The 57,671-nt window shown below is 55.8% G+C and carries 55 protein-coding genes and 3 tRNA genes (1 of these 58 only partly in view); 22 read left to right on the top strand and 36 right to left on the bottom strand.

Annotated features, from left to right (window positions below):
- Both Q9245_RS11360 and Q9245_RS11355 read right to left on the bottom strand, forming a co-directional pair.
- Positions 1-424 carry the 5' portion of a mechanosensitive ion channel family protein gene (locus Q9245_RS11360; protein ID WP_371824818.1) on the bottom strand. It extends 383 nt beyond the left edge of the window, so only the first 424 of its 807 coding nucleotides appear in the window; it begins with the start codon at positions 422-424; its stop codon lies beyond the left edge, outside the window.
- 103 nt (positions 425-527) lie between these two features.
- Positions 528-1,340, bottom strand: coding sequence for a hypothetical protein (locus tag Q9245_RS11355; protein ID WP_305897295.1), 813 nt, complete (start codon positions 1,338-1,340; stop codon positions 528-530).
- A gap of 137 nt (positions 1,341-1,477) precedes the next feature.
- Between Q9245_RS11355 and phrB the strand changes: the two genes are divergently transcribed.
- Positions 1,478-2,869, top strand: coding sequence for a deoxyribodipyrimidine photo-lyase (phrB, locus tag Q9245_RS11350; protein WP_305897294.1), 1,392 nt, complete (start codon positions 1,478-1,480; stop codon positions 2,867-2,869).
- Between the two features lie 134 nt (positions 2,870-3,003).
- On the opposite strand, the gene Q9245_RS11345 is transcribed toward phrB, so the two are convergent.
- The 4 genes from Q9245_RS11345 to hemA are packed head-to-tail and all read right to left on the bottom strand — an operon-like array spanning position 3,004 to position 6,980.
- Complete coding sequence (locus tag Q9245_RS11345; protein ID WP_305897293.1) at positions 3,004-3,750, bottom strand: molybdopterin-synthase adenylyltransferase MoeB; 747 nt, start codon at positions 3,748-3,750, stop codon at positions 3,004-3,006.
- 14 nt (positions 3,751-3,764) lie between these two features.
- Positions 3,765-4,601: a peptide chain release factor N(5)-glutamine methyltransferase gene (gene prmC / locus Q9245_RS11340; protein WP_371824810.1), complete on the bottom strand. Its 837-nt coding sequence runs from the start codon at positions 4,599-4,601 to the stop codon at positions 3,765-3,767.
- A gap of 4 nt (positions 4,602-4,605) precedes the next feature.
- The gene (prfA, locus tag Q9245_RS11335) at positions 4,606-5,694 is read right to left on the bottom strand and encodes a peptide chain release factor 1 (RefSeq protein WP_305897292.1); all 1,089 of its coding nucleotides are present in this window, start codon (positions 5,692-5,694) and stop codon (positions 4,606-4,608) included.
- Positions 5,691-6,980: a glutamyl-tRNA reductase gene (gene hemA, locus Q9245_RS11330; RefSeq protein WP_305897291.1), complete on the bottom strand. Its 1,290-nt coding sequence runs from the start codon at positions 6,978-6,980 to the stop codon at positions 5,691-5,693. The genes prfA and hemA overlap by 4 nt, the downstream gene beginning before the upstream one ends.
- Positions 6,981-7,212: 232 nt before the next feature.
- Between hemA and Q9245_RS11325 the strand changes: the two genes are divergently transcribed.
- The 12 genes from Q9245_RS11325 to lipA all read left to right on the top strand — a co-directional run bounded on the left by Q9245_RS11325 (position 7,213) and on the right by lipA (position 18,180).
- Entirely contained in the window at positions 7,213-8,961 is a 1,749-nt protein-coding gene (locus Q9245_RS11325) for a tetratricopeptide repeat protein (protein WP_305897290.1), read from the top strand.
- An 8-nt stretch (positions 8,962-8,969) separates the two neighbouring features.
- Positions 8,970-9,584 (top strand): lipoprotein insertase outer membrane protein LolB, encoded by a 615-nt coding sequence (gene lolB / locus Q9245_RS11320; protein WP_305897289.1) that lies wholly within the window; start codon positions 8,970-8,972, stop codon positions 9,582-9,584.
- A gap of 4 nt (positions 9,585-9,588) precedes the next feature.
- Complete coding sequence (ispE, locus tag Q9245_RS11315) at positions 9,589-10,452, top strand: 4-(cytidine 5'-diphospho)-2-C-methyl-D-erythritol kinase (RefSeq protein WP_305897288.1); 864 nt, start codon at positions 9,589-9,591, stop codon at positions 10,450-10,452.
- 19 nt (positions 10,453-10,471) lie between these two features.
- Positions 10,472-10,546, top strand: a tRNA-Gln gene (locus Q9245_RS11310).
- Between the two features lie 52 nt (positions 10,547-10,598).
- A complete protein-coding gene (locus tag Q9245_RS11305; protein ID WP_305897287.1) occupies positions 10,599-11,549 on the top strand; it encodes a ribose-phosphate diphosphokinase in 951 nt (316 codons plus the stop codon).
- Between the two features lie 189 nt (positions 11,550-11,738).
- A complete protein-coding gene (locus tag Q9245_RS11300; protein ID WP_305897612.1) occupies positions 11,739-12,380 on the top strand; it encodes a 50S ribosomal protein L25/general stress protein Ctc in 642 nt (213 codons plus the stop codon).
- Between the two features lie 21 nt (positions 12,381-12,401).
- The gene (pth, locus tag Q9245_RS11295; RefSeq protein WP_305897286.1) at positions 12,402-12,992 is read left to right on the top strand and encodes an aminoacyl-tRNA hydrolase; all 591 of its coding nucleotides are present in this window, start codon (positions 12,402-12,404) and stop codon (positions 12,990-12,992) included.
- A gap of 82 nt (positions 12,993-13,074) precedes the next feature.
- Entirely contained in the window at positions 13,075-14,166 is a 1,092-nt protein-coding gene (gene ychF / locus Q9245_RS11290; protein ID WP_305897285.1) for a redox-regulated ATPase YchF, read from the top strand.
- 91 nt (positions 14,167-14,257) lie between these two features.
- A tRNA-Met gene (locus Q9245_RS11285) sits at positions 14,258-14,334 on the top strand.
- A 68-nt stretch (positions 14,335-14,402) separates the two neighbouring features.
- A complete protein-coding gene (locus tag Q9245_RS11280) occupies positions 14,403-15,614 on the top strand; it encodes a serine hydrolase (protein ID WP_305897284.1) in 1,212 nt (403 codons plus the stop codon).
- A 111-nt stretch (positions 15,615-15,725) separates the two neighbouring features.
- Positions 15,726-17,003: an O-acetylhomoserine aminocarboxypropyltransferase/cysteine synthase family protein gene (locus Q9245_RS11275; RefSeq protein ID WP_305897283.1), complete on the top strand. Its 1,278-nt coding sequence runs from the start codon at positions 15,726-15,728 to the stop codon at positions 17,001-17,003.
- Positions 17,004-17,133: 130 nt separating this feature from the next.
- Positions 17,134-18,180, top strand: a complete 1,047-nt coding sequence (gene lipA / locus Q9245_RS11270; protein WP_305897282.1) for a lipoyl synthase — start codon at positions 17,134-17,136, stop codon at positions 18,178-18,180.
- Positions 18,181-18,235: 55 nt separating this feature from the next.
- On the opposite strand, the gene Q9245_RS11265 is transcribed toward lipA, so the two are convergent.
- On the bottom strand, positions 18,236-20,290 hold the full coding sequence (locus tag Q9245_RS11265) for a BCCT family transporter (protein ID WP_305897281.1): 2,055 nt from the start codon (positions 20,288-20,290) through the stop codon (positions 18,236-18,238).
- Positions 20,291-20,482: 192 nt separating this feature from the next.
- A complete protein-coding gene (locus tag Q9245_RS11260; protein WP_305897280.1) occupies positions 20,483-20,914 on the bottom strand; it encodes a Spy/CpxP family protein refolding chaperone in 432 nt (143 codons plus the stop codon).
- Between the two features lie 231 nt (positions 20,915-21,145).
- Here Q9245_RS11260 and ylqF point away from each other — a divergent pair, with 231 nt between their 5' ends.
- Together ylqF and fnr are read left to right on the top strand one after the other, a co-directional pair.
- Positions 21,146-22,075 (top strand): ribosome biogenesis GTPase YlqF, encoded by a 930-nt coding sequence (gene ylqF, locus Q9245_RS11255; protein WP_305897279.1) that lies wholly within the window; start codon positions 21,146-21,148, stop codon positions 22,073-22,075.
- A gap of 148 nt (positions 22,076-22,223) precedes the next feature.
- The gene (fnr, locus tag Q9245_RS11250) at positions 22,224-22,979 is read left to right on the top strand and encodes a fumarate/nitrate reduction transcriptional regulator Fnr (RefSeq protein WP_305897278.1); all 756 of its coding nucleotides are present in this window, start codon (positions 22,224-22,226) and stop codon (positions 22,977-22,979) included.
- 17 nt (positions 22,980-22,996) lie between these two features.
- Here fnr and Q9245_RS11245 read toward each other — a convergent pair whose 3' ends face one another.
- Entirely contained in the window at positions 22,997-23,869 is an 873-nt protein-coding gene (locus Q9245_RS11245; RefSeq protein ID WP_305897277.1) for a sugar nucleotide-binding protein, read from the bottom strand.
- Between the two features lie 189 nt (positions 23,870-24,058).
- Here Q9245_RS11245 and Q9245_RS11240 point away from each other — a divergent pair, with 189 nt between their 5' ends.
- Positions 24,059-24,415, top strand: coding sequence for a hypothetical protein (locus Q9245_RS11240; RefSeq protein WP_305897276.1), 357 nt, complete (start codon positions 24,059-24,061; stop codon positions 24,413-24,415).
- A 27-nt stretch (positions 24,416-24,442) separates the two neighbouring features.
- On the opposite strand, the gene alr is transcribed toward Q9245_RS11240, so the two are convergent.
- From alr to rnr, 9 genes are all read right to left on the bottom strand, one after another.
- Positions 24,443-25,516, bottom strand: coding sequence for an alanine racemase (gene alr / locus Q9245_RS11235; RefSeq protein ID WP_305897275.1), 1,074 nt, complete (start codon positions 25,514-25,516; stop codon positions 24,443-24,445).
- Complete coding sequence (gene dnaB, locus Q9245_RS11230) at positions 25,516-26,922, bottom strand: replicative DNA helicase (RefSeq protein ID WP_305897274.1); 1,407 nt, start codon at positions 26,920-26,922, stop codon at positions 25,516-25,518. The genes alr and dnaB overlap by 1 nt, the downstream gene beginning before the upstream one ends.
- 149 nt (positions 26,923-27,071) lie before the next feature.
- Positions 27,072-27,518 carry a 50S ribosomal protein L9 gene (rplI, locus tag Q9245_RS11225; RefSeq protein ID WP_305897273.1) on the bottom strand — a complete coding sequence of 149 codons (447 nt, stop codon included), beginning with the start codon at positions 27,516-27,518 and terminating at the stop codon, positions 27,072-27,074.
- A gap of 20 nt (positions 27,519-27,538) precedes the next feature.
- The gene (locus Q9245_RS11220; RefSeq protein ID WP_305897272.1) at positions 27,539-28,405 is read right to left on the bottom strand and encodes a hypothetical protein; all 867 of its coding nucleotides are present in this window, start codon (positions 28,403-28,405) and stop codon (positions 27,539-27,541) included.
- Between the two features lie 25 nt (positions 28,406-28,430).
- Positions 28,431-28,661 (bottom strand): 30S ribosomal protein S18, encoded by a 231-nt coding sequence (gene rpsR / locus Q9245_RS11215; protein WP_008937282.1) that lies wholly within the window; start codon positions 28,659-28,661, stop codon positions 28,431-28,433.
- A 24-nt stretch (positions 28,662-28,685) separates the two neighbouring features.
- Positions 28,686-29,102 (bottom strand): 30S ribosomal protein S6, encoded by a 417-nt coding sequence (gene rpsF / locus Q9245_RS11210; RefSeq protein WP_305897271.1) that lies wholly within the window; start codon positions 29,100-29,102, stop codon positions 28,686-28,688.
- Between the two features lie 33 nt (positions 29,103-29,135).
- On the bottom strand, positions 29,136-29,285 hold the full coding sequence (locus Q9245_RS11205) for a hypothetical protein (RefSeq protein WP_305897270.1): 150 nt from the start codon (positions 29,283-29,285) through the stop codon (positions 29,136-29,138).
- Positions 29,286-29,344: 59 nt separating this feature from the next.
- Positions 29,345-30,082: a 23S rRNA (guanosine(2251)-2'-O)-methyltransferase RlmB gene (gene rlmB / locus Q9245_RS11200; protein WP_305897269.1), complete on the bottom strand. Its 738-nt coding sequence runs from the start codon at positions 30,080-30,082 to the stop codon at positions 29,345-29,347.
- Between the two features lie 25 nt (positions 30,083-30,107).
- Positions 30,108-32,558, bottom strand: a complete 2,451-nt coding sequence (gene rnr / locus Q9245_RS11195) for a ribonuclease R (protein WP_305897268.1) — start codon at positions 32,556-32,558, stop codon at positions 30,108-30,110.
- Between the two features lie 253 nt (positions 32,559-32,811).
- Here rnr and Q9245_RS11190 point away from each other — a divergent pair.
- A tRNA-Leu gene (locus Q9245_RS11190) sits at positions 32,812-32,898 on the top strand.
- Positions 32,899-33,035: 137 nt separating this feature from the next.
- On the opposite strand, the gene Q9245_RS11185 is transcribed toward Q9245_RS11190, so the two are convergent.
- The 4 genes from Q9245_RS11185 to mpl form a co-directional block, all read right to left on the bottom strand.
- Entirely contained in the window at positions 33,036-34,973 is a 1,938-nt protein-coding gene (locus Q9245_RS11185; protein ID WP_305897267.1) for a hypothetical protein, read from the bottom strand.
- A 135-nt stretch (positions 34,974-35,108) separates the two neighbouring features.
- Entirely contained in the window at positions 35,109-36,248 is a 1,140-nt protein-coding gene (locus tag Q9245_RS11180) for an acyl-CoA dehydrogenase family protein (protein WP_305897266.1), read from the bottom strand.
- Positions 36,249-36,381: 133 nt separating this feature from the next.
- The gene (locus Q9245_RS11175) at positions 36,382-36,993 is read right to left on the bottom strand and encodes a flavin prenyltransferase UbiX (RefSeq protein ID WP_305897265.1); all 612 of its coding nucleotides are present in this window, start codon (positions 36,991-36,993) and stop codon (positions 36,382-36,384) included.
- Positions 36,986-38,380 carry a UDP-N-acetylmuramate:L-alanyl-gamma-D-glutamyl-meso-diaminopimelate ligase gene (mpl, locus tag Q9245_RS11170; RefSeq protein WP_305897264.1) on the bottom strand — a complete coding sequence of 465 codons (1,395 nt, stop codon included), beginning with the start codon at positions 38,378-38,380 and terminating at the stop codon, positions 36,986-36,988. Before mpl ends, Q9245_RS11175 begins: the two co-directional genes overlap by 8 nt.
- A 144-nt stretch (positions 38,381-38,524) precedes the next feature.
- Here mpl and Q9245_RS11165 point away from each other — a divergent pair, with 144 nt between their 5' ends.
- The gene (locus tag Q9245_RS11165; protein ID WP_305897263.1) at positions 38,525-39,787 is read left to right on the top strand and encodes a 6-phosphofructokinase; all 1,263 of its coding nucleotides are present in this window, start codon (positions 38,525-38,527) and stop codon (positions 39,785-39,787) included.
- Between the two features lie 84 nt (positions 39,788-39,871).
- On the opposite strand, the gene Q9245_RS11160 is transcribed toward Q9245_RS11165, so the two are convergent.
- Together Q9245_RS11160 and Q9245_RS11155 are read right to left on the bottom strand one after the other, a co-directional pair.
- A complete protein-coding gene (locus Q9245_RS11160) occupies positions 39,872-40,120 on the bottom strand; it encodes a GrxA family glutaredoxin (protein WP_305897262.1) in 249 nt (82 codons plus the stop codon).
- A 148-nt stretch (positions 40,121-40,268) separates the two neighbouring features.
- Positions 40,269-42,395 carry a methyl-accepting chemotaxis protein gene (locus Q9245_RS11155; RefSeq protein WP_305897261.1) on the bottom strand — a complete coding sequence of 709 codons (2,127 nt, stop codon included), beginning with the start codon at positions 42,393-42,395 and terminating at the stop codon, positions 40,269-40,271.
- A gap of 57 nt (positions 42,396-42,452) precedes the next feature.
- On the opposite strand from Q9245_RS11155, the gene Q9245_RS11150 reads away from it, so the two are divergent.
- Entirely contained in the window at positions 42,453-42,878 is a 426-nt protein-coding gene (locus Q9245_RS11150; protein WP_305897260.1) for a YqaA family protein, read from the top strand.
- Positions 42,879-42,880: 2 nt separating this feature from the next.
- Here Q9245_RS11150 and Q9245_RS11145 read toward each other — a convergent pair whose 3' ends face one another.
- The 11 genes from Q9245_RS11145 to Q9245_RS11095 form a co-directional block, all read right to left on the bottom strand.
- Entirely contained in the window at positions 42,881-44,278 is a 1,398-nt protein-coding gene (locus tag Q9245_RS11145; RefSeq protein WP_305897259.1) for an AarF/ABC1/UbiB kinase family protein, read from the bottom strand.
- 149 nt (positions 44,279-44,427) lie between these two features.
- The gene (lipB, locus tag Q9245_RS11140; RefSeq protein ID WP_305897258.1) at positions 44,428-45,063 is read right to left on the bottom strand and encodes a lipoyl(octanoyl) transferase LipB; all 636 of its coding nucleotides are present in this window, start codon (positions 45,061-45,063) and stop codon (positions 44,428-44,430) included.
- Positions 45,063-45,332: a YbeD family protein gene (locus Q9245_RS11135; RefSeq protein WP_133006369.1), complete on the bottom strand. Its 270-nt coding sequence runs from the start codon at positions 45,330-45,332 to the stop codon at positions 45,063-45,065. Before Q9245_RS11135 ends, lipB begins: the two co-directional genes overlap by 1 nt.
- 44 nt (positions 45,333-45,376) lie before the next feature.
- Positions 45,377-46,540, bottom strand: coding sequence for a D-alanyl-D-alanine carboxypeptidase family protein (locus Q9245_RS11130; protein WP_305897257.1), 1,164 nt, complete (start codon positions 46,538-46,540; stop codon positions 45,377-45,379).
- A gap of 57 nt (positions 46,541-46,597) precedes the next feature.
- Complete coding sequence (locus tag Q9245_RS11125) at positions 46,598-47,500, bottom strand: septal ring lytic transglycosylase RlpA family protein (protein ID WP_305897256.1); 903 nt, start codon at positions 47,498-47,500, stop codon at positions 46,598-46,600.
- Positions 47,501-47,609: 109 nt separating this feature from the next.
- Positions 47,610-48,755 (bottom strand): rod shape-determining protein RodA, encoded by a 1,146-nt coding sequence (gene rodA / locus Q9245_RS11120; RefSeq protein WP_305897255.1) that lies wholly within the window; start codon positions 48,753-48,755, stop codon positions 47,610-47,612.
- Complete coding sequence (mrdA, locus tag Q9245_RS11115) at positions 48,755-50,653, bottom strand: penicillin-binding protein 2 (RefSeq protein ID WP_305897254.1); 1,899 nt, start codon at positions 50,651-50,653, stop codon at positions 48,755-48,757. The genes rodA and mrdA overlap by 1 nt, the downstream gene beginning before the upstream one ends.
- A gap of 8 nt (positions 50,654-50,661) precedes the next feature.
- Positions 50,662-51,132 (bottom strand): 23S rRNA (pseudouridine(1915)-N(3))-methyltransferase RlmH, encoded by a 471-nt coding sequence (rlmH, locus tag Q9245_RS11110; protein ID WP_305897253.1) that lies wholly within the window; start codon positions 51,130-51,132, stop codon positions 50,662-50,664.
- A gap of 2 nt (positions 51,133-51,134) precedes the next feature.
- A complete protein-coding gene (gene rsfS / locus Q9245_RS11105) occupies positions 51,135-51,485 on the bottom strand; it encodes a ribosome silencing factor (protein ID WP_199007639.1) in 351 nt (116 codons plus the stop codon).
- A gap of 79 nt (positions 51,486-51,564) precedes the next feature.
- The gene (gene nadD / locus Q9245_RS11100) at positions 51,565-52,206 is read right to left on the bottom strand and encodes a nicotinate-nucleotide adenylyltransferase (RefSeq protein ID WP_305897252.1); all 642 of its coding nucleotides are present in this window, start codon (positions 52,204-52,206) and stop codon (positions 51,565-51,567) included.
- 3 nt (positions 52,207-52,209) lie between these two features.
- Positions 52,210-53,466, bottom strand: a complete 1,257-nt coding sequence (locus tag Q9245_RS11095) for a glutamate-5-semialdehyde dehydrogenase (RefSeq protein ID WP_305897251.1) — start codon at positions 53,464-53,466, stop codon at positions 52,210-52,212.
- Between the two features lie 143 nt (positions 53,467-53,609).
- Here Q9245_RS11095 and Q9245_RS11090 point away from each other — a divergent pair, with 143 nt between their 5' ends.
- From Q9245_RS11090 to Q9245_RS11080, 3 genes are read left to right on the top strand one after another with little or no spacing between them, the layout of a single operon-like run.
- Positions 53,610-54,626 carry a GGDEF domain-containing protein gene (locus Q9245_RS11090; RefSeq protein ID WP_305897250.1) on the top strand — a complete coding sequence of 339 codons (1,017 nt, stop codon included), beginning with the start codon at positions 53,610-53,612 and terminating at the stop codon, positions 54,624-54,626.
- Complete coding sequence (locus Q9245_RS11085) at positions 54,623-55,621, top strand: GGDEF domain-containing protein (RefSeq protein WP_305897249.1); 999 nt, start codon at positions 54,623-54,625, stop codon at positions 55,619-55,621. Before Q9245_RS11090 ends, Q9245_RS11085 begins: the two co-directional genes overlap by 4 nt.
- Positions 55,618-57,069: a bifunctional DedA family/phosphatase PAP2 family protein gene (locus Q9245_RS11080; protein WP_305897248.1), complete on the top strand. Its 1,452-nt coding sequence runs from the start codon at positions 55,618-55,620 to the stop codon at positions 57,067-57,069. The genes Q9245_RS11085 and Q9245_RS11080 overlap by 4 nt, the downstream gene beginning before the upstream one ends.
- Here the strand turns inward: Q9245_RS11080 and Q9245_RS11075 are convergent.
- On the bottom strand, positions 57,066-57,647 hold the full coding sequence (locus Q9245_RS11075) for an LON peptidase substrate-binding domain-containing protein (RefSeq protein WP_305897247.1): 582 nt from the start codon (positions 57,645-57,647) through the stop codon (positions 57,066-57,068). The two genes, Q9245_RS11080 and Q9245_RS11075, sit on opposite strands and share 4 nt — an antisense overlap.
- Positions 57,648-57,671 lie beyond the last annotated feature (24 nt).

Raw genomic sequence — 57,671 nt, 5'->3', positions numbered from 1 at the left:
GCGACCGGTTCACCACCCGCGTTTTAATCAGGGTTTCGTTCGGAATGCGCACATACAGGTTGTCGGGTGTACGCAGCTTCACGCTTAGCAAGTCGATGGCCACCACTTCTCCGGTGGTGCCATCCACTTCGATCACATCGCCAATCTCAAACGGACGCTCCATCACCAAAAACAAGCCACTGATAATATTCGATGCGGATGTTTGCGAGGCAAAGCCAATAGCGACGGTCAGGATGCCGGCAGCGCCCAGCACCACCTCCAACGAGAAACCCGCTTCACGGAGCGCCGCGACCGCAAACAGCATGAACACCAGATAGAAGCACAAGCGGCGAATCATCACCTGATGATGGCGGGAAACCCGATCCCCCACCAACCGGCCGACACTTCGGGCGAACAATGTGCCGAGCACAGCCCCCAGAAGCATCAGAAACGCCGCGGAAAACCACTGCCCCCATGCGATGCCGTTGCCGATTTCGGCGATTGTTTGCTGTATCGAATCAAACAAAGCACTACTCCTGTTTTGGCGGTCAGCCAAAGATATTGTCAACGGCACGCACTAATCGTCGGCCCCGAGCGAGTTTTTCCCGCGCCGGGGCTATGGCTTCACACTTGCCCGCTTCCGGGATCACCGCGTGATCAATGTGCAAACTGGCCGAACTCATATCGGTTTCGCACTTTACCGTAACACCCGAGGTCCAGAGTTGCCCCCGCTCGTTCCGGTAAATCGCCAGCAACGGTGTCGGTAAGCTGAATCGCTCAAGCAACAAGGGCTTCTCCCGCTCATTGATGATGGTTACCGGTGTTACCGCACGCCAAGGGCGTTTAGGCACAGCTTCCAGCGCCAGACGGCCATAGGTTGACGAGGCATAGCACAGCTCACCTTCGCGGGTGTTTCGACCGAGCCAGGTCATCGACGGCGGCGCCAGCGGAAACTCGGCCAGTTCGGTACGCGCTTCACCAACACAGACTTTCATCCACAGTGTAGTACCCACGTACAACACACAGCGGGCTCCCGCGGGAATGGTTAGGGGCTGAAACGGCCGAATAACCGTCGGCAAGTTGGCCACAGCGGGTACAAAGCAAAGCACCCCGTCATCGTGAGTGCGCACGAAGCGCTGAACCTTCACGTCGGCCGATGGCAGGGTATGGCCTGTCGATTCGTACCAGTTTTCAGGGTCTGTGCCTTGCTTTGAGGACTGCTCCCGGATCTGCCACTCCAGATCCAGCAGCGTGATCCACAACCGGGTATGACCGAGTTGATGCTGCTGCGTCTGGCCGGAAACCAGTTGATAGGAATGCGCCCAGGCACCGTCGCGCTGGCTTTCGGATTGCTCTGTCATACCGTGGAAAAAACTCCTTTTTCCTGGCGGGGATTATTGTTTAACTATAATCCAATCAGGCAAGGTCAGCGAATATATAAGTTAATGATTTCTCGCCTGTAATTACCCCTATTCCACAGCACGAGGTAAACCTGCTCATGGCTGAACTGGTCTGGTTCCGAAACGACCTCCGAATTGCCGACAACGCGGCGCTGACCGCCGCCTGCAAAAGCGGCCGTCCCGTGCGCGCGTGCTTTATCGTGACCCTGGACCAATGGCAGGAACACGACTGGTCGGCCGCTCGGGTTCAATTTGTGCTGGAACACGCCAACGCACTGTCGAAACAGCTGGCCAAACTCGGCATTGCTTTTACCTTTCTTCATGCCGAGACCTTTGAATCCAGTGTGGACGCATTGGAACAACACTGTCGCCGGCACAACATTAGCCATTTACACTTCAACGAAGAATACGGAGCCAACGAGCGCAAACGGGATAAGCAGGTTCGGGACAAGCTGACGGAGCTGGATGTATCGGTAAAAAAATACCGCGATCAAACCGTGGCGCCGGTCGGGCAGATTCTCACTCAGAAAGACGAGCCCTATTCCGTGTTCACTCCCTTTGCCCGCCGGTGGCGGGTGTGGATCGAAGAAACCCGCCCCACACTTTACCCGGTGCCTTCTGCGGTGGGGGCAGAAATCAAACCGGAACAAACCGATACCCGCCCCGCGCCATTCGAAAACGCTCCGGAGCCTTTGGTGGAAACCGGTGAAGACGCCGCCCACGATGCACTGGAGGAATTTCTCGCAGAGCGCGCCGCCAGCTACAAAGACACCCGGGACTTCCCCGCGCTGGACGGCACCAGCTTGTTGTCACCTTACTTGGCCAACGGTGTTTTATCGGGCCGCCAGTGCTTGATCGCCGCCCAGCAAACCGGCAGTTCCGGCGAGGGCATCGAAACCTGGATTAACGAAATCGCCTGGCGCGATTTCTACATCAATATCCTTTACCACTACCCAAGGCTCAGCATGCACAGAGCCTTCAAGCCGGAAACAGAAGCACTGAAGTGGAACGAGCCGGGCGAGCATTTTGAAGCGTGGAAAGAAGGCCGCACCGGCATTCCGATTGTGGATGCCGCCATGCGCCAGCTAAAAACCACCGGCTGGATGCACAATCGCCTACGGATGATCACGGCGATGTTTCTGTCCAAGAACCTGTTCATTGACTGGCGGCTGGGCGAAGCCTGGTTCATGCAGAATCTGGTGGACGGATTTCTGGCTTCAAACAACGGCGGCTGGCAATGGAATGCGTCCACAGGCACAGACTCGGCACCCTACTTTCGAGTGTTCAACCCGGTCACCCAGAGCGAACGTTTTGACCCGAAGGGCGAGTTTATTCGCAACTGGGTGCCAGAGCTGGCGAAGCTGGATAACAAGCGCATTCACGATCCGTCGAAAGGTGGGTTTATTCCCAAGGGCTATCCACGACCCATCGTGGACTTGAAAGAAAGCCGGAAGGAGGCGATTGCCCGGTTTCAGGCTTTGAAGGACTGAGTCGGGTTATCGGTCAGGGTTGGGGCGGCTCTCCAAAAACCGCTCCTTCGGCACGTCCATGTGACGCTTCTGCTCCGCCATCCATGGCTACGCACATTTTTGGAGAGCCGCCCCAACCCTGCCCTACTTTTAAGTTAGACCGAGCACACCGGGCAGTCTGGATCTTTTAATAGCTTCATTTCTCGCCATTGCATTTGCCATGCGTCCAGAATGAGCAATCGGCCTACAAGGGGACTGCCAATTTCCGCGATAAGTTTTATCGCTTCCATCGCTTGAGCTGAACCGATCATGCCCACCAAAGGCGCAATCACACCGGCTTCGGAACAGGTCAGATCTTCGTTGCCCTGTTCTTCGTACAGACAGTGGTAGCAAGGGCTTTCAGGGTTGCGGGGATCGTAGACAGATAACTGCCCTTCACCCCGTATAGCCGCGCCGGAAACCAATGGAACCCCGGCAGCAACGGATGCACGGTTAAGGGCGAAGCGGGTGTTGAAGTTGTCGGTGCAGTCCAGCACCAAAGTTGCATCCGCCACCAACTGCGCAAGGTCATCACCATCCACGCGGCGATTAACCGCATTCACCGTGATTTCAGGGTTAATCGCGCGAACACGTTCTGCAAGACGCTCTGCTTTGGAGTCACCAAGCCAGCTTTGCTGGAAACCGATTTGGCGCTGCAGGTTCGCCAATTCGATCTGATCGTCATCCACCAGTGTTAACTGCCCGACTCCCGCCGATCCCAGATACAGCGCCACCGGGCAACCCAGGCCGCCGGAGCCCAGAATCATCACCCGGGCTTCTTTCAGCTTTTGCTGACCGGCTATATCGAATTGGGGGATCAGAATTTGGCGGCTGTAGCGGAGCAGTTCGTCATCGCTGAGCATAGAAGGTCTCGCAGTTAATCGCTGGCTGGCTTGCGAGCCAGGGTCATTCGGTCGTTACCGCCGTAATCTTTGCGGGTTTCTATGTTGCGCCATCCGGCACAAGCAAACAACTCTCTCACCGCGTCGCCTTGATCGTAGCCGTGTTCCAACATCATCCAGCCGCCTGCATTTAACCAATCCAAGCCTTGGGTGACCAGCAAACGAATGTCATCAAGGCCGTCGTCGCCTGCAACTAAAGCCGATGAGGGTTCGAAGCGTACATCGCCCTCGCTAAGATGGCGGTCGCTGGCGGGAATATAGGGCGGGTTGGAGATGAGCAAATCAAAGGTGCCCGCCGGCAGGTCGTCAAACCAATGGCTTTGAATCACCGCAATGGGGAGGTTCAGGTTCTGGCTGTTCTCGCGGGCCAATTCCACCGCTTCGGCAATACGATCAGTAGCGGTGATCTGCCACTCGGGCTTTTCGCTGGCGAGTGCCAAGGCAATGGCGCCGGTGCCGGTGCCCAAATCCAGAACCTTGGCGGCTTCGGGCAATTCAAGCGATAAGGCGGTTTCCACCAGGCATTCGGTATCGGGGCGAGGTATCAAGGTAGACGCAGACACCTTCAAAGGCAGCGACCAGAATTCCTGCTGGCCAAGCAGATAAGCAATGGGCTTGCCCTCAACCCGTTCGGCAACAAGCACGAAGAACTGTTCAGCCTGTTCGGCCGTGACTTCCCGCTCGGGCCAGGCCCGAAAGCTGGTGCGGCTATGGCCGCTGACGTGACTCAGCAGCAATTCGGCGTCCAGTTTGGGCGAATCACCACCGATTCTGGCTACCGCTTCGTTGATAAGGGCTTCACAGGTCAACAAGGGTTTACTGATCCTGTGACAGTTCGGCCAGCAATTCCGCCTGATGTTCCTGCTGCAGCGGCACCACCACCGCATCCAGATCGCCACCAACCACTTCATCCAGCTTATACAACGTGAGGTTGATGCGGTGATCGGTCACCCGGCCCTGCGGGAAATTGTAGGTGCGGATGCGTTCGGAGCGGTCACCACTGCCTACCAGACTCTTCCGGGTTTCGGCCATGCTTTGCTGCTGTTTTTCCAGCTCGGCATTCTGCAGGCGTGAGGCCAGCAGACTCATGGCTTTGGCGCGGTTTTTGTGCTGTGAGCGCTCTTCCTGACACTCCACCACCAGCCCTGTCGGCAAGTGGGTAATGCGGATCGCGGAGTCGGTTTTGTTTACGTGCTGACCACCGGCACCGGAGGCCCGAAAGGTGTCCACACGCAAATCGCCTTTGTTGATATCAATGGCTTCTGCTTCGTCCGCCTCCGGAATGACGGCCACCGTGCACGCCGAGGTATGAATACGGCCTTGCGATTCGGTTTCCGGCACCCGCTGAACCCGGTGAGCGCCGGATTCGAATTTAAGGGCTCCGTAAACACCCTCACCTGACAGGCGGGCGATCACTTCTTTATACCCGCCGTGCTCGCCTTCGTTCTCGTTCAGAATTTCAACCTGCCAGCGGCGTTTTTCGGCGTAACGGGAATACATGCGGAACAAGTCACCGGCAAAAATAGCGGCTTCATCACCCCCGGTACCGGCACGGACTTCCAGAAACACGTTCTTGGTATCGTTCGGATCTTTCGGCAACATCAGCCGTTGCAGCTCTGCATCCAGCTCTTCGCTGCGGGATTGGGCGTCAGCCAGCTCTTCTTCGGCCATGGCGCGCATGTCGGCGTCGCCGTCTTTGGCCAACTCTTTCGCTTCCTCAACATCCGCCAGCGACTGCTGCCATGCCTGAAAGCATTTCACCACAGGTTCAATCTCTGCGTATTCTTTAGACAGGTCACGAAATTTGTTCTGATCGGCAATCACTGAGGCATCGCTTAACAGCGCACTCACCTCCTCGAACCGCTCTACCAACTGTTCAAGGCGGGATTTAATCGATGGCTTCATAGTTTTTCCGTGGTGGTGGGCTCGTCAGCATCCAACGTTTCAAGCTGATAAAGCTCGCGCAGGAAGTCCGCAACTTCGGTGCGCCCTTCAGCCATGGCTTTACGCACTTGCGTGGATGGTTGGTGCAGAAGCTTATTAGTAAGGCCCCGCGCCAGACTACGAAGCGCGGTTTCCGGGTCGGTACCGTTACGCAGCGCCCGGAGTGCTTTCTCGGTTTCCGCGTCGCGGAGCGTTTCGGCCCGCGAACGGAACACCTTTAATGTAGAGACCGCATCCAACGCGCGGAGCTGGTCAAGAAAATCCTGAACACCACTGGCGATCAGGTTCTCGGCCTCTCGGGCGGCACCTTCCCGTGAGCGAACGTTCTCTTCAATAACCTGGCGCAGATCATCAACGGTGTATAAGTAGACATCCGCCAGGCCCCCGACTTCCGGTTCTATGTCGCGGGGTACCGCAATATCTACCATGAAATAGGGGCGGTGTTTGCGCTTTTTCAGCGCTCGCTCGACCGCACCTTTACCAAGAATCGGCAACGGACTGGCGGTTGAGGAAATCACGATATCAACATCGGCCAAGTGATCCGGAATCTCGGACAGCACAATGCCTTTACCACCGTGCAGCTCCGCCAATGCCTGCGCACGTTCCAGAGTGCGGTTTGCGACCAGAAAATCTTTCACACCGGCATCGGCCAAATGCCGGGAAACCAGCTCGATGGTTTTACCAGCACCGATCAGCAGTGCTTTGTTGCGGGACATATCCGCAAAAATCTGATGCGCCATGCTGACCGACGCGTACGCCACCGACACCGGATTTTCACCGATCGCGGTTTCGGTCCGTACACGCTTGGCAACGGAAAAAGTGTGTTCAAACAAACGAGAAAGGAAGGTACCGGTGGCGTTGTGTTCGCGGGCCAAGGCGTAGGCATCTTTAAGCTGACCCAGAATCTGCGGTTCGCCCAACACCATGGAATCGAGGCCCGCAGCCACTCGCATCATGTGCCGTACCGCGTCAGAGTCCCGGTGCACGTAGATCACGTTTTCCAGATCCGCCGCGTCCAGATCGTGGAACCCGGCCAGCCACCGCAACACCGCAGGCGCGCAGTCGTCGTCCCCTGCCAGATAGAGCTCCGTGCGGTTACAGGTAGACAGGATGCCGGCTTCACTGGCACCCGTCGCCACCCGCAGCTCGGAAAAGGCCTCGGCCATCCGCTCCGGTGTAAACGCCACTCGCTCGCGGATCTCCACGGGCGCAGTGCGGTGATTTATTCCCAGTGTCAGCAATGCCATGGCGAGTTCAAAACACCCTAGTCCAATGGAAGATAAGCAGCCTCATTCTACCGGCGCCCGCCTGCACCTGCCACCTCAAAACGCCCCGGCTTCGGCAACTGCGGACATGTTGGGCAACTTCAAGCGCTTATGCCATTATAGGCGCTCGGCCTTGACCACGATCCGACCTGCCTCAACTTTCGGGCAAAGAACGGTCATTCTGAAACACAGCCTCGAGCTCACAGGACGTTGCATGCAAAGAAACGCACCATACCTGGCCACCTGCCTGCTGGGAATTACCTTCGCCACTTTATCCGGCTGCGCCAGTTTTTCTGGGTCATCCTCACAGCCAGCCCCCGAGCCCGCTGCCACTCCCACACCTGAACAAACCGACATTGAGTACGCCGACTTTGAACCCGAAGTGCTGTACCAACTCCTGTCGGCAGAGATTGCAGCGCAACGAGGCCGCTACGACGTAACACTGGTTAACTATCTGCAGGCTGCAAAAACCTCCAGAGATGACGGCGTGATCGAACGGGCCATGCGCATTGCCCAAACACTCAATGCCGACAACGCCCAACAACAACTGGCCAACCTGTGGCTCGAGAAGTCGCCCGAAAACATTCAGGCTCACCGTGTGGCAGCCATTCAGGCGGTCAAGCGTCAAAATCTGGAAACCGCCCTGTATCACATGGAAGAGATCCTGAACCAAGGCGAAGACGCTGATTTTGACAGCCTTGCCGCCATGGCCACTCAATTGCCTCCGGAACAGCAACAAGAGCTCCTGACACTGTACTTGCGCCTGGCTGAACGCCATCCGGATACTCCCGATCTTGAATATGGAATCGCTTTGCTCATGAAGGTCACCGGTGCCGCCCAGGACGGCCTCGACCGGCTGGACACCTTGCTTGCCGAGCATCCGAACTTTCAGCCCGCCATTACACTCAAAGGTGACCTGCTCTACCAAACGGGCCAGACAAAAGCGGCGCTGAACTACCTCACAACCAATACGCGGCGATTCCCTGACAACCGTCAAATGGGCACGCTGTATGGCCGCATCCTCATTAACGAGCAAAAACTGCAAGCCGCTCAGGACGAGTTTCAGCGTCTGGTTAAACGCTACCCCAAAGTGCCAGGGCTTAAACTGTCCCACGCCTTGGTGGCGTTGGAAAACCAACAGCCTGACATTGCCCGAACAGAGCTCACGGCGCTTGTTGAGCAGGGCCACCACATCAATGAAGCCCAGTATTACCTAGGCCGCATTGAAGAAGAAGCCGGAAACACCGAGTTGGCTATCAATCACTACCAGAGCGTGGATGAGGGCAATTACTATTTCCCGGCGCTGTCACGGGCCAGTGAACTGAAAGCGCAAGCGGGCGAGCTGAGCGAGGCCATTAGCCACCTCCATTCACTCAGAGCCAACAACCCCGAGCAAGCCGAGAAGTTCTGGTTGCTGGAAATCAATCTGTTGATTGACCAGAACAAGAAAGCGAGAGCCTTGGCAGCAACCAACACGGCCCTTGAGGAGTACCCGAAAAACGTTGAGGCCCGCTATGCTCGGGCCATGCTACTGGACGCTCGCGGTGAGCCCGAGCAGGCAGAACAAGATCTGAAAGCAATCCTGGACATAGAACCGGCCAGCTCCATTACCCTGAACGCGCTCGGCTACATATTGACCGAGCGAACCGACCGCCTCCAGGAAGCACAGGGCTACATCGAGCGCGCGCTCGCCCTCGACCCGGACAACCCCGCCATCCTGGACAGCATGGGATGGGTCCTGTTCAAACAAGGCCGCACAATGGAAGCGCTCGACTATCTGTCACAAGCCTGGGGCGCCTACCCGGACCCGGAAGTCTCCGCCCATTACGGCGAGGCACTATGGAGCATCGGCGAAGAGGAACAGGCTCGCATAGTCTGGGAAGAAGGGTTAGACAACGATCCTGATCACGAGATCCTTCTCGAAACCATCGAGCGCCTGACCAACGACGGGAGCGAAGAATGACTTGCAGAATGCCCCTCCTGCTAACCTTGCTGCTGACCATCACCGGCTGCACCACCATACAGCTGGAGCCGTTGCCAGACGGCATGACTGAACAACCACCCGCCGAGTGGGCTGCTCGCTCGGCCGAATTAACCCGATTCAACCACTGGTTATTGTCGGGCAAATTAGCCGTCAAGCAACCCTCCGACAGCGGAACTGCGGTGATTAACCGCTGGCAGCAACGCAACGAGGTCTACGAACTTGCGCTGTCTTCGTCGTTCCTCGGCATGGGCAGCACCCAGCTGAAAGGCGTTCCGGGTTACATCCATCTGACCATGCCCAACGGCGACAGCTACCAATCCTCAGAGCCCGAAAAGCTGATTAAGGCGGCCACGGGCTGGCAGCTACCCATCGACAACCTGACATGGTGGATCAAGGGACTGCCCGCACCCGACGGAGACTTCCGCCTGCTGTTTGATGAGCAAAACAAACTGGCCATCCTCGAACAGGATGGCTGGGAGATCCGCTACGATCGCTGGCACTCGTTCGTGGACAGCCTGCCCGAACTGCCGGCCCGAATCACAGCCCTGAAAGACGATAAACGAGTCCGTGTCGTTATCAGCCACTGGCAACGCGAGGACTGACCCAGTGACCACCCGCATCACCCTGCCCTCGCCGGCAAAGCTGAACCTGTTCCTGCACATCACCGGCCAACGGCCGGACGGCTACCACGAGCTCCAAACCCTGTTCCAGTTCCTGGACTACGGCGACGAACTGACCTTCACACTCACCCCGGAACAGCCCGGGGTGCGCCTTGAGAACTCTATAGACAGCGTGCCCGATGACCAGAACCTCATCATCCGGGCGGCCAAGGCTCTGGCATCGCGCAGCTCGAACGCTTTACCCGGAATCAGCATCAATTTGACCAAACGCTTGCCCATGGGCGGCGGATTGGGCGGCGGCAGCTCCAATGCCGCTACCACTCTGCTCGGTTTGAACTATCTTTGGAACTTGAACCTGAGTGAAGACGAGCTAGCCGATATCGGTCTGACCTTGGGTGCCGACGTGCCCGTTTTTGTTCGCGGCAAAGCAGCGGTGGGCGAAGGCGTGGGAGAAATCCTGACGCCCGCAAACCCGCCCCAGGACTGGTTTCTGGTGCTAAAACCAAACTGCGAAATCAACACCGGAAAGATTTTTTCAGAAAAAGGGTTGACAAGAGACACCCCAAAAATGAAAATACGCCCCGCTTTTGAGGGAGACGCCTCGAGGTACCGAAATGACTGCGAGGATGTAGTTCGTGAACTGTATCCTGAGGTTGACCGAAGCCTGGAATGGCTTGCACAATTCGGACCTGCAAGATTAACCGGAACCGGGGCTTGCATTTTTGGACGTTTCCCTACAGAATCCGCAGCGCGGATCATCTGGGAAAGCAAACCCTCCGGCATCAAGGGGTTCGTAGCTAAAGGGGTGAACATTTCACCGCTTCACACAAAGCTAACAGAGCTAAGATGATGCCAAAAAAGCACGATACTGGGGTGTCGCCAAGTGGTAAGGCAACGGGTTTTGATCCCGTCATGCGCAGGTTCGAATCCTGCCACCCCAGCCACCTTTCTCCCGCTTCTTCTGAATCAAACGCCGATACCGAGAAGGATGCCTTCGTGTCAAAACTGATGATCTTCGCTGGCAACGCCAATCCTGAGCTTGCCAAAGCAATCGCAAAGAAACTCCACATTCCCATGGGCGAAGCCACTGTTGGCCGCTTCAGCGATGGCGAAACCACCGTTGAGATCAATGAGAATGTACGTGGCCATGATGTATTCATCATTCAGCCCACCTGCTACCCAACCAACGACAACCTGATGGAACTGATCGTGATGGCTGACGCTCTGCGTCGTGCCTCTGCATCACGAATCACGGCGGTTGTCCCTTACTACGGGTATGCGCGCCAGGATCGTCGCGTTCGCTCAACGCGTGTTGCTATCAGCGCCAAAGTCGTTGCCGACATGATCTCCAGCATCGGCGTGGATCGTGTACTGACGCTTGACCTGCACGCTGACCAGATTCAAGGCTTCTTCGATATTCCGGTAGACAACATCTACGCCACACCGGTGATGATGGAAGACATCGAAAAGCAGCGTTTCGAAAACTTTGTTGTGGTCTCCCCTGACGTTGGCGGTGTTGTTCGCGCCCGCGCCGTTGCCAAGCGCATGGACGATGCCGACCTGGCCATCATCGACAAACGTCGCCCGAAAGCCAATGTATCCCAGGTGATGCACATCATTGGTGATGTTGCCGATAAGACCTGCATCTTGGTAGACGACATCGTGGATACCGCCGGCACACTGTGCAAGGCCGCTGAAGCGCTGAAAAATCGTGGTGCTTCACGCGTTGTTGCTTACATTACCCATCCGGTACTGTCTGGCCCGGCCATCGAGAATATTAACGGATCCGAGCTGGACGAACTGGTCGTCTGCGACACGATCCCGCTGAGTGACAAAGCGAAGAATTGTGATAAAATCCGCGTCCTCAGCATGGCTGGCTTGCTTGCAGAGTCTATTCGCCGGGTCAGCAATGAAGAATCGATCAGCGCTCTGTTTGAGAACGTGTAATTCGGAAACCCCGAAATACAGCGCACACTCAATAAGTTAAATAACGCTGAAACCGTATCAGAGTCGGGAGCCTAACAAGGCTCCCGACTCTTTTAGTCAGTCTGGGAAATAATTCTCAGGCTATTCAAAAACATCATCTGTCCATAAGCCTGGTCGCGGGCGGTTCAGATGACGATTGAGGTACATATCATGTCCCAGGAATTTGTTATTGAAGCATTTCCTCGTGACGATCAGGGGAGAGGTGCGAGCCGCCGCCTGCGTCGTGAGGAAAAGAAAATCCCAGCAATCATCTATGGCGAAGGCAAAGATGCCGTATCCATTTCTATCTGGGAAAACGAGCTGAAAAAAGCTCTGGAAAACGAATCTTTCTTCTCTCAGATCCTGACTATCGATCTGGAAGGCAAAAAAGAAAGCGTTATCCTGAAGGATCTGCAGCGTCACGCGTACAAGCTGCGCCTGATCCACGCTGACTTCCTGCGTGTAGACAAAGATCACGAAATCGTTGTTCAGGTTCCTGTTCACCTGGTGAACGAAGACACCGCTCCTGCGATCAAGACTTTCGGCGGCGTAGCTTTCCGTCTGCTGACCGAAGTTGAAGTAGCGTGTCTGCCTAAGGATCTGCCAGAGTTCATCGAAATCGATCTGGCCGACGTGGAACTGGATCAAGTTGTTCACCTGAGCGACCTGAAACTGCCAGAAGGCGTTCGTATCCCGGCTCTGCAGCACGATTCCGAGCACGACCAGGCTGTTGTCTCCATCAACAAGCCTAAAGGCGCCAAGGCTGACAACGCCGAAGACGCTGAAGAAGCAGAGGAAGGCGGCGAGGAGTAATAACTCCGGAGGGACTGGCATATGGCACAGGATATTGTCATGGTTGTTGGCCTGGGTAACCCCGGAGCCGACTACGAGAATACCCGCCACAATGCCGGCGCCCTGTTCGTCGAAGCGCTGGCCCGCGATGCGGGTCAGACGCTCCGCCCCGAAAAGAAGTACCACGGGCTGTATGCTCGTATTCACTGGCAGGGCCTTGACCTGCATCTGCTCAACCCCAGCACGTTCATGAACCGCAGCGGCCTGGCCATCAAGGCACTCGCGGATTTCTTCAAGATCGCGCCTGAAAACATCCTGATTGCCCACGACGAACTCGATATCGCCCCCGGCACAGCCAAACTTAAAAAAGGCGGCGGCCACGGCGGCCACAACGGGTTGCGCGACGCTATTGCACACTTGGGCACCAAAGACTTCCAACGACTGCGTATCGGCATTGGCCACCCTGGCGACAGCCGCAAGGTTACCGGCTATGTACTTGGCCGCCTCGGCAAAAAAGAAACCGAGGAACTGAATGCCGTCACCGCTGAAATCATGCGCGTACTTCCGGATGCCGCCAACGGCAAACTGGCAGCTGCCATGAACCGCTTGCACAGCTTCAAACCGATAGCCTGATCACGTCACAACCCCTTACTCGCACCTATACCGATACACCGGTATAATCCGCGCAAATTATCCGTTCCAGCAGAGGCAATTCATGGGATTTAACTGCGGCATTGTCGGCCTACCGAACGTCGGCAAATCAACCTTGTTCAACGCACTCACCAAAGCCGGTATTGGCGCCGAGAACTTCCCGTTCTGCACCATCGAACCAAACGCCGGCGTGGTGGCCATGCCCGACCCGCGCCTGACCAAACTGGCTGAGATCGTCAAACCCGAACGTGTGGTGCCAACCACCATGGAGTTCGTGGACATCGCCGGCCTGGTTGCTGGCGCATCCAAGGGCGAAGGCCTGGGCAACCAGTTTTTGGCCAACATCCGCCAGACAGATGCCATCGCCCACGTAGTGCGCTGCTTTGAAGACAGCAATGTGATCCACGTTGCCAACAAAGTTGACCCGGCTTCTGACATTGAGATCATCAACACCGAGCTCGCTCTTGCCGACCTCGACACCGTTGAGAAAGCCATCAAACGTGTACAGCGTGTTGCCAAAAGCGGCGACAAAGACGCAAAAGCCCAGCTGGAGATGTTCGAGCAACTGCTGCCGGTGCTGAACGAAGGCAAGCCCGTGCGCAGCATGAACCTCGATACCGATCAGTTGGCACTGATCCGCGAGCTGTGCCTGCTCACCATCAAACCGACCATGTACATCGCCAACGTCAGCGAAGACGGTTTCGAGAACAACCCTCACCTTGACGTTGTCCGTGACATTGCTGCGTCTGAAAATGCGGTGGTCGTACCCATCTGCAACAAGATCGAAGCTGAAATCTCCGAGCTGGAAGACGACGAAAAAGCCATGTTCCTGGATGAAATGGGCATGGAAGAACCGGGCCTCGACCGCGTTATCCGCGCCGGCTACGCGCTACTGGACTTGCAGACCTACTTCACCGCTGGCGTGAAAGAAGTGCGTGCCTGGACCGTTCGCGTTGGCGCAACGGCTCCTCAAGGCGCTGGCGTTATTCACACCGATTTCGAGCGCGGCTTCATCCGTGCCGAAGTGATCAGCTACGACGATTTCGTGCAATACAACGGCGAAGCCGGTGCAAAAGAAGCCGGCAAATGGCGTTTGGAAGGCAAGGAATACATCGTTCAAGACGGCGATGTCATCCACTTCCGCTTTAACGTGTAATTTTTCGGAAATTTTGGCCCGGAAGCCTTGACAGCTTGAAGCCAAATGCCGAAAATACGCGCCTCGTTTGGGGTGATCCCCGAAACGATTTGGCAAGGTAGCTCAGTTGGTTAGAGCACAGCACTCATAATGCTGGGGTCGGCGGTTCGACTCCGCCCCTTGCTACCAGTATTCTAAAAGCCCGACTCGAAAGAGTTGGGCTTTTTTTTTGCTCATACCTTCTGGAATCTGCTGCTATGTCCGAAAACATCGCGTCCGGCTTGTCCATCGATACCCTTGAACGAATCACCCGCCATTTCGATGAACGCTACATCCAGCCCGGCAAACTGCCTGGCGCAGTAACCCTTGTGGCCCGTCACGGCAAAGTGGTCTGGTCGCAGGCCCAGGGCTTCATGGATTTAGAGAGGAGCCGGCCGATGCAGAGGGACACCCTATTCCGTATCTACTCCATGACCAAACCGGTTACTTCGATTGCCATGATGCAGCTCTACGAGCAAGGCAAGTTCCTGCTGAACGACCCGGTGCACAAGTACATTCCTTCATGGCGTAACTTGCGGGTTTACAAAAGCGGCAGCTATCCCAATTTCGAGACTGAGCCGGTAGCAAAAGCGATGACCATTCGGGATTTGATGACGCACACCTCCGGCCTGACATACGGCTTTACCGAGCGCACGGAAGTAGACGCGGCGTATCGCAAACTAAAACTGGATGGCAGTTCGATTCTCACGCTGGAAAAGCTGGTCAACCGGCTGGCTGAATTGCCTCTGGAATTTTCGCCCGGAACCGCGTGGAACTACTCTGTTTCTACCGATGTCCTGGGGTATCTTGTAGAGCTGCTTTCCGGACAGTCGCTGGATCAATACTTCGACGAACACATATTCCAACCGCTAGGCATGACGGACACCGGCTTTCACGTTCGCGCCGACCAGCAGCATCGGTTTGCGGCCTGCTATCTATACCAGCCCGGCGACACGATGAAACTGCAGGACGACCCCGAACGCTCGAAATACCTGAAACCACCGCGCTTTCTTTCAGGCGGCGGCGGCCTGGTTTCCAGCATCGATGATTACCATAAATTTGCTCAAGCACTGTGCCAAGGCGGTGAATTCCAGGGGCAACGCATTATCGGACGTAAAACGCTAGAGTTCATGCGTCGCAATCACTTGCCCGACAACCAGGATCTACCTGCGCTGTCGGTTGGCGGTTTCAGCGAAACGCCTTATCAGGGCAGCGGATTCGGCCTGGGCTTTTCAGTCAAAACGGATGTGCCGGCCTCTCACACCGTCGGAACGGAAGGCGAATTTGGCTGGGGCGGGTTAGCCAGCACCAGCTTTTTTGTAGACCCCAAAGAAGATCTGGTGGTTATCTTCATGACACAGCTGATGCCGTCATCCTCCTACCCGATCCGGCAAGAGCTAAGAGCTTTAGTTTACGGTGCAATGACCTAAATCGCCGCGGGAACGCGCATTACGTAACACTACCTATTCGATCCTGACGGCCTGTGGCATACTCGGCCTCCTTAGCCAATAACGAACAAATCATCAGCAAGGACTGTTGTCATGAAACCAGCAACTCTCGCCCTGCACGCCGGCTTCAAAAGCGACCCGACCACCAAGGCCGCAACCACGCCGATTTATCAAACCACGTCATACACCTTTGACGATACCCAGCACGGTGCCGATCTGTTTGACCTGAAAGTTCAGGGCAATATTTACACCCGCATCATGAACCCGACCAACTCGGTTCTTGAGGAGCGCATGGCCGCCCTCGAAGGTGGCATCGGCGCGCTGGCCGTTGCGTCCGGCATGGCCGCCATCACCTACGCCCTGCAAACTATTTGCCGGGTTGGCAACAACATCGTCAGTACCGGTCAGCTTTACGGCGGCACCTACAACCTGTTTGCACACTCGCTGCCAAACCAAGGCATCACGTGCAAAATGGTGGCTCACGACGACTACGAGGCGCTTGAAAACGCGATCGACGACCAGACCCGCGCCTTGTTCTGCGAGTCTATCGGCAACCCTGCCGGCAACGTTGTGGATATCCAGAAATGGGCCGAAATTGCCCACAAGCACGGCATTCCCCTGATTGTTGATAACACCGTGGCCACGCCGGTTCTATGCCGCCCGTTCGAACACGGTGCCGACATCGTTATCCACTCCCTGACCAAGTACATTGGCGGTCACGGAACCACGGTCGCAGGTATCGTGGTGGATTCCGGCAAATTCGACTGGAAAGGCAACGCCGACAAATTCCCGATGATGAACGAGCCAGACCCGTCCTACCACGGTGTGGTTTACACCGAAGCGCTGGGCGAAGCCGCCTTTATCGGTCGCTGCCGCGTGGTACCGCTGCGTAACACTGGTTCTGCGTTATCGCCGTTCAACTCCTTCCTGATCATGCAGGGCATGGAAACCTTGGCTCTGCGCATGGAGCGCCATTGTTCCAACGCCGAGAAAGTCGCCCAGTTCCTGCAGGATCACCCGTCCGTTGAATGGGTAAACTACGCGGGCCTGGCAAACAGCCCATTCAAAGCCACCTGCGAAAAGATCTGCGGTGGCAAAGCAAGCGGCATTCTGAGCTTCGGCATCAAAGGCGGCCGCGAAGCCGGTGCCAAGTTCATCGATGCACTGGATCTGATCCTGCGCTTGGTCAACATTGGCGATGCCAAGTCGCTCGCTTGCCACCCGGCCACGACCACCCACCGTCAGCTTGATGCAGACGAACTCAAGAGCGCCGGTGTCAGCGAAGATCTGGTCCGGCTGTCCATCGGCATCGAAGATGTTGAAGACATCATTGCCGACGTTGCTCAGGCTCTGGAAAAGTCCCAGGCCTGATCTTCATCAACCGGGTACGACCAAAGTCGTGCCCGGTACCCTCGTGATTGCCCGTATCCACCTTGTAACTGCACGCCTCGCCCTTTAACCTTTAGAGCTCACCTTATCTGACTCGAGAGCTCCCGACGCCATGAGCGACAGTGCCAAACCCCGCATTACCAGTGGTTCCAAATTCCGCAACGAACACGGTTTCTCCGCCATTAAAGACGGTGTTAAGCGATCGGTCTCGAGTGCAGAAGACAAACCTCTGGAGCGCAAGCCGAAATGGCTGAGAGCGCGTATGCCCGGGGGTGACCGCTATGAAGCCGTTCGTCGCAACGTATCCGAACATCGCCTGAGTACGGTTTGTCAGGAGTCTCACTGCCCGAACATCGGCGAATGCTGGACCAACGGTACCGCCACCATCATGGTGATGGGCTCGGTTTGTACCCGCGCCTGTAAGTTCTGCGCGGTCGATACCGGCAACCCGAAAGGCTGGCTGGATCCGGAAGAACCGGAGAACACCGCCAAGTCGGTCGAACTCATGGGGCTGCGCTATATCGTGCTCACTTCGGTAGACCGGGACGACCTGGATGATGGCGGCGCGGCGCATTACGCGGCTTGCGTGTCATCCATCAAACAACGCACTCCGGAAGTGGCGGTCGAAGCCCTGACTCCGGATTTCGATGCCGTGATGAGCGATGTCGAAAAGGTGGTGGATTCGGGCCTGGATGTCTTTGCCCAAAACGTCGAAACGGTTAAACGACTGACCAGTCGAGTTCGAGATCCTCGTGCCGGTTATGAAAAAACCCTCAGCGTTCTGGCTCACGCCAAAAAACACCGGCCAGACGTGCTGACCAAGACCAGCCTGATGCTGGGGCTCGGCGAAACCGAAGAAGAAGTGCTCGAGACGATGGATGACCTGCGCGCCATTGGCGTAGACATTCTGACCCTGGGCCAATACCTGCGCCCTACCCCGAACCACTTGCCCGTAGAGCGCTATGTAACGCCGGAAGAGTTCAACCGGTTCCGCGAGATCGGTCTGGAAAAAGGCTTCATGGAAGTTCCCTCAGGGCCGATGGTACGCTCCAGCTACCGGGCCGACCGAGTGTTCGACAAGAACAACCTGGGGCTGTCAGTGCCAGAGGTTCCGGAAACTGCCCATACTATGCAGATCCCAGTTAAGCACGTGGAATAACCTCTAATATTAAAAAAGCCGCCGGAGGTTCACTCAGGCGGCTTTATATATCTTATTAAGCCTTTCCTGGCTCTGGGTCGTCCGATGTATTAATCATCTCGTCGTGTTCTGCCATTTCCCACGGCAGCTTGCCCGGGGATATATCGAGGAAGTGCAGATAGTTCTCGAACTGGTCCAAAATATCCTTGATTACATCGTCTTTGTCATACCCGTAAATATCGTAGGCCCGACCACCCCGGCGCAGATACACCTCCGCCCGGAAGTAAACGTCCGGCTTGTCCGGGTCCCGTTTAAGCTCGCCGTATACAAACCCCGGCATCGCGTGCTCGGTTAAGCGAATGTCGTAAACGAAATCCACGTGGTTCTTACGATGCACCATCAAATGCGAGCGCTCGTTTTCAGAATCGAATTCGGCGGAAGCACTCCACCCCTGCGCCGTTAACTCTTTCTCAACGTCCCGCATGGCCTCCATCACGGTGCCTTCAATGTAGGTGACCACATCTTGGCGCGTGGGAAAGTCGACCATAGCCGCCAATCGATGCTTCCATTGTGCCCCGGTCATGTGTCGATTGCTGCTGACATGGGCCTGCAAACTGGTTTCACGGTGCCCTTCGATCACCAGCGCCCGCCACATGCCAATCGCGGCAATGAGCATGATGATGGCGAACGGCAAGGCGCTGGCAATGGTCATAGTCTGCAAGGCGCTCAAACCACCAGCCAACAACAAGACCGACGCGACCGCACCTTCCAATACCGCCCAGAAAACACGCTGCCAGGCAGGCGTTTCAATAACACCACCGGAGGCAAGCGAGTCGATCACCAACGACCCCGAATCAGAAGACGTGACAAAGAATGTCACGATCAACAGAACGGTCAACAAGGAAATAAAGAAAGACCAAGGCAGCACATCGAACAACTTGAACAACGCCACCGCATGATCTGCCTGAACGTCATCAATCAGAGTGTTCAGCCCTTCGTTCATGATGAGAGTGAGTGCGGTATCGCCAAACACCGAGAACCACAGAAAGGTAAAGACCGATGGCACCAACATAACGCCAAACACAAACTGCCGGATGGTACGGCCGCGACTGATTTTCGCAATAAACATCCCGACAAACGGGGCCCAGGCGATGGTCCAGCCGAAGATGAACAAGGTCCAGTTCCCGATCCAGTCGCTACGGGTATAGGCTTGCAGATTAAACGTACGCTCAACAATGCCGCTCAGATAACTGCCGGTGTTCTGCAGGAAAGTTTCCAGAATGTGAATGGTTGGCCCCACCACAAACACGAACAGCATCAGGGAAATGGCCAATACCATATTAAGGATGGACAGTCGCTTTACGCCCTTATCCATACCCGCCACAACGGACACGGTTGCCGCAGCGGTGATCACCGCAATCGCAATAATCTGCACGGTGGTGCTGACCGGCACGTCAGACCAGAGGTAATTAATACCAGCATTGATTTGAGTAACCGATAAACCCAGTGTGGTGGCAATACCGAACATAGTGCCCAAAATGGCAAAAACATCGACCACATGACCAATAGGGCCGTAGATCTTCTCACCGATCAAAGGATAAAGGGCAGAACGAATCGATAGCGGCAAACCATGGCGAAATGCGAAGTATGCCAGCACAAGGCCGACCAATCCGTAGATTGCCCAAATGTGAAAACCCCAGTGGAAGAAAGCAATCTGCATTGCCTGCTTCGCGGAGTTGACGGTTTCGGCAGCGCCGGCAGGGGGTGCCGCGTAATGTAAGACCGGCTCAGCCACCCCGAAAAACAGCAAAGCAATGCCGTAACCTGCCGAGAACAGCATCGCAAACCATTCCGGAAACGAGTATTGCGGCTCTGCGTGGTCTGGGCCAAGCTTGATGTTACCCCACTTAGAAGCCCCGACTGACACAATAAAGACCAGGAATATGGCCACGGAAAGCATATAGAACCAACCGAACGTTTCGGTGATCCAGCTCAGCGTCGCACTGAACGCCTCACCGGCCATCTCTGGATTGCTGATTGTTCCTATCACCAGCAACAGCGAGACCAGCACGGCCGGAATAAACACCGGCACCAGTATTGTCGAGCGAATTGCCTTCTTCTCCGAAGCCATAAAACGTCACCTATCCTTTTGATCAATACAAACAGACACTTCAGCCATCAATATAGAAGCTTAAGGGCAATCGTCCATTCATTCAATTCGCAGGCGGCTGTCAGCAAAACGAAAAAGGTAGGCAGAAAAACAAGGAAGGGCCGGGGCGCCCTTTATCAGAACGCCCTCGGAATGACCTTTAAAAACGGCGGGTTACTGCATCTGGCGCTGCTGCATTTGCTGCTGCATCTGTTGTTGCATCTGCTGCATTTTGCGGTCGAGCTCATCACGCTGTTCTTTGGTAAACACCGCATCCACTTTGGCCTGCATCAACGCAGAAAGCGCGGCAATTTTGCCGGTCACGTCACCCAGCTTTTCAGCGTGGGAACGAATGTTGTCCTCGTCGTAATCGGCCTTAATTTCACCTTGCAGCTCACGCTGCAGACCTTGGGCATCCTGACGCAGCTCACCCAGCTCGCCTTCCATCTCGCTGATGATGCCGCGAATCTCTGCTTGCTGGTCATCAGACAAGCCCACCATCTGCGCCAACTGGGCAACCTGATCTGTCTGGCCCTGCTGGGCAAATGCCGGCATCGACAGACTGATTGCTACCAATGCCGAACCAATAATCTTTTTCAGTTTCATAAAACGCTCCAAACGTGAGTGGCATCTTCACCACAACATGGTCAATTTACATTTCAGTGCCTCACACCCTAAATCATTCCCGCAACTGATTTCACCCCGATCCCCCTGCTTTTTGTACAGTTTTTTGGGGCGTGAGCCCACACCCCGCACCACTCCGGCATTTTGACAATGTGAAAATTTAGTCATTCCACTGCATAATGGCGGCTTTCCACACCCTACGGAGCAGACATCATGGCCATTAACTGGTTTCCCGGGCATATGCACAAGGCCCGCAAGGAGATCAAAAAAGTCATGCCCCAGATGGATCTCATCATCGAGGTGGTTGACGCCCGACTCCCCTTCAGCAGCGAAAATCCGCTGGTGCCGTCGCTGCGTGGCGATACGCCTTTGATCAAAGTCCTGAACAAGCGGGATCTGGCAGACCCGGAAATCACCGACCAATGGTTGGAGTGGCTGGAGCAGGAACGCGGGGTGCGCGCCATCACCCTAACCCACAACCAACGACAGGAAGCCTTGAACATCCTCAAGCTGGCTGAAGAAATGACACCGGGCCACGACCGGCAAAAAAGCGCTTTACGGGTGATGATCCTGGGCATACCCAACGTTGGAAAGTCCACGCTGATCAATACCCTTGCAGGCCGACCAGCGGCGAAGACCGGCAACGAGCCCGCCGTCACCCGGGCACAACAAGCCATCAAGCTGCCGGATAATGTTCTGCTGTACGACACCCCGGGGTTTCTGTGGCCTAAGCTGTCACCCGAACAGTGCGGCTATCGCCTGGCGGTGAGCGGAGCAATTCGCAGTGCCGTATTGGATTTTGAAGACGTTGCCATGTTTGAGGCGGACTATCTGGTAGACAGCTACCCGGAACTGGCCATGTCCCGGTATGGCCTTGATGAACGCCCACAAGACGGCTTGGCGTTAATGGATGCCATTGCAGCCAAACGGCGCTTCCTGGGCCGCGGCGGTGTTCCTGATTTGCACAAGGTCTCGGAAGTACTCATCAACGAGTTCCGGGCTGGCACTATTGGCCGAATCTCTCTGGAAACCCCCGCAATGGTCGAGAAAGAATTGGAGGAAGCCCGAGCTTTAGCCGAGGCCGAAGCAGCGGCAAAAGAAGCGCAAGAGACGGAACGCAAGCAGAAAGGGCGCAAACACTAAGCCTTTAGAGTTAAGCATAATTACCGCTAGCTCGAACATTCGTTATAAAGCTATCTTCTTTTGGTATACTTTATCGGCGCTCAACAAACAGCCTTCATCGATATTCCCGGGCTGTTTGTTTACACCATTTAATTCAGGTTTTTTGGTTATGGCTAAGGCAATTCCTCTTCGTTCCGTTTCACCGCTCAGGGCCTCGTGCAACCAATGCAGCCTGAGCAATCTTTGTCTGCCGCTGGCCGTCGAGGAAAACGATCTGGATAGTCTTGAGGACATTGTACAGCAGGGTAAAATCTACAATCGCGGCGAGCACGTTTTTGACCAGAGCACACCGGTCAAATCCTGCTTTGCGGTAAAAAGCGGCTCAATCAAAACGTCCATCGTTACGGAAAGTGGCGAAGAGCAGGTCACGGGCTTTTTTATGCCGGGCGAGCTCGTCGGCCTGGATAGCTTGGGCAGCGATCAATACGCCTGCACAGCCAAAGCTCTGGAGCGTACCAGCCTGTGTGAGTTCCCTATGGATAAGCTGGAAGAGCTGACTCTCAAACTGCCAGAACTACAGCACCATATGTACCAGCTGATGAGCAAGGAAATCCAAAGCAGCCACCAATTGGCCATGCTGCTCAGCAAAAACACCGCCGAAGAGCGGATCGCCGCCCTGCTGCTTTCACTGTCCAGTCGTTTCCGACGTCGCCGGATGTCCGGCACGACCTTTAGCTTGCCCATGCCCCGAAACGACATTGCCAATTTTCTGGGACTAGCAGTTGAAACCGTCAGTCGCGTATTCACGCGTTTCCAGAACCAGGGCATCTTACGGGCGAAAGGCCGAGAGGTTGAACTGCTTGATATCGAAGCCTTGCAGACCGTGACTCACGAGGTGAGCAAGCAAGCCTGCCGGTCATCGTAATCCGAAACGAACCAGGCTTATTGCGCCGGCTCGTTTTCAGATTTTTCAGCAGCGGTCGCCATCAAAAATTCTTCTTCCAGCCAACGCCGCCACGGCAGTTGTTTTATGCCAAAGGTGTTGCGGATTTTCGTGCATACCATGGTGGTGTTCACCGGTTCAAGGTGGCCCCAGTCCGGGTTTTCATCCACCACCCGAATGCCTTCAGGAATTCCCGGCATATCTGCAATCGATAATCCGAGTTCGTACAAGGATATTTCCTCTGCACCGGCATATTGGTATGTGCCCCAGGCTTCAGCGCCGCAATCCAGCTGCATAATGATCGCAGCCATTACCCGCGCCAGATCCTTCACCGCCACCGGTTGGCCGTAGCAACGGCCCGGCAATGGCAGCGCCTCGGTGTTGGCGCTGTTTTCATGCACCTTTTTTGCAATCCGGGCCAGGCTCCAACCGGTGCGTAAAATAATATGCCTGGGCAACTGACTGCGTAACGCCTGTTCGCACTCCCACTGCCAACGCCCCAGTTCGTTAATGGGCTGGCCGGGATTGGAGGCGATATAGGCATCTTGTTTGCGGCCATCGAACACATAGCATGACGACAACTGAAGCATGGCCATGCCGCGCTCCAGAGCATGCCCTGCGAGAGCCAGCGGCAAGGAGAACGCGGCTTCATGAGTTGCTTCACGATCGGCTTCAGCCTGCTCGGGATCGCCTAACCAGAGCGCGTTAACGATCAAATCGGTGTCGTTCGGAATCCAGCTTGCCAACGCATGCAGATCAACCCGGGCAGGATCGCTTATCAGCAGAGGACTGACCCGCAGGTGCGAGTTTCTCAAGCGATCAAGAAGTACCCGGCCTAATGGGCCGTAATCGTGAACAACTAAGACATGCACGGGAATTCACTACCTCCGAATTTCGCTGATATGACAGGTTAATGCACTTTAGGGCCAATGGCCTTAGCGAAGGTTTTGCTGCACCATTCATCGTATCGTATAACAACTGACTTAATGTCAGTATGAACCACGCTCTGTGCAGCAGCGCCCTTGCGCCGGAACCATGAGCATACAACACCAGGACTGATGATGCTGAAACAACAAAGCCACATTGTTGCCCCCATCCCGGATGAACTCCGTACCCGCGCTCTTTATACTGTGAGCGAATTAAAAGCTCGCGGCAAAGCCGATAAGGAAGCCATCGACCAATTGCACAGTCTCATCGTGGAGTTGACCGAAAACGGCCTTGATTTCTTTTTTCTGGAACCGCTACGTCGCCTGAATGCCGGCAGCATGACCATGAGTATGGCCAAAGTGGGCATTAGCAGCATGCTCAAAGGCAGCAAAATGGTGGTTCATAAAGTACTCAAAAAACTGAACGACCGTAGCCTGACATCCATTCTGGAATTTATCGAAGAAATCATTCACGAGCCGGAAGCCCAGTAACTCCAGCCAACGCATCCGGGCCGCCGATTACCGGCAGACCCGGGGCACCCTGGCCGTCACCCCGGTCAGCAATTCATAACCGATGGTATTGGCACAGGCTGCCACCTCATCTACGCTGACGGTCTTGCCCCACAACTCCACCATGTCGCCTTCTTGAGCCTCAGGAACGCCGGTCAGATCAACGGCCAACATATCCATCGAAACCCGACCAAGAAGCCCTACACGCTGCCCTCGAACGGCTGCAGGCGTACCGGTGCCGGCATGGCGTGGATAACCGTCGCCATACCCGATTGCGACCATACCCATGCGAGTTTCGGATTCGGCCACCCAGGTTGAACCGTAACCAATAGATTCTCCGGGCTGGACGACGCGTGTAGTGATTAAAGGAGCCTCGAGCGTCATAACCGGCTTGAGCCCCAGGTCTGGCCCGGTTTTACCGATCATCGGGGATGCACCGTAGAGCATGATGCCGGGCCGGCTCCAGTCATAAAGCGGCTGATCAGGCAGGAAATGTGCGGCGGAGTTGCCCACGCTTCGCATCAACGAAGGCCAGGCCTCTGTGGCTTGCTCGAAACTTCGGGTCTGCTCGTGGGTCATGGGGCTCGAGGTGTCGTCGGCGCATGCAAAATGAGTCACGAAGCCTTGTAGCCCGGCTCGTTGCCCGGCCTGCTCAAGCTTCGCCATAACCGCAGGCAGTTCGGACGGCCTGAAGCCTAACCGGTTCATACCCGTATTCACTTTCAGCCAATACGCCGGAGCGCGGCCAGCGGCCAACCATTCCAGCTGCTGGTTATTGTGCAGCACTGGTTCGAAGCCTTGATGCGAGCACACCGCCACATCTTCGCGACTGTGCACGCCTTGCAGCATCACGACCGACTGGCTCAGGCCAGCGGAACGTATTTCAAGCGCTTCTTCCAGACAAGCCACTGCAAATTTTCGGGCGTCGTTCGCCAGCACCTTTGCAACCGCTTGAATGCCATGGCCATAGCCATCGGCTTTGACCACAGCCATCGCCTGGGCAGTGCCCGCTTTGGCTTGCGCCAGCTGGTAGTTGAACTTCAGAGCATCCAGATCAATTCTGGCAACGGTTGCGCGAGGCATTAATAGTCACCACCGTAATCACCGTAATCCCCGTGCGCCAAGTCCTCAAACTTGGTGTACTTCCCGATAAAGGCCAGCCGGATGGTGCCGATCGGGCCGTTCCGCTGCTTACCAATGATAATTTCCGCGATGCCTTTGTCCTGCGTATCTTCGTTATAGACCTCATCCCGATACACGAACATGATCACGTCGGCGTCCTGCTCGATCGCACCGGATTCCCGGAGATCGGAGTTCACGGGGCGCTTGTTGGGACGTTGCTCGAGACTACGGTTCAGCTGGGACAGTGCCACCACCGGGCAACTCAATTCCTTGGCAATACCTTTCAACGATCGAGAAATCTCGGAAATCTCTGCCGTTCGCCCTTCGGTGTTCCCCGGCACCCGCATCAACTGAAGGTAATCCACCATGATCAGACCGATTTTTCCGCCATTTTCCCGGGCGATCCGGCGCGCGCGTGATCGCATTTCCGTAGGACTCAGGCCCGGCGTGTCATCGATGTACAGCGGTTTGTCTTTCAGCAAGCTAACCGCCGATGTCAGGCGTGGCCAGTCATCTTCCTCAAGCTTGCCGCCACGAACCTTGGTCTGATCAATCCGACCCAAAGAAGAGAGCATACGCATAGCCAGAGCATCCGCTGGCATCTCCATACTGAACACTAGAATGGGGGTGCCCGTACTGATCAAGGCATTTTCCACGATGTTCATGGCAAAGGTGGTTTTACCCATCGACGGACGTCCGGCCACGATAATCAAGTCTGCCGGCTGCATACCGGAGGTCTGGTCATCCAGATCACGGAAGCCAGTGGTCAAACCGGTGGTTTGCTCACCCGACTCGAACAATTCTTCGATGCGGCTGAGCGTTGTGGCCAGAATCGGGTTGATGGCTTTAGGCCCCGACCCTTCCTTGGTTCGCGCCTCAGCAATCTGAAACACGCTGCGCTCTGCCTCATCGAGTATTTCACTGCTTTTTCGACCCAGCGGATTAAACGCCGAATCGGAAATTTTCCCGGACACTTCAACCAGCTGGCGCAACACCGAGCGCTCGCGCACGATGTCCGCATAGGCGGCAATGTTCGCTGCACCCGGGGTTTTCTCTGCCAACTCAGCCAGATAAGACAGGCCGCCCGCGTCTTCAATATCCCCGGCCCGCTCGAGAAACTCGGCTAAGGTGACGACATCCAGGGGCTCACTTTCACTGGCTAGCCGCTCGACAGCACCAAATATCAGGCGGTGATCCTGGCGATAGAAATCAGCCGCAGAGATCATTTCTGAAATCTCGTCGAACCGTCGATTATCCAGCATCAGGCCACCCAATACGGCCTGTTCAGCTTCCACCGAATGGGGTGGAACTTTGATACGACTGGTTTCTGAATCAATAGATGCAGGTTTGGGAGAAGGAGTTGCCATAGACACCAGACACGTAAGGAATGAAAAACAGACCTACAAGAATACCAGAAACAAACAAGCCCGAAACCGTTTCCGGTCCGGGCTTGTTGTAGACCGCTAAAAGCCTGGGCTTCAGCGGTCGCAGAACTTACCAGCTGTGGTCAAACCGATTACTCGGCAACAACCGCCAACTTGATGGTAACTTCAACGTCTGAGTGCAGCTGCAGCTCGATGTCGTACTCGCCAGTAGTCCGCAGAGGACCTTCCGGCAGACGAACTTCACTCTTCTCGACTTCAGTGCCGCCAGCAGAAACAACGTCTGCAATATCGCGAACACCGATAGAACCGAACAGCTTACCTTCATCACCAGCCTTGGAGGTGATGGTGAAGGATGCGCCTTCCAGAGCTTCTGCACGGGACTGGGCAGCAGACAGCTTTTCAGCAGCGGCTTTTTCCAGCTCAGCGCGACGCTCTTCAAACGCCTTTACGTTTGCTTCCGTGGCAGGCACAGCCTTGCCGTACGGCAGCAGGAAATTACGACCGTAACCGGCCTTAACATTTACCTTGTCGCCCAAAGTGCCAAGGTTTGCAACTTTCTCGAGCAGAATAACTTCCATCTCGTTAACCTCTTCGTGCTTTATTCAGCCGGTCCGGTTGGCGCAATGCGCTCCCGAATATCCAGCCAGCTATCCACAAAAGCCAGAACCAACAACAGCATCATTAGATTCAGACCCAACAGCCCCAACACAATGTAAAACGCGAGCAACGCCTGACCGCCCCACTGCTTACGACCAACCACACCATGAACCAGAGCCAAACCTGCCACCAGAAGCGGCGTGCCTGCAGCCCAGGCCAACAGTACCGGATTCAGCCCCAACAAAGGGCCCGATACAATGGTTACAGCGCATACCACCGCGACGGCCGGCGACAACCTGACGGCGTGAAACTCGCGCCGGAAACCACCGGGGTTATCCAGCCCTGCCTGCCAGGATCTCGCCAACATGGCCATGGCAATCGCTATCGCGAAAGCCGAGCCCGCCATACTGGCGCTCATCGCGCTTCGGATGATTCGCTCCAGGTCGCCGCCCAGAGCCTGAACCACTTCAGCGTTGTATTGGTCGTAAAACTCGACACCTATTCGAACAAGTTCGTTTAGCAGTGCCGGATACATGACGGGCAACATCAGGCCGGTCAGTATCGTCAGAAAGGCGCCGGATAACAGCGCGTTTTCCCAGGACAGCGATGCCCGGAAGACCGATGCAATCAGCATCGTTTGCAGCAGTACGATCAGCGCTGTCGGGTTTTGGCCGTAAACGGCCCACCCCAATGCGGGCAAAACTGCCCAGAGCCCAATGGTGAGCCCCTGCCGAATCCCTTGTCGCATAATGACAAGGGCCGTAACTGCTGCGCCTATCCAGAACAACAAAGGAACAATAGTAGAGACTACTGCAACTCCGCCGGCCTGCATGGGACCGCGCATTACATACTGTGCCAGTGCACGCATGGTCCCGGGTCCTGTCTATCTGTGCTTAGTGGTCGTGACTATCCGTATACGGCAGCAGTGCCAGGTAGCGGGCACGCTTGATAGCGGTAGCCAGCTGACGCTGATAACGTGCTTTGGTGCCGGTGATACGGCTGGGCACGATTTTGCCGGTTTCAGTGATGTAGCCTTTCAGGGTGTCCAGATCCTTGTAATCGATCTCTTTAACACCTTCTGCCGTGAAGCGGCAGAACTTACGACGTCTGAAAAAACGAGCCATAACTTAACTCCTAACTCCGGTGAATTACTCTTCTTCGCCTTTGGACTCAGTGCTCTGGCTTTCGCCAGACTCAGCCGAACGGCGTGGACGATCATCTCCGCCGGAACGACGGTCCTCACGGGACTCAGCGGCTTTCATCGGAGACAGGTCAGTAACAGCCTCGTCGCGACGCAGGATCAGCTCACGGATGATCGCATCGTTGAAGCGGAAGTTATGAGTCAGCTCGTCCATCGCAGCCTGTGAACATTCAACGTTCATCAGCACGTAGTGAGCTTTGTGAATCTTGTTGATCGGGTATGCCAGGTGACGACGGCCCCAATCTTCCAGGCGATGTACCTGACCGCCATCTTCAGTGATGACGCCGGTATAACGCTCGATCATCGCGGGCACCTGCTCGCTCTGATCCGGATGTACCATAAATACGATTTCGTAGTGACGCATGAGTTCTCCCTACGGGTTAAACAGCTTTCGACCTCAGATGGCCCCTTCGGAACCGCTCCAAAGCATGGAAAGCAAGGAGGTGACAGCTAAGCTGCCGGCTTCTTTTTGCTTTTTAAACAGGGTCTTGTATAAAACCGCCTGATCAAAAGCGAGATTTTGATCCCCTGAATTCAGGCAATACAAAACCACCCCTTCTAAAAGGGGTGACGTATTCTATGCCTACAAGGGGTATCGTGCAAGGATTAACCGGTTCGTTGGCGCAACGCTTCGTACAGACAAACGCCCGTCGCCACCGAGACGTTCAGACTATCGACGTGGCCGTGCATTGGGATGTTCACCAACTGATCACAGTGCTCACGGGTAAGACGACGCATCCCCTTACCTTCCGCTCCCATCACCAACGCCACCGGCCCCTTAAAGTCAGCCTGGAACAAATTGGCATCCGACTCGCCCGCCGTTCCGATGAGCCAAACACCCTGATCTTTCAATTCGCGCAGAAAGCGCGCCAGATTGGTGACTCGAACAAACGGTACGGTTTCAGCGGCGCCACAGGCAACCTTTCGGGCGACAGGCGTCAAGCTTGCCGATTTATCTTTCGGTACGATAACGGCCTGAACACCCACGGCATCAGCAGTACGCATGCACGCGCCCAGGTTGTGAGGATCGGTCACGCCATCCAGCACCAACAGGAACGGCGGCTTATTGCTCGACGCCAACTGCGCCAGCAAATCCGCTTCGGTCCATTCGCGACTCTCGGCGACTTCGGCCACAACACCTTGATGCACGCCAGACACACGCTCATCCAGCTCGCGGCGATGCACAACACTCCAGCGCACGCCCAAACCATCCAGCGCCTCGGTCACCGATTTCACGCGCTTGTCCTGGCGCCCGGTTTGGATCCACACACGCAACAAACGCTCCGGCTCCCGTTTCAGCACTGCATCCACGGCATGCCAGCCAAATACATATTCCTGAGACACTAGCGATTCATTCCTGTGTTACTGGTTACTTGCGGCTTTTACGTTTTTTACCGGCCGGGGCCGATTTATGAGTCGCGCCCTTCTTCGCAGCTTCGCGCGCAGCCTCACTGGCCAAGCGCTCTTTTGCGCTGGCAGGTTTTCCAGACTTGCCACGCTTACCACCCTTACCGGCCCGGTCGCCTTTGTTACGAGGCTCTCGTTTGGCAATATCAAGCGCATCCCGGTCGGCGGTGCGTTTTTGAGGCTTGCTAGTCAGTTCTAGGTCGATCTTGCGATCTTCCAGACCAACCCGCACCACCTTCACTTTAACCTCATCGCCCAACCGGAAGCTTACCGCAGTGCGCTCCCCGATCAGCCGGTGCTTGGCCGCATCATGGTGAAAGTAATCGCCACTGAGCGTCGAGACATGCACGAGCCCTTCAATGTAGATATCCGCCAGCTCAACAAAGAAACCGAACGGTACAACCGCCGCAATCACACCGTTGTATTCCTCGCCCACGTGATCCTTAAGGAATTCACATTTGAGCCAGGCCATTACATCGCGAGTGGCATCATCCGCGCGGCGCTCAGTCATCGAACAATGCTGACCGAGCTGCTCAACTTTCGCGTAATCGTAGGGATAGGCGGCTAACCCTGCATCCAGCTCTTTAGGCGACACCACATCTTTCTGCACTTCCGGGTTGTGAATGCAGGACTTGATAGCCCGATGCACCACTAAATCCGGGTAACGACGGATGGGCGACGTAAAGTGCGCATAGCTCGCAAAGCCCAGACCGAAGTGGCCGCTCTCTTCAGGGCTATACACAGCCTGACTCAATGAGCGCAGCATCACCGTTTGGATAACATGGGCATCTGAGCGATCCGACACCTCGGACAACAGCTGTTGATAATCCGCGGATGTTGGCCGATCACCACCACCCAACTGCAGCCCCAATTCGCTCAGGAACAGACGCAACTTGGCCAGACGCTCCTCGGACGGGCCATCGTGCACCCGATACAGCGCTGGCATTTTATGCTTTTTCAGGAACCGCGCCGTGGCTACGTTCGCACACAGCATGCACTCTTCCACAATCTTGTGGGCATCGTTCCGGTGCACCGGAACAATCTCTTCAATTTTGCGCTGTGCATCAAAAACAATCTTGGTTTCGGTGGTTTCGAAATCAATTGCGCCGCGTTCGGTACGCGCTTTTCGCAGAAGCTTATAGAGCTCGTACAAATTATGCAGATGCGGCAGCAAGTCGGCGTAGTGAGCACTTAGCTGATAACCCTGCTCGGTGTCCGGGTGCTCAAGCATGGTGCTGACTTTGTTGTAGGTCAGCCGAGCATGGCTGCGCATGACCGCCTGGTAGAAGGTGTAGCCGCTGATGTTGCCCGCGGCACTGATGGTCATGTCAGCCACCATGCACAAACGGTCGACACCGGGGTTCAATGAACACAAGCCGTTAGACAGCTTCTCTGGCAGCATCGGTACAACGTGATCCGGGAAGTACACAGAGTTACCGCGCTCAAACGCTTCTTCATCTAGCGGAGACCCGGCACGCACGTAGTGCGACACGTCCGCAATCGCTACGACCAAACGGTACCCCCCCCGCGGGCGCGGCTCACAGTAGATCGCGTCATCGAAATCACGAGCCGATTCATCATCGATGGTTACCAGCCGCATGTTTCGAATATCAACGCGATTTACTTTGTCTTTTTCTTCAACTTCTGAAGATATCGCCGCCGCTTGTTCGCCAACAGCATCCGACCAACTGTGTGGAATTTCATAGGAGCGGATGGCTACATCTATTTCCATGCCCGGAGCCATGTGCTCACCCAGCACCTCCATCACCCGCCCAGTAGGCTGGGTGCGAACGGTCGGCTGGCGCAAGATTTCAACAACCACATACTGCCCGTGCACCGCGGCACCAACATTCTCGTCCGGAATCAGAATCTCGTGATTGATACGAGCATTCTCAGGAACGACAAAGGCAATGCCGCTCTCTTTGAAGAAACGCCCCACGGTCTGTTCGGTACGATGCTCCAGCACTTCAACGATCACACCTTCACGGCGACCACGGTCATCAACCCGATCCACTCGCGCGGCTACCCGATCACCATGGAAAACCTGCCGCATCTGGCGGGCGATCAAAAACAGGTCGGAACTGCCGTCATCGGGAATCAAAAAACCAAACCCATCGCGATGACCGGAGATCTTGCCAGTGACCAATGCAGCCTCTTCAATCGGCAAAAACGCATTTCGACGGTTACAGATCAACTGTCCATCACGGCACATGGCGATCAGGCGCCGGCGCAATGCTTCTATACCTTCCTCAGAGACCTGCCCCAATTCTTGGCACAAGGTTTCATGAGTGGCTGGAGCGCCGCGCTCTTTCAGGTGATTGAGGATAAACTCCCGGCTTTGGATGGGGTTATCGTATTTCTGGGCCTCACGATCAGCGTGAGGGTCCCGTATATTTTTTTTCTTGGAAACCATTCGGGTCCTTGCTATTCAGGCCGCAAACACTGCGGCAAAATTCATTAACTCACACAGTATAACGTTGGCATCTTAAACCTGCATGACAAGGGGGACATTAATAGGCACAAATACCGTGAAAACTTTTTTCACTAAAACGTTTGACAGACCACAAAGGAATTATTAAAGTACGCGCCATCGGTTGAGGGGCACCCTTCAACTCTGGCAGAAACGCCCGTTCTAAGTGAACTTTCGGCGCTACTGCAAATCACCTGCCGAGGTGGTGAAATTGGTAGACACGCTAGCTTCAGGTGCTAGTGGGGGCAACCCCGTGGAGGTTCAAGTCCTCTCCTCGGCACCATTTCCTTCCCCAGGAAATGGCACTCAGAAAACCTTTAATTAAGCATCAAACAAGCCGAAACGCTTGGATTTTTTTGTATCTGACGATAAAGCGGCAGCCATGTAGACATACCGCTTGCACCATCCGCGATTATCTAGCTATTCAGAAATTTCACGCTCCAGCCCTTCAATTAAATAATCCGTAAGGCTTTTATACACATAATCCACCTGCGCAAACGCAACCCCACCGCTCTCTTGAACAGAATCCCCGCATGTTGTGGTTGCACCGGCACGCTTCAGCTCGGCCCGCTGAATGTAATTTACGGTTTCGGCCGTTACATCGCTTTGATTCAGAGCCGGATAGGACAAATGCCATTGAAACGCACCATCCACAGAATCTACGCGCTCCAGACTCGCCGCGGCTGAGTTTTGCACAGGGAATTTGAGGAGCCGCTGCACCTCCAGCCCACCGGATGACTCGCCCTGACGGGTGTAGCTGCGGTAGTCGTACTCGTAGGCGCTGTCATACCCGTTTAAAGCCTCGGAGACAGATACCCCAAACAGCCGGGTGACATACGCGTTTTCTGGAACAACCGGATCATTTTCAGTGCCTGCCGGGTCGCAGACATCACCCGCCCCGGCCTCTTTAAAGACAATCGAACGCTCCACCGCCTCGCCGGTTTCGATGCGATACCCGCTCACTCGGCTACTCGCCCATATTTCAGCCGGAGCATTCTCGACAGCCACAGACAACATTCTGTCTGGACGCCCTGAAACAGTTTCAACAATGGCGGATTTATCGCCCCACCTCCATTCAATTTCAGCGCTCCCGCCCAACTCGGAGCTCTCTGGCTCAATGCCTTGCGTCACTTTATGGCACTGGGTAACCGTATCAAAGTAAGCACGACTGTTTGACCAATCGAACACGATACGCTCATGAACGCCGCCCTCTTCATAGAAGCCATGGCTGAGACCGGACAAAGACGCACTAGGCAACCACGGCGTATTCAGCGTTGCGATATATCCATCCACCTGCACCAGCCGCATCAGCTCGGGTAACGATGGGGTCATGCAGCCCCGGCTGGAAACCGACAACAACTGTCCATCTTCCGTGTAATCAAACGTCAGTTCGGCCGAGGGTTTCAGGTCCCGGGCAGGCAACGTGCCGGAGCGGTCAGAGTGCGCAGCAACCTTCACTGCGGTCAATAGAACCGGGTTGCTGAGCTCAAGGGGAACAACGGGCAAAGCCAATGTGTCCGGGTCCACATTGCCGTAACTCCCTCCGGTTGCCGCTGCATCCACCCGCTGCATGACCTCGGCGGCGTTCTGAACTAACGAGATGCCCAGCAGCCGAACAGATTCTGCGGATAACAAGCGCTCTCTACCATCACTGTCCGGTTCAGACAGCAAGGTGTTGTAGTCGTCAGGCATCTGGCTCGCCATAAAGCGAGCCAACGCTTGAGCATAGACCCGCGCTTTATCGTCGTTGGCAAGCACGTAGTCTTTTAGCAAATTCAGCCCATCCAGATCGGCATAGCGTCCCGGGGAAACCGTTCCGAGCTCCGGACTGATAGAACTTCCCACAACGGCTCGGAAACGAGCCAGCGTGGTTAGCGGCGTAACGTTGGTCACACCCGGACTGGCCGACATCAGAAAGGCCCGTTTTACCGCGACATGCCCCCTACGGGTTTCTTGCAAGGTTTGACCGGGCAGCGCCAATGCATACAAGGGGTAATCTCTGGGATCCAGGTCCTTGCCCACCGTGCCGGGCACATCGAACTCAGAAATATCGAGATCAAAGCGCCCTCCTGCCATCGTCATGGCTGTGGGTTCGCCCTTCTCCAGCGTGTACTTTTCACCACTGGCCAAAGTAACCTCTAGCGGCCCCTTGCTGTATTGCCCATCGCCATCCAGATCCAGCCAAACGCGTGCATTTCGAAGATAGTCATCAATAACGCGCCCTGAATAGGGAGCCGGCTGGCTGTAGCCCACACCATCAAAATCACGGCCATCAACCGGCAGTTGGTCGGACTCTTCGCCACAGCCGGCGAGCACGAGAGATAGCAAAGGAGCAGAAAGACAGAACAGGCGTTTCATCACGGCAACCGTTTATCCTTGTTAGAAGGTTGTGCCGTTACTGTAGGGAATACCGAAGCCGGAGACCTTGACCGGCTTGGCAAATTGTAAAGTTTGGTAAACAGCAGGCTCGAGGCCTGCTGTTACAAGGGCGAGTTAGAACGAACGGGCAACGATTTCTTTCATGATTTCGTTGGTGCCGGCATAAATGCGCTGCACGCGTGAATCGGCCCATGCGCGGGCAATGGGGTATTCCCACATGTAGCCATAGCCGCCGTGCAACTGGACACACTCGTCCATGACCTTGCATTGCAGGTCGGTGGTGTGCTGCTTGAGCATAGCCGCTGTCGGGATATCCAGCTTCTTATCCAGATGAAGCTCCAGGCAACGATCCGTAAACACCCGGGCGGCCGTGATCTCAGCTTTAAGTTCCGCCAGCTTGAAACGGGTGTTCTGGAATGCCACTACCGGCTTACCAAACGCTTTCCGCTCTTTTACATAGTCTAGGGTCCACTGCCAGGCCGCCTCTGCAGCCGCCACGGCGGTGATCGCCACCTGCAGACGCTCGGCCGGCAGCTCGCTCATTAACTGGACAAAACCCTGCCCCTCATGACTCCCCAGCAGATTCCCGGCAGGCACCTTAACATCCTGGAAGAACAACTCGGACGTATCTTGAGCCTTCATGCCCACTTTGTTCAGGTTCTGCCCCTTCTCGAACCCCTCAGAGGCAGTCTCGACGATGAACAAACTGGTGCCTTTGGCGCCCTCTTTGGGATCGGTCTTGGCGACCACCACAACCAAATCCGCTAACTGGCCGTTGGTAATGAACGTTTTGGAGCCGTTCAAGAGGTAGTGATCGCCCTGTTTGATGGCCGTGGTTTTCACGCCCTGCAGGTCGGAACCTGCGCCCGGCTCTGTCATGGCGATGGCACCCACCATTTCGCCGGACGCCAGTTTCGGCAAGTAATGCTGCTTTTGTTCGTCGGTGCCGTAGTTATAGATATAGGGGGCGACGATGTCCGAGTGAAGAGCCCAACCAATCCCCGTCAAACCGGCTTTGGCGACCTCTTCCATAACTACCGCGGAATACCGGAAGTCGGCGCCAACACCGCCGTACTCTTCAGGCAATGTCGGACAAAGAAAGCCCAGCTCGCCCGCTTTGTGCCAGATTTCCCGGCTCACCTGGCCGTCTTTCTCCCACTGCTCATGATAGGGAGCGGCTTCCTGTTCCAGGAATTTACGGACGGAATCCCGGAACCCTTCAAGATCGGCATCAAACAGAGTACGTGGAATCATGGCAGAACCTCGCGTATCGAGTGGCTTGTTTTTATGTTCAACCAGTCTGTGACGAGGGAGGCGCGCACTCAATGATGAAAACCATCAATCGCTTTGACCAAAACCAACGCAAGCAATGCTCGGTTGCCTTTTCTCATTCGCCCCAGCGTGGCACCAACGTTTGCGAGAAGCCCAAATGGTCCAGCATCCGCGCCACCATGAAGTCCACCAGATCATCAATCGACTGAGGCTTATGATAAAAACCCGGGCTTGCCGGCATGATGACGGCTCCCATGCGAGTGAGCCTGAGCATGTTTTCGAGGTGCACTTCTGAATAGGGGGATTCGCGCAGCACCAGAATCAGCTTCCGCCGCTCTTTCAAGGCCACGTCACCGGCCCGCTCAATGAGATTGTTGCTGGCACCGGTGGCTAGCGCCGAAAGCGTGCCCGTGCTGCACGGGCAGATGACCAACGGAGCTTTTTCGCCCGAGCCAGAGGCCGGGGGCGAGAACCAGTCTTCACGGCCGAACACCTGAATCTGCTTTTCTTCGGCCCCGGAATAGGCGGTGAACGCTTCGGCCATGGCGGGCGGAGAGCCCGGCAGGCGGAAGTCTGTTTCCGTAGCGATCACCACTTGCGCGGCCCGGCTGACCATCACGTTCACCCGACATCCCTGACCGACCAGACACTGCATCAGACGCAACGCGTACTGGGCACCAGAGGCACCCGTGATAGCAAGATTAACGACCTGCGGAGCCTCAGCCACGAACTTTCTCCAATTCCGCCACCAGTTTGCGGTGAATCCCACCAAAACCGCCATTACTCATAATGACAATGTGGCAGGTTTCCGGCAGTTGTTCCAATGCGCGGGCGATCAGCGCCGCCACGGAATTTTCAACGCTGTGATGGTCCAGTTGGCCGTGTTCTGCCCGCCAGCTTTCCACCAGCTCCGGCAACCAATCCATGTCGCTCAGATTTCCCCACAACACACGGTCAGCAGCGGCCGCGCTGGGGATCAGGGTTTGCTGATGCACACCTTGCTTCATGGTGTTCGAGCGCGGTTCGATAATCGCCAGAATGGGTTCGTCGCCTACCTGATTCCGCAGACCTTCCAGGGTCAGGGCAATGGCAGTGGGATGATGGGCAAAGTCATCATATACGGTCACGCCACCAACCTCCCCTACTCGTTCCATGCGGCGTTTTACGCCGGAGAACCGGCACAAGGCGGCCACCGCATGATCAGGCGTCACACCCACATGGCGCGCAGCCGCAATGGCCGAGAGTGCGTTGCGCACGTTGTGTTGTCCGGTCAGCGCCCACTTCAGAACCGCCACCGGCTGTTCGTGGTGAATCACCATAAACTGACTGCCGTCTTCTCGAAGCAGCTCTGCACGCCAATCGGTCGTACGGGATATTTCGCTGCCAATAGCGGTGTCCTGAACGGGGCTCCAACACCCCATATCCAACGCGTTATCTAAATGCTTATCCAACGCGGGGCGAATGATCAGCCCTTGCGACGGCACCGTGCGCACCACATGGTGAAACTGGCGCTCTATGGCTTCAACGCTGTCGAAAATATCGGCGTGATCGTATTCCAGATTGTTCAGAATCAAGGTATTAGGGCGGTAGTGAATAAACTTGGAGCGTTTGTCGAAAAACGCACTGTCGTATTCATCGGCTTCAATCACAAAGAAATCACTGGTGCCCAGCCGTGCAGACACCGGAAAATCCTGTGGCACGCCACCGACCAGATAACCGGCATCAAACCCAGCCTGATCCAGAATCCATAACAGCATGGAGGTGGTGGTGGTTTTGCCATGAGTCCCGGCCACCGCCATCACCCAGCGGTGCCTCAGTACTTCCCGAGACAACCATTCCGGGCCAGACATGTAATCAATACCGCGATTTAGCACCGCTTCAACTTCAACATTGCCCCGCGACATGGCATTGCCGATCAACACCAAATCAGGCTTCGGCTCCAGGTTTTCCACCCGGTAGCCTTCCATCAGCGTTATACCTTGGGCCTCAAGCTGGGTGCTCATGGGGGGATAAACACCTTGGTCAGAACCGGTCACCGTATGGCCCAGTTCCCGCGCGATCACGGCCAGACTGCCCATGAACGTGCCACAGATGCCCAAAATATGTATATGCATTAGGGTATTGCCTCCGATTTGAATCCTGCCAAGCCTCTACCATACTTTCTGCGGGGTCAAGAGTCGGCATCCCCTCATGAAAAACGGCCGTGTTTGGCGTATCATTCGCGCCAACTTTGAACCAGCAGGAGGCTTGAGCCCGCGATGGCGATCAAGAACGCATTTTATGCCCAATCTGGCGGAGTAACCGCCGTTATCAATGCCAGTGCATGCGGCGTTATCCAAACCGCACGCAAATACCCGGATCTGATCGGCAAAGTCTACGCCGGCCGCAACGGTATCATCGGTGCACTGACCGAAGAACTGATCGATACCAGCCTGGAATCGGATGAAGACATCCAGGCCCTGATCCACACCCCGGGCGGTGCGTTCGGCTCTTGCCGCTACAAGTTGAAAAACTTTTCTGAAAACCAGCGTGAATACGAGCGCCTGATCGAAGTATTTCGTGCCCACAACATCGGCTACTTCTTCTATAACGGTGGCGGTGACTCCCAGGACACCGCTTACAAAGTCTCTCAGCTGGCCGACAAAATGGGCTACCCGATTACCTGCATCGGTGTGCCCAAGACCGTCGATAACGACCTGCCGTTCACCGATTGCTGCCCCGGCTTCGGCTCTGTCGGCAAATACATTGCCACCTCTACGCTGGAAGCCAGCCTGGACATCAAGTCCATGTGTGAAACCTCCACCAAGGTGTTCATTCTGGAAGTCATGGGCCGTCACGCTGGCTGGATCGCCGCGGCCGGTGGTTTGGCGGGTCAGGAAGAAGGCGAGCCGCCTCACATTATCCTGTTCCCGGAAATCCCGTTCGACCGTGAAAAATTCCTGGCGCGTGTGGATCAGTGCGTGAAAGACTACGGTTACTGCGTGGTCGTAGCCTCTGAAGGTGCCCAGTACGACGATGGCCGTTTTGTTGCCGATGCCGGCGCCAAAGATGCCTTTGGCCACACCCAGCTGGGCGGTGTCGCTCCGGCTCTGGCGAACATGGTCCGACAAGCACTGGGGCACAAGTACCACTGGGCGGTTGCTGACTACCTGCAGCGTTCAGCCCGCCACATTGCTTCGGCCACTGACGTAGAACAGGCTTACGCGGTTGGTGAAGCGGCTGTGGAAATGGCACTGGCAGGCAAGCAGGCGCTGATGCCGACCATCGTGCGTGACCAAGCCAAGCCTTACCGCTGGTCCATCGGTGAAGCCAATTTGAGCGAAGTGGCGAACCAGGAAAAGAAAATGCCCATCCACTACATTACGGATGACGGCTTCGGCATTACCCAGGAATGCCGCGACTACCTGCAGCCACTGATCGAAGGGGAAAACTTCCCGCCCTTTAAAAATGGCCTGCCGAAGGTTGCCAAGCTGAAGAACCAGCTGGTTGAGAAAAAGCTGAAGACAGAATTCAAAATCTGATCAGTAACCCTGAACGCAAAAAGCCCGGCTACTGAAAAGTAACCGGGCTTTTTTTGTGACGCTTTGCAGACGCGTCAACGGGCTTTATTCGTAGGCGACGTGCCGACGCACATAGGCAAAAAACTCATCACAGCCGCCCACATACTCAGAACCCACCAGAATCTGGGGTACCGTGTGAACCGGCTGGCCAATCCGCTCTGCCACATCCTGCTTGCTCAAACCCTGCTCGACCATATCAATCCAGGTGTAAGGCATGTTCTGGGACTCGCACAGGGCTTTGGCTCGCAAACAAAAACCACAGCTCGAGCGCCCGTAAATTGTGACCTGTTCCATAACAACCTCCTGCGACAAGGGCTAACCCTTGTGGTGAATAAGACGGTAAATCTATTTGGCACGAATGATGCCACGCACAACAAAAATTAAAAATTGATCCTGCGCATAATGCTCATAGTAAGTACCGATACTTAGCAGGTGGTCAACCTCAGGTTTTCAGGCGTTTCAACTCTCCATCCAGAACCTCGACTTGTGCGTCGAGTGCTTCGCCACTTTGACGAACCCGCTGCGCCAGTTCTCGCAGGTCAGTGGCCGCATCACCGATTTGAGTCAGATTGCGATTAATCTCCTCACTCACCGAGCTTTGTTCTTCGGCGGCGGTAGCCACCTGAGTAACGTGCTCAACAATCACGCCGATTCGATCAACAACCGTGGCCAGCGAATGAGCCGCTTCTCGAGTGCCATCCACAGCGCCGGAGGCACGGCCCACACCGTGCTGAATCACCGATACGGCACCACTGACATCGCCTTTCAAGGCGTCGATCATATCGCTGATTTCATCGGTGGATTCACGTGTTTTCGAGGCCAGGCTGCGAACTTCGTCCGCCACTACTGCAAACCCACGGCCCTGTTCGCCCGCCCGGGCCGCCTCGATGGCCGCGTTCAAAGCCAGCAAGTTAGTCTGTTCTGCAATGCCACGAATCACCTCGATAATCCGGTTTATCTCTTCGCTACGCTGCTCCACATGCCCTATCGCCGAGCTTGCTTCCCCCATATCGTTGGCCAGCGCATCCACCTCTTTAACCGCTGCACCCAGAGTGTCCCGGGTGAACTGGATGCCGTCGCGGGCCGCACGGGCATTATCCGCCGCCTCGCCCGCGAAACCGGCCACTTCGCCTGCCGCTACGGACATTTCATTCATCGCGGTGACGACACTGTCGATATCACCGTGTTGCTGCCCGGTCTGATCATCAATATCTCGACTCACCGCCCCCATATCGGTGGCCTGAGCGCGCACTTTGACATTGACCTCTTTCAGATCACTGATCATGTCTCGGAGACGGGCAAGGAATTGATTGAACCCGCCCGCGAGAGCGATCAGTTCCGCATGGGTATCAATATGGAGCTCTCGAGTAAGATCACCTTCCGAACTCGCCAGATTCTGCATCCGGTCCCGGATTTCGTTCAGCGGCCGGGTAACCGACCGCATCAGCAGCACCAACAGCGCTATCGCGGCCAACACTACCATCGTTGCCGCCAACGCCTGCCGTTTCGTGGTGTTTGCCACCTCTGATGACAACAAATCGGTAAGATCACTCACGCTGGCAAGGGCTACCTCTCTCGGCAACTCGATCAGCAACGACCATTCGCTACCTGACAAGGTGACTTTCACCGGGTGCGCGACCGCAAGCGTGTGTCCGTCATCAAAACCACCCTTCTGCCGGTGCAGTTTGCTGAAGTCCGGCGCCAGTTCGGGCAAGGCCTCCTGCAACGGTCGCCCCAGGTATTGCTGGTAATGACTGGAGGCGGCAATCAGGCCTCGCTCACTCAATAACGTGACTCTCGATGCCCCTCCAAACAGGTCCTGACTCACCGTTTTGACCATAGTCTGCAGAGTGGCGAGATTAATATCGATGCCCACCACGCCGGCAAATTGCCCCTCATTCAACACCGGCACAATGAGGCTGGTCATCAACTCCGAATACCCGTCCTCGATTTCGTATTCGTAGGGTTCCAGCAGACACGGCTGCAGAGAATCCATCGCGCACAGATACCACTCCGCCTCGCGATCACCAAACTCGTTGCGGGTACTCAGATACTTCTCAGCCGGGTCTTCCGTGCGGCTGAATTCAATCTCGCCCTGCGGGTTCCGGAAATAGTAGATATCCAGGGTACCGGCATCGCTGCTGTGTTCTGCGGCTCCGTCTTTGAAAAATTCATCCAGCCCGTCGTAAGCATCGGGCTCGAATTGCGCATAAATTGCACTCAGATGGGGCTGTTCTGACAACACGGCGCCCACCGTATCCTGCAGCGCCCATCGGCTCATGCGTCCGAACTTGTCATTCTCGATATTTTGGCGGATCAGCACCTGCAGCATTTCCGGTATCTGGTAGGCTGCTTCAAATTTACCCGCCACCCGCTCAGCGTATTGGCCAGCGGTTGCGCCGAGTTGCTCCATCACAATACTCTGCACCGTATCGCGGGTATCACCGGACATTTGCTGCTTCATGTCAGCCAACGACCATTGCGCCGTCAAAACAATGCTGAAACTGAGCAGCAGTAACAGTGTGATCACCAGGCCATATAGCTTAAAGCGGAGCGAAAGGTGTTTCATAGGAACCAAAACCTATTAAAGTAAGCAGTCAAACACATAGTAGAGCATGGAGCGCCCATGGCGTACCTTACCCTGTTTCTGACCTCATTTGCGGCTGCCACACTGCTGCCTGCCTATTCCGAGATAATGCTGGGCACGTTGGCAAACCAGGGGCTGCCGCTGTTCTGGCTTTGGCTGTCAGCCACCCTTGGCAACACACTGGGCTCTGTTGTTAATGGACTTATCGGCCGGCAAGTGGATCGCTTTAAAGACAAACGTTGGTTTCCAGTCAGCGAGATGCAATTACACAAAGCCCGGAACCGCTTTAACCGTTACGGGCAATGGTCACTGTTACTTGGCTGGTTGCCGCTAGGCGGGGATGCCTTGACACTCATTGGGGGTGTAATGCGAGTGCCCTGGCTGAACTTTATTGTCCTGGTGGGAATCGGCAAAGGCCTTCGCTACGCCCTTGTGATTTGGGCGGTTCAGAAAGCCTTCAGCTAGCGTTATTCGGGATATAGGTAGCGGCGCAGGATGTCTTCCCCGTTAAATTCCGAATACAGTACGGCGATGAAGGTGTAGACACCAATCAGCTTTCGATTCAGGAACACAAACTCTTTGGGTGGCACCCGGAAGTACCGGCTGATGGCCGAACGGGCAGCCTGCTTGGCAACCCGGGACGGCAAATCACTTTGCTTCCAGCGGTATTCACCCTGACTGTTCACCGCATAGTCCGGCCACTCAGATCGATCCCTGGCCAACGGTTCCAGAACCGACATACACACAGAGCCAAACTTTTCCAACACCGCCTCGGGCCAGTCCCGGCTCATGAAATTCAGCGTGACACCGCCATCGATCACAGCGCCGAGATCTCCCTCGTACGAGGCTTTGATCATCTGTATTACTGGCGTGAGGAATTCATCGGTATAGCTTTGCACTGCACCGAAATCGAGCAACACGATCTTGTCCTGCCCACTGTCTTCGCCCGACTCGTTTGCAATTCGAATTCGGTAATTGCCAAAGTTCGGGTCGGTCTGGATTTCCCCCCAATCAAACAGCTCTCTGAAGAACAACTCCAGAGCCGCTTTGCCCAGTTCGCTGCGCCGCGCCTGAGGCAAGGCGGCGACTTCCGGTGAGCTCACAGAATGGCCGTGTTCGTAGGTGGATGCGATGATGTGATCGGTCGAATATTCCTGCAGCACGCGGGGCACAACGAACCGTGGATCGCCGCTGAGCATGGTGCGGAATTTTTCAGTGGTGCGGGCCTCCAGTCGATAATCCACTTCACGGTGCATCATCTCCCGGACTTCTTCCAGCCAATCGTTGAACTCTGGCCCAAAGCTGACCAGCCGGGCGACTTTCAACAACTGGGCTACGGCGTTCAAATCGCTGTCTACCGCATCCGCAACCCCCGGGTACTGAACTTTCAACACCAGCTCCAGCCCGTCGCTTTTTCGAACCGCGCGGTGTACCTGCCCCAAAGACGCTGCGCCTATAGGTTCGGGAGCCACCTCCAGTTCCGCCAGCCGATCAGCACCCATTTCTTCTTTGAGCACCCGCTCGATGGCCGGCCACTCCAGCGAGGTGGTTTGGTCTTCCAGTGTGTGCAGAGCTTCGGTGACTTCGTCCGGTAGAAAATGTTCACCGTATAACGCCATGACCTGGCCAATCTTCACCACACTGCCTTTGAGCCGGCCCAGCTCGTCCACCAGAAACCTGGACTGGTTCGAAAGCATGGCACGATGCCGTTGTTCACGGGTTTCTTTGTCGCTAAACCAATTCGTAGCCATGTGGGATGCCATCCGGGTCCCGGCGAACAACCCCGCCTTGGTCAGAGACAGTCGACGCTCAAAGCTGCCAGTCTTGATGCGAGAAACAGATTTTGCGGGCTTTCTGGTAGACATGAAGGACCTGTCTTAATGTGAGGTGTTCGAAATGTGGTCAGTAAAGTTACCGCCCAACAACTCTCACGCTACATTATATCGACACTGCGCGCAGACAGCTTATCCCGTCCGCCCCACAGGGATTGCTATACGGGCCAATGCGTGCTGCCTCACCAGCCCTGCTTGAACTCGACGTCCCCGCCTAATCCGGCAACCAGCTCTTGCACCAGATGCTGTTCAACATCGTAGACCGACACACCCGGCACGAAATTACTGACCTGAGACATCGACATCCCTGCATAGCCACACGGATTGATGCGAGAGAATGGCTCCATATCCATGTTTACATTCAACGCCAGCCCGTGAAACGAGCAGCCCTTTCGGACCCTCAACCCCAGAGAGGCGATCTTTGCGCCGTTGACATAGACACCCGGCGCATCGGATCGGGGCGCCGCTTCAATACCGTAATCCGCCAACGCACGCACAATGGCTTGTTCGATCTCATCAACAAGAGAACGGACACCCAGCTTGCGCCGAGTGAGATCAATAAGCAGGTAAACAACCAACTGTCCGGGACCGTGGTAGGTAACTTGCCCGCCCCGGTCCACCTGGATTACCGGAATATCCCCCGGCAAAAGAATGTGCTCCGCCTTACCAGCCTGCCCCTGGGTAAATACTCTCGGATGCTCGAGACACCAAAGTTCATCAACCGTCGTGTGGTCGCGGTTCGCGGTGAAGGATTTCATCGCTTCCCACGTTTCCATGTACGGCTGTTGCCCAAGAGAACGGACGATAAGTTCGGTCATCACAACACCATATGAACGCGGCCGGTAGCCTTCAGTTCTTCGAACAGCGCTTTAAGCTGTGGTTCCCCGGTGGCCACGATCTTTACCCGAACCGAGCAAAACCGACCGTTCCGGCTGTCATTGACGGTTATGTCAGCCTTATCAATGCCCGGCGAATGCTTCTCGACAATGGCCGTAACCACATCGATGAAATCCGGGGCGGAGTCTCCGATCACCTTGATCACGTAATCACAGGGAAACTCAATTTTCGGTGCTTTCGGCTCAGTCATGCCCTGCCTATACTCCCACGTCGTCGCGGTTGTTCCGCGCGTTCTTAATTGAATAATTGAATGAAAAAGAGCTTGATGGAGTCCCACAGGCGTTTGAACAGGCCACCTTGCTCAATTTCAGTCAGCGCCAGAACCGGTTGCTCGACCACGGTTTCGCCATCAAGCAGTACACGTACTTGCCCCAGTTCCTGACCCATCTTAATGGGCGCTTTGATCACAGAATCAAGGTCTACCGTAGATTCCAGTTTATCGCGGGAGCCTCGTGGAATCGTGACATAAACATCTTCAGCCATACCGACAGAGACTTCATCTGCCACACCACCCCATACGTCAGCCGCCATCAACTCCTGACCGGCACGGAACAGGCGCTCTGTTTCGTAATAACGGAACCCGTAGTTCAGCATTTTCTGAACTTCCTGCGCCCGGGCTGCCGAGCTGCTGGTGCCCATCACCGAAGCAATCAAGCGGGTGTCGTTACGCTTGGCTGATGCAACGAGGCAATAGCCGGCCTCTTCGGTGTGACCGGTTTTCAGCCCATCGACGCTGTCATCACGCCACAGCAACGCGTTGCGGTTCGGCTGACGAATGTTGTTGTAGGTAAAATGCTTCTCGGCATAGATCGGGTAGTTTTCCGGGTAATCCTGAATAATGGCCCGCGCCAGCAATGCCAGATCGTAAGCGGTAGAGAAATGGTCCTGAGCGGGCAAACCCGTGGCGTTCCGGAAGTTCGTATTCTTCATGCCGAGCAATTGCGCCTGCTGGTTCATGATATCGACGAAAGCCTCTTCACTGCCGGCAATAAATTCTGCCAAAGCCACCGATGCATCGTTGCCTGACTGAATAATCACACCCTTCAGCAAATCGTGAACGGTCGCAGTTGTGCCTTCCCGAAGGAAAGTACGGGACCCTTCGGTGCGCCACGCATTCACACTGATCGGCACACTGTCCTGCATGGCAATCCGCCCCTCATCCAGCTCTCGCTCAACGATGTAGGCTGTCATCATTTTCGTCAGGCTCGCCGGCGGCAAACGTTCATTGCTGTTGTGCTCCATGATCACACGACCACTAAGAGGATCCATCAGCACCCAGGAACTACCGGCTATTTTTGGCGCCGACGGTATCAACACCGATTGCGCGGATGTCTGCGCGGAGAACACTGTCAAAGACAGAGCCAGAAGAAAGATTCGAGTAAACATTTTGAAAGCCATGGGTCGTTTCATTCGCTGTCAGAGGTTTGTCTTATGTGTGTTCTGAACTCAGACGGTTCAGTGCGTATCCGTAAGGATAATGGAATTGCCGAAACCTTTTGATTCAATCAGGCTCTGGGCATACCGGGCATCATCTTCGCTCCCAAAGGGGCCAACTTGCACTCGGTGAAAACGCCCGTTACTCGTTGAAACTTGTTGAACCCGAACCGGATCTTCAAGCTCTCTTTGCGCACGGGCGAGCATTGCGTTGGCTGGCTCCGGGCTACCAAAGGCTCCCAGTTGCACAAACAACGCCTTACGAACAGTTGCAACGGCTGACTGTTCGGGGGCGACTGTTTCCGAAGCGGGCCTGGCCATTACGGTTTCGCCATTCGGGTTATAGGGTTGCCCGGCCAAAAACATGGAGCCGTCCGGTTTAACAGTAATGGCTGCCACTTCCACGCGAGCTGTCCCACGGGACTGATACCCCAGTTTTTTGGCAGCCGCGTACGACAAGTCAATCAACCGGTCGCCATGAAAGGGGCCCCGATCATTCACCCGAACCACCACCGAACGGCCGTTATCCAGATTGGTCACTCTGGCATAGCTCGGAATGCGAAGCGATTTGTGGGCAGCCGACATGCTGTACATGTTGAAAACTTCGCCATTCGAGGTTTTATGGCCATGAAACTTTTGACCGTACCAACTGGCGGTCCCCCGCTTTACGTACCCTTCGTTGGAATCGACCACATGGTAGCTTTTACCCCAAACCTGGTAAGGCGACTTGTTGCCCGCCCGACGGGGCGCTTCATAACGCGGTTCGGCATCGGCCAGACCACTGACATCGTAATCTCCGTCAGGAGCCCGATCCTGCTTGATGGTGTATCTTGACGAATGGTCAACTTCCGGTGTGCTGGAGCAGCCGGACAAGACCACAGCCACCAACGCCACCCAAAATCCCATGTTAAAAATGTTCGCCATAGCTGCGCGCAACTCATCGTGTTGGTTTGTCAGAGCTTACTGACCTGCAATATTGTAACGGGTTCCCCCGGACCTTAACCATTACCGGCCAGCCATGATTCACCCTGCGTCAGGCCGTGATCATCCGGCGATGGGTGTGTATCGACATCAGCACACCGAACGCTGCCATCAACGTAACCCCGGACGTTCCACCATAACTGATTAGAGGCAATGGCACACCGACCACCGGCAACAACCCGCTGACCATGCCCACGTTGACGAAAATGTAGATAAAGAAGGTCATGGTCAACGCGCCCGCCAGCAAACGCGCATAAGAATCCTGAGCCGACACGGCGATGTACAGGCAGCGAACGATAATGAGGAAGTACACCGCCATCAACAACATCATGCCGACAAAACCAAATTCCTCAGCCAACACGGCAACGATAAAATCGGTGTGGCTTTCCGGCAGGAATTCCAGATGGGATTGGGTTCCCTGCAACCACCCTTTGCCATCCATGCCCCCAGATCCGATCGCGGTCTTTGACTGAATGATGTTCCAGCCCGCCCCGAGCGGGTCACTCTGGGGATCCAACAAGGTCAGTACGCGTTGTTTTTGGTAATCCCGCATGACGAAAAACCACATCAGCGGCGCGGAAACCGACACCAAACCGAAAAACGCTGCAATCAGCTTCCAGCTCATTCCGGCAAAAAACACCACGAAAATGCCTGCCATGCCCACCAATAACGAGGTTCCCAAGTCAGGTTGCTGAACAATAAGGAACATTGGCAGCAGCACGATGAACAAGCCCACGATCACACGCCCAAACGTCGGCGGCAGGAAGTAACGGGAGAGGTACCAGGCAGCCATCATTGGCACCACCAGCTTCATTAGCTCCGAGGGCTGGAACCTTGGCAGCCCCGGGATGGCCAACCAGCGCTGCGCGCCTTTTGCACCGACCCCCACCAGCAACACTGCCACCAAACCGACCAGACCAAGCACATAGAGCCAGGGCGACCAACGCCGGAACACCGCCGGGTCCAGCTGGGCAAACACCAGCATTACGCCAAACGCCACTGCGAGGCGAATCCCTTGCGCCTTCACCACTTCAATGTTTCTGTCTGCACCACTGTAGAGGACGAACAGCCCCCCACCCACAAGGATCGCCAGCAGGAAAAGCAAGATAGGATCCAGGTGCAACACGCTCCAGATGCTTCGCGACCGCCCTAAGTCAGACCCGGTCTGGGCTCCCAGCAAATCTTTTCCCAGCCCCATCAGTGCTCACTCCCTGTCTGATTCACCTGCCCTAGCATTTTTTCTGCCTCGGCCGCCGGAAATTCTTCCAGCCAGGCATCGAACAAGCCCCGCGCTACCGGGGCCGCAACGCTGCTGCCACCGCCACCGTTCTCGACAATGATGGCCACGGCAATCTTGGGATCGTCTGCCGGTGCAAACCCCACAAACAACGCATGGTCACGCAAACGCTCCCGGATTTCTTCCGCATCGTATTCTTCGTCCTGACCCAGACTGAACACCTGCGCGGTGCCGGTTTTGCCCGCCATGCGATAGTTGGCACCCCGAGCTGCCCGGCGGGCCGTGCCTTTCGCTCCATGCATGACTTCTTCCATGGTATCGACAACGTATTCCCAGTTTTCCGGATCTTTCAGCACCAGCGGGTTGTGCGTTTCCGCAGGCAAAAACTCGTCGGCGGTCCGATCACCACGAATATCCTTCAACAAACGCGGCTCAACCCACTCTCCCCGATTGGCGACCAGTGCGGTTGCCGTGGCCAGTTGCAGCGGCGTTGCCAGGAAAAACCCTTGGCCAATCCCCATGTTCACGGAATCCCCGGGGTACCAACGTTCGTTCCGCATCGCGCGTTTCCAGTCATCAGAAGGCAGCAGCCCACTCAGAGCACCGGACACGTCCAAGGTAGCGTCTTCACCAAAGCCGAACGCGGAAAGATACTTGTGCATGGTGTCGACACCCATTTCGACAGCCACATCGTAGAAATAGACATCACAAGACTGGGCCACCGAATCTTTCAGATCGACCCAGCCGTGCCCGGAACGCTTCCAGTCGCGGTACCGGCGCCCTCCCTCGCGTAGCTGATAATAGCCCGGGTCCCAGATTTTGCGGTCACGAGTGGTCACACCACTGTCCAGGGCCGCCACTGCCATCATCGGTTTGATGGTAGAGCCCGGCGGATATTGGCCACGTAATGCCCGGTTAAACAAAGGTTTGTCGATGCTTTCACTGAGCTCACGATAGTCGGCTACGCTGATGCCTGTAACAAATTTATTGGTATCGAAACCAGGCACACTTGCCAGGGCCAGAATGCCGCCAGTCGCCGGTTCAATCGCGACAATGGCGCCCCGGCGCCCTTCCAGCAATTCATGAGCTTTGCGCTGCAGGCGTAAATCCAGATGCAGTTCGAGATCTTCGCCCGGCACAGGATTTTCGCGCTCCAGAACACGTAAGATACGGCCCCGAGCGTTGGTTTCCACATGCTGGTAACCCACCCGGCCGTGCAAGACCTCTTCGTAAAAACGCTCGATTCCCGACTTGCCGATGTAGTTGGTTCCCGCATAGTTGACGGGATCAATCCTATTCAGCTCTTCACGGTTGATACGACCCACGAAGCCCAGCGCATGGGCTGTGAGGTCACTGTGGGGGTAGTAACGTACCAGCTCCGCCGACACCTCGACACCAGGGAATTCATGCCGATGCACGGCCATTTTGGCGATATCAGACTCCCCCAGATCGTAAAACAGGGGAATTTCCTGAAACGGTCGCCGCGGCTCGTTCAACCGCTTTCGGAAGCGTTTGAGGTCTTCGTCCTCAATCTCGAGAATACGGCCTAAGCGCGCCAGGGTATCGTCAATGGGCGCTGCCCGTTCGGGCACAATCGTCAAACTGAAGACGGGCCGGTTCTCCGCCATGAGCTCGCCATTGCGGTCATAGACCAAGCCACGGGGTGGCGGCACCGACTGAACCTGAACGCGGTTTTTATCCGACAAGGTGGTGTAGATGTCGTGTTCAACAACCTGCAACTGATACATGCGGGCGAGCAATCCCGTCATCAGCAGCATGACAAACAGCAACATCACTAAAGCGCGACGCTGAAATAACCGGCGCTCTGCCGCGGTGTCTTTGAATTCACCCCAAGCCATAGAAGATCCTAGGCCCGGTGATAAGGATGATTACGCGTGATCGACCAGGCGCGATACAACTGTTCTGCAAGCAGAATACGCACCAGAGGGTGAGGTAAGGTAAGCGGGGAGAGTGACCATTGTTGATCGGCACGTTGCCGGCAAGCGTCGGCTAACCCGTCGGGGCCACCCACCAGGAACGAGACATCCTGACCATCTTGCTGCCAGCGTTCCAGCTGGCTGGCAAGTTTTTCGGTTGACCACGGGCGCCCGCCCACTTCCAAAGCAACCACCCTGTCCCGCTGACCAACAGCGGAAAGGATAGAATCACTTTCGCGCTGCATAAGTCTTGGAATATCCGGGTTCTTGCCTCTGTGCGGCATGGCGATTTCAGTCAACTCGAGGGGCAGCTCCGGTGGCATCCGGCGCGCATAATCGTTATACCCCGCAGTGACCCAGTCGGGCATTTTCTGCCCCACGCAGATCAATCGCAGGCGCATGATTACTCGCTGCCTGCTGCACCAGCTTCTGGAGCATCACGCCAGAAGCGTTCCAGATCGTAGAACTCACGAGCTGCCGGCATCATCAAATGCACCACTACGTCGCCCAGATCTACAAGAATCCAGTCGCTGCCCGGTGCACCTTCTACGTTATTGGCTCGCATCCCCTGCTCTTTGGCTTCGATAACCACAGAATCGGCCAGTGATTTCACGTGCCGACTGGAGGTACCCGATGCGAGAACCATAAAATCAGTAACGCTGGTACGATCACGGACATCCACTACGCTGATGTCCTGCGCTTTAATGTCTTCCAGCGCGTTTACGACCAGATCTTTCAGTTGTTCTGCCTGCATAATTACCCTGTGTTCCGGGCGATGGCCCAGATGGCCGCCCGATTAGTGATATTCGAACGCGATTGTAGCACTAAAAGTTTCAGTCAGGGCAGGCACCGTACAGGCCTTGGTCATGAATTCTCTGCAAGACCGAATCGGGCAGCAGGTAACGCGGTGAATGTCCGCCTGAAATGCGCTGTCGAATGCCGGTCGCCGATATGTCCATCAGCGGCGCATCAAACGCCAGAATCCTACCGGCAGGGGTCTGCCAAAGGTCGCCCGGTGTTTCGGCAGGGCGCTCTCTATACAGGCTGCTGGCCACGCTTGCTTCCGGCAACGCCGACCCGGGCCGACTAACCACGACGATATGCGCCAACTCCGGTATTTCCCGCCACTCGCGCCACCGATCAAAGCCGGCGAAGGCATCGGTCCCCACGACCATCACCAACGGCCGCTTCGGGCCCAGCTCAGTCCGTAACTGTCGCAATGTATCCGCGGTATAGGAGGCCCCGGCGCGCTGAAGTTCCCGGTCATCAACGTGCAACCTCGATTCGCCTTCGACTGCCAGTCGAATCATATCGAGCCGCTGAGCCGAGGTTGCGCCGGTACTCCCTCGGTGAGGCGGAATGTGGCACGGCACCAGATCCACCCGCTCCACCTGAAGCGCGTCGGCAACTTCCAGGGCCAACCTCAGGTGCCCGTGGTGGATGGGGTCGAACGTCCCGCCGTAGATAACGTGCATCAATCAGGCCCGAATGTGGCCGTCGCCAAACACCACATACTTTTGCGACGTCAGACCATGCAACCCAACCGGACCGCGAGCATGAATCTTGTCGGTGGAAATGCCGATTTCCGCACCCAGCCCGTATTCGAAGCCGTCAGCAAACCGTGTCGAGGCGTTGACCATCACCGAACTGGAATCCACTTCGGTGAGGAAACGTCGGGCTCGAGTGTAGTTTTCGGTAACGATGCTTTCGGTATGTTGAGAGCTGTAGTGATTGATATGGTCAATGGCACCATTCAACCCCTCAACCACGCGCACCGCAAGAATCGGCGCAAGGTACTCTTCGTGCCAGTCGTCTTCACTCGCGGCAACTATGCCGGGGAGGATGCTCAGCGTTTGCTCACAACCGCGCAACTCAACACCTTTCGCTTCGAATTCGGCTGCCAGTAACGGCAGGATATCCTCAGCGATTTCCTGATCTACCAGCAAGGTTTCCATGGTATTGCAGGTGCCGTAGCGGTGAGTCTTGGCATTGACCGCAACCTTGAGCGCTTTTTCCGGGTCTGCGTGGCTGTCGATGTAAACGTGGCAGACACCATCCAAGTGTTTGATAACCGGCACTTTGGCATCTCGCGAAATGCGCTCAATCAGGCCTTTCCCGCCCCGGGGCACAATCACATCAACGTACTGCGGCATGGTGATCAACTCACCCACCGCATCCCGATCGGTGGTTTCAACCACCTGCACGGCCGCTTCCGGCAAGCCAGCCGCGGCCAGGCCCTGAGCGATACAAGCAGCTACCGCTTGGTTGGAATGGATAGCTTCAGAACCACCCCGTAGAATCGTAGCATTGCCGGATTTCAGGCACAGGCTGGCGGCTTCAACGGTCACGTTCGGACGGGATTCATAGATAATACCGATCACACCCAGAGGCACCCGCATTTTGCCGACCTGAATTCCGGACGGGCGGTAGTTCATGTCGGTAATCTCACCCACCGGGTCTGGCAAGGCCGCCACCTGCTTCAGACCTTCAATCATGGTATCGATTCGGGCCGGCGTCAGCTCGAGTCGGTCCAGCATGGCAGCATCAAGCCCGCTCGCACGTCCGTTCTCCAGATCTTTCTGGTTGGCCTGCGCAAGTTCCACCCGCGCTCGATCGAGTGCGTCTGCGGTGGCTGAAAGCGCGTGATTCCTCACTTCCGTTGTTGACCTGGCAACTTCTCGCGCGGCGGCCCGAGCCTGTTGGCCCAGCTGCGTCATATACGCTGCAACGTTCATTGATATACCTTCTTATTTGCAAGCTGAATCTAAAACCGGTGAGTTACTTTACCTTTCCCGTTTCAAGTCCGCACCCCAAACGACTATTATACCGCTGCACAGGATTCAATATTCAACGGATGTGCCGGTATAGGACTGTCACCATGCCCCAGTTGGCCGAAAAATTTCTGCCTAGCAAACTCTCAAAAATAGGCTTTATTGTTCTGGCATTGACCGCCACAGGTTTCGCTGCCTTGAGAGAACCGCTAGCGGCAGCCGCGGCGGCGTCTACGGCGGGCTTGTTTCTGACCGGTATGCACGGCAACCGTCGCAGACAATCAATGCCTTGGCCACACCTGCGCATACTGTTTTTTATCACCCTGAACATCGCCCTGTTTGCCGCACTCTGGCGTGGCCCCTGGGCACTGAGCCACTGGCTTTATGCCCTGCCCTTGATCACCTTCGGATTTGTCCCAGCCTACCTCGCAACAGCCGTTACGATCGCCGGCGTTATTTTGGTGATGTCCAGCACCCAATGGTTCATCACACTCCCCGACCGCCACCAGATGATCAGCGCCTTTGTGCTGTCGACGTTGCTCGGGGCGATCCTGATTTTTCTGCAAAAATACAAAGATCGCCAGCTCAAGCCGCTCCGGCGCACCGACCAACTGACCCAAGCCGCAAGCCGGGAGTACTTATCTGCAGATTTGCACAAAGAGATTCAGCGCAGTGAGCGAGAAGGCACTCATCTGACCGCCATGGCAATCGGACTCGACACGCACTTAAGCGACACCGCTCCCGATGCCGATATAAGCGCCATCCTGCCTCGCATTGGCCGATACCTGCATTCACAGTTACGGGATTTCGATACTTACTATCGCATGGCCGATCTGCAGTTTTTGGCAATTCTGCCGTGCACCAATACCACCGAGGCCGCAGATACGGCCGAGCGTATTCGGAACGGTCTGTGCACCCTGATGGCCTCTCACGGGCTGAAACTGACCGTCAGCGCTGGCGTTGCCGGCCTTAACATTGGCGATGATGCGGACAGCCTGCAGATCAGTGCCTCAAATGCACTCAGACGCGCCCAACAACAAGGCGGCAACCGAACACAGACCTACAGCAATCCGGTGCCCAACGATATTGCAGGGACTCACAATAGCAGAGGCGCAGCACAATGACGGAAACCCGACTGCGAACCTGGACTCACAGCGCAGCCTACGCGCTGGCGGCCGTATTTATTGGCGCACTGGCGCTTCAAAACCTGCGTTACGGCTTCTATCCACTGTTCTACCTTGCCTCGATGATGGCAACTGTGCTGTTCGTGGGCTTGATCTACACGTTGATTTCACGCCGACAGCAACTGTCAGCGCCGGGACACCTGATCATTCTCAGTCTATTGAACGCCGGGCTGGTCATCTCCAGCCTGACCCTTGAAGCACCCGGGATCAGCCACTGGGCAATGCCGCTGCTGGTTCTTAATCTGACCATCCTGCCCCTGCGCCGAGGGCTTGGTCTGTCGGCTTTACTGGTCGCAACCGTTTCCATTTCGTTGTTGTTCAGGCACCCCTTCGCTGACGCCATGATTTCCAGCTCCGGCTTGGGCCTCATGCTGGCCGTGGTCGGGCTTTACATCTGGGGTTACGACTACATGGCACAGTCTGCCCAAAATCTTTCCACCACGGACCCGATTACCGGCGCCCATAACGCTCGCTTTCTCGATGAAACTCTGCAAAAAGAAATCAGCCGGGCCATTGCCACCGGTCACCCGCTCTCCGTCGCCAGCATTGGCCTGAGCCACGCAGAGGAAATTCGGGACCTGCACGGCAAAGCCGGGCTGCAAAATTTGCTGAAGAACATGACCGAGCGCTTGTTCGAAACCATACGAGCCGGCGACACGCTGTACACCATTAATGAGTCTGAGTTTTTCCTGATCCTTCCTTTCACTCCAGAGGAAGGCGTCCGGGTGATTGCCGAGCGCATTCGCCGCAATCTCATTGAGCACGACTGGCCCGAGGTGGGCAAGATATCGGTCAGCCTTGGTTGCACCACTCGCGGCAACGGAGACACCAGCACCTATTCACTGCGCTCCCGGGCCACAAACGCCATGGAAGAAGCGAATACACGAGGTGCAAATTCAGCGTGGTTTAGCCCCGGAGAACCCGTTAAAGCATGACTGAAACCTGGCTTAACGACGCAACGGCATGGGTTGCCGCTAACCCGGGCTGGCTGGCGCTGGCACTGGCTGCAACCGCGTTTATCGAATCCCTGGCCGTGGCGGGCATCATTGTGCCCGGCGTGGCCATGCTGTTCGCGTTTGCCGCTTTGGCCGGCAAATCCGGCATGCCATTGGCCGAGGCACTGGTCTGGGCGGGTGTCGGCGCAGTAGCGGGAGACGTACTGAGCTTTGCTATCGGCAGAATGCTTCAGGGACGTTTGCACTCGGTCTGGCCGCTGAGCCGTTACCCGAAACTGCTGGCCCGCGGAGAATCTTTTTTTCATGCTCACGGCGGTAAGAGCGTCATCATCGGGCGTTTTGTGGGCCCGATCCGGCCCATCATCCCCCTGATCGCCGGGGCCTTTTATATGCCATGGCAGCGATTTCTGTTGTTCAATTTGCTGTCCGCCGTTGGCTGGGCGCTGACGTACATACTGCCTGGCTATTTGGTGGGTGCCGCACTTGCGACCGGGATCAAACCTCCGCCCCATTTCTATCTGGTGCTGGGTATCAGCGGGGCCGCCCTGCTGGCCGTATATCTTATCGCCCTTCGCATGCGGCTCGGCCTCGGCGAAGGCAGTCGTCTGTATCGCTGGCTGGAAAGGCGCATGGCGGCTTATGATGCCACGCACCGATTCTGGCGTTTATACACCAGTGCCCGCCCGGCCCAGCGCGGGGAATTCCCACTGCCGTCGCTGATGATGGCCACCACGGCCCTGGCACTATTCCTGATTCTTGCCCAGCTGGTTAGCCTCAGCAGCCACCTGTTCCTGCTCAACCAGTTGGTCAGCGACTGGTTCCAGTTGCTCCGGCAACCGCTGCTGGACCTGCCGATGATCGCTTTTACGCTCGCCGGTGACCCACCGGTTCTGATTGCAGCGGCAGTGCTGGCGACCGCGGCCCTTGCGTTCAGAGGCTACTACGCGGCCGCTATCCACATCGCCACGGCCGCTCTGCTCGCCATCGTCAGTGTGTGGCTTCTCAAAGCGGGCATCGGCGTAAGCCGACCGGACCAGGTATTCAGCCCGCCTGATTCGGGCGCATTTCCGAGCGGCCACACGGCCGGTGCGACGGTTCTGGTCACCCTGGCCGCCAGCTTTATCGCCGGGGAGAATCATCACAAGCAACGTTGGCAAAGCTATGTGCTGTTGTCGCTGCCCCTGATTCCGATCGCACTCAGCCGACTGTATCTCGGGGTGCACTGGTTCACCGACGTACTGGGGGGATTCTTTCTCGGGCTGGCGATTACCGGATTCATCAGAGCGAGTTACAGCCGCTATGATCGGGTACCGATCAAAACAGAGGCTGTTTCCTGGGTGGCACTCATCGTTTGGTTGCTGTTTGTTGTTTTTTATATCAGCGAGCAATGGGGGCTGGCGCTACAGAGTTATGCCCCGAAACTCTAACCATCGCCTTCAAGCGCTTCCAATAGCCGCTGCAACCGGTCGAGACGCTCTAACGGATCCTGCAACTCGGCCAAACGCTGCTTTTCGAGAGTATCCAGCGGCAACAGTTCCGTAAGTCGCCAGCCCACATGCCGTGCGTCGTCATAATCTACTCTCATGTCGAGATTTTTTATCGCGGGATGCCGGAACAAAGCCCTGAGCACGGAAGGCAATTCATGATAACGCTCGGGAACGTCGCTCTCGGCCTCGGACATCAAACATTCCACGTCACCCAGGTTCAGCCCGTCTTCTTGCTGCCAGCTTCGTACCACCGTCACCTTACTTTCACCTTCCACGGTGATGCCCAGCAACCCGTTGTCCAGCTGTTGAAAATCAATAATGCGTACGTAGGTTCCGATATCGTAAAAAGCGGCAGTTCTCGAGGTTTCCGGACCATTCTGCAAAAGCACAATCACGAAGCCGCGATCTTCCTTGAGACAGCGACTCAACATGTCGATATAACGCGGCTCGAACAGCTGCAATGGAATGCGCCCTTGCGGCAAGACAACAGAGTTCAGCGGAAACAGAGGCACATTCATATGGGTTTCCATCACTGCAAAGCA

Source organism: Marinobacter sp. MDS2, from assembly GCF_030718085.1.
Taxonomy (GTDB): domain Bacteria; phylum Pseudomonadota; class Gammaproteobacteria; order Pseudomonadales; family Oleiphilaceae; genus Marinobacter.
The sequence above is the reverse complement of the archived record's forward strand: the minus strand, read 5'-3'. Positions and strand labels throughout refer to the sequence as shown.

Bases quoted from the DNA above. Each gene is read 5' to 3' on its own strand.
- Q9245_RS11355 (WP_305897295.1), bottom strand. From the start codon at position 1,340: ATGACAGAGCAATCCGAAAGCCAGCGCGACGGTGCCTGGGCGCATTCC.
- phrB (WP_305897294.1), top strand. From the start codon at position 1,478: ATGGCTGAACTGGTCTGGTTCCGAAACGACCTCCGAATTGCCGACAAC.
- Q9245_RS11345 (WP_305897293.1), bottom strand. From the start codon at position 3,750: ATGCTCAGCGATGACGAACTGCTCCGCTACAGCCGCCAAATTCTGATC.
- prfA (WP_305897292.1), bottom strand. From the start codon at position 5,694: ATGAAGCCATCGATTAAATCCCGCCTTGAACAGTTGGTAGAGCGGTTC.
- hemA (WP_305897291.1), bottom strand. From the start codon at position 6,980: ATGGCATTGCTGACACTGGGAATAAATCACCGCACTGCGCCCGTGGAG.
- Q9245_RS11325 (WP_305897290.1), top strand. From the start codon at position 7,213: ATGCAAAGAAACGCACCATACCTGGCCACCTGCCTGCTGGGAATTACC.
- lolB (WP_305897289.1), top strand. From the start codon at position 8,970: ATGCCCCTCCTGCTAACCTTGCTGCTGACCATCACCGGCTGCACCACC.
- Q9245_RS11300 (WP_305897612.1), top strand. From the start codon at position 11,739: ATGTCCCAGGAATTTGTTATTGAAGCATTTCCTCGTGACGATCAGGGG.
- pth (WP_305897286.1), top strand. From the start codon at position 12,402: ATGGCACAGGATATTGTCATGGTTGTTGGCCTGGGTAACCCCGGAGCC.
- ychF (WP_305897285.1), top strand. From the start codon at position 13,075: ATGGGATTTAACTGCGGCATTGTCGGCCTACCGAACGTCGGCAAATCA.
- Q9245_RS11280 (WP_305897284.1), top strand. From the start codon at position 14,403: ATGTCCGAAAACATCGCGTCCGGCTTGTCCATCGATACCCTTGAACGA.
- Q9245_RS11275 (WP_305897283.1), top strand. From the start codon at position 15,726: ATGAAACCAGCAACTCTCGCCCTGCACGCCGGCTTCAAAAGCGACCCG.
- lipA (WP_305897282.1), top strand. From the start codon at position 17,134: ATGAGCGACAGTGCCAAACCCCGCATTACCAGTGGTTCCAAATTCCGC.
- Q9245_RS11265 (WP_305897281.1), bottom strand. From the start codon at position 20,290: ATGGCTTCGGAGAAGAAGGCAATTCGCTCGACAATACTGGTGCCGGTG.
- Q9245_RS11260 (WP_305897280.1), bottom strand. From the start codon at position 20,914: ATGAAACTGAAAAAGATTATTGGTTCGGCATTGGTAGCAATCAGTCTG.
- ylqF (WP_305897279.1), top strand. From the start codon at position 21,146: ATGGCCATTAACTGGTTTCCCGGGCATATGCACAAGGCCCGCAAGGAG.
- fnr (WP_305897278.1), top strand. From the start codon at position 22,224: ATGGCTAAGGCAATTCCTCTTCGTTCCGTTTCACCGCTCAGGGCCTCG.
- Q9245_RS11240 (WP_305897276.1), top strand. From the start codon at position 24,059: ATGCTGAAACAACAAAGCCACATTGTTGCCCCCATCCCGGATGAACTC.
- alr (WP_305897275.1), bottom strand. From the start codon at position 25,516: ATGCCTCGCGCAACCGTTGCCAGAATTGATCTGGATGCTCTGAAGTTC.
- dnaB (WP_305897274.1), bottom strand. From the start codon at position 26,922: ATGGCAACTCCTTCTCCCAAACCTGCATCTATTGATTCAGAAACCAGT.
- rplI (WP_305897273.1), bottom strand. From the start codon at position 27,518: ATGGAAGTTATTCTGCTCGAGAAAGTTGCAAACCTTGGCACTTTGGGC.
- Q9245_RS11220 (WP_305897272.1), bottom strand. From the start codon at position 28,405: ATGCGTGCACTGGCACAGTATGTAATGCGCGGTCCCATGCAGGCCGGC.
- rpsR (WP_008937282.1), bottom strand. From the start codon at position 28,661: ATGGCTCGTTTTTTCAGACGTCGTAAGTTCTGCCGCTTCACGGCAGAA.
- rpsF (WP_305897271.1), bottom strand. From the start codon at position 29,102: ATGCGTCACTACGAAATCGTATTTATGGTACATCCGGATCAGAGCGAG.
- rnr (WP_305897268.1), bottom strand. From the start codon at position 32,558: ATGGTTTCCAAGAAAAAAAATATACGGGACCCTCACGCTGATCGTGAG.
- Q9245_RS11185 (WP_305897267.1), bottom strand. From the start codon at position 34,973: ATGAAACGCCTGTTCTGTCTTTCTGCTCCTTTGCTATCTCTCGTGCTC.
- Q9245_RS11180 (WP_305897266.1), bottom strand. From the start codon at position 36,248: ATGATTCCACGTACTCTGTTTGATGCCGATCTTGAAGGGTTCCGGGAT.
- mpl (WP_305897264.1), bottom strand. From the start codon at position 38,380: ATGCATATACATATTTTGGGCATCTGTGGCACGTTCATGGGCAGTCTG.
- Q9245_RS11165 (WP_305897263.1), top strand. From the start codon at position 38,525: ATGGCGATCAAGAACGCATTTTATGCCCAATCTGGCGGAGTAACCGCC.
- Q9245_RS11160 (WP_305897262.1), bottom strand. From the start codon at position 40,120: ATGGAACAGGTCACAATTTACGGGCGCTCGAGCTGTGGTTTTTGTTTG.
- Q9245_RS11155 (WP_305897261.1), bottom strand. From the start codon at position 42,395: ATGAAACACCTTTCGCTCCGCTTTAAGCTATATGGCCTGGTGATCACA.
- Q9245_RS11150 (WP_305897260.1), top strand. From the start codon at position 42,453: ATGGCGTACCTTACCCTGTTTCTGACCTCATTTGCGGCTGCCACACTG.
- Q9245_RS11145 (WP_305897259.1), bottom strand. From the start codon at position 44,278: ATGTCTACCAGAAAGCCCGCAAAATCTGTTTCTCGCATCAAGACTGGC.
- lipB (WP_305897258.1), bottom strand. From the start codon at position 45,063: ATGACCGAACTTATCGTCCGTTCTCTTGGGCAACAGCCGTACATGGAA.
- Q9245_RS11135 (WP_133006369.1), bottom strand. From the start codon at position 45,332: ATGACTGAGCCGAAAGCACCGAAAATTGAGTTTCCCTGTGATTACGTG.
- Q9245_RS11130 (WP_305897257.1), bottom strand. From the start codon at position 46,540: ATGGCTTTCAAAATGTTTACTCGAATCTTTCTTCTGGCTCTGTCTTTG.
- Q9245_RS11125 (WP_305897256.1), bottom strand. From the start codon at position 47,500: ATGGCGAACATTTTTAACATGGGATTTTGGGTGGCGTTGGTGGCTGTG.
- rodA (WP_305897255.1), bottom strand. From the start codon at position 48,755: ATGGGGCTGGGAAAAGATTTGCTGGGAGCCCAGACCGGGTCTGACTTA.
- mrdA (WP_305897254.1), bottom strand. From the start codon at position 50,653: ATGGCTTGGGGTGAATTCAAAGACACCGCGGCAGAGCGCCGGTTATTT.
- rlmH (WP_305897253.1), bottom strand. From the start codon at position 51,132: ATGCGCCTGCGATTGATCTGCGTGGGGCAGAAAATGCCCGACTGGGTC.
- rsfS (WP_199007639.1), bottom strand. From the start codon at position 51,485: ATGCAGGCAGAACAACTGAAAGATCTGGTCGTAAACGCGCTGGAAGAC.
- nadD (WP_305897252.1), bottom strand. From the start codon at position 52,206: ATGCACGTTATCTACGGCGGGACGTTCGACCCCATCCACCACGGGCAC.
- Q9245_RS11095 (WP_305897251.1), bottom strand. From the start codon at position 53,466: ATGAACGTTGCAGCGTATATGACGCAGCTGGGCCAACAGGCTCGGGCC.
- Q9245_RS11090 (WP_305897250.1), top strand. From the start codon at position 53,610: ATGCCCCAGTTGGCCGAAAAATTTCTGCCTAGCAAACTCTCAAAAATA.
- Q9245_RS11085 (WP_305897249.1), top strand. From the start codon at position 54,623: ATGACGGAAACCCGACTGCGAACCTGGACTCACAGCGCAGCCTACGCG.
- Q9245_RS11080 (WP_305897248.1), top strand. From the start codon at position 55,618: ATGACTGAAACCTGGCTTAACGACGCAACGGCATGGGTTGCCGCTAAC.
- Q9245_RS11075 (WP_305897247.1), bottom strand. From the start codon at position 57,647: ATGAATGTGCCTCTGTTTCCGCTGAACTCTGTTGTCTTGCCGCAAGGG.